The sequence below is a fragment of the Rhodoferax sp. genome (genome assembly GCF_044236835.1).
Lineage (GTDB): Bacteria > Pseudomonadota > Gammaproteobacteria > Burkholderiales > Burkholderiaceae_C > Allorhodoferax.
In genome coordinates this window covers 57,423-113,078 of the sequence record NZ_JBIIGC010000012.1, presented here as the reverse complement: position 1 = coordinate 113,078, position 55,656 = coordinate 57,423, and the positions used below count along the sequence as shown (strand labels likewise).

Here is a 55,656-nt window from a genome sequence, read left to right as displayed (position 1 = left end):
AACTACCTTCAAACGCCCACGCTTATCGGCTGTAAATTTTTAAGGATCTAAGAGCAGCTACTGCCCCAATCAACTACGCTGCGATCAGCGAAGCCTTGCATTATGACACAGTTTTTTCAACGGTGTCCATCTTTTTTTACCAGCACCAAGAAGACATGCAGCGACCACGGGGTTGCAGCGCCGAACACAGCGACCCAGGATGTCCCTTTCGCAGCCGCCCCAGCAATCTCAAACCCGGTGCCTGTCGCCTACGCTGGCCAGTCGCGCAAGCAACGCCGGGGTGATGGCGGTTAGCGGGAGAACTTCGTCTGCAGCACCGTGAAGAATAGCTTCCCGAGGCATGCCGAACACGACGCAAGTAGCCTCGTCTTGCACATAGTTGTAGCTGCCAGCATCGCGCATTTCTTTCATAGCCTTTGCGCCGTCGTTGCCCATGCCAGTGAGCATGATCCCGTAGGCGTTGCGCCCGACACACCTGGCAGCCGACTTGAACAGCACTTCGACAGATGGCATGTGGCGGTTGACTGGCTCTCCCGCTTGAACCACGCAAACGTAGTTGGCGCCACTTCGCTCTATTGAAAACTGTTTCCCGCCAGGAGCGATGTACGCATGCCCGGGCAGGATACGGCTGCCATGGGTTGCTTCTTGTACCGTGATCTGACACAACCCGTTGAGCCTTGCCGCAAAACTGGTGGTAAATCCGGCGGGCATGTGCTGGGTGATTACGACACCTGGCGAGTCCGCAGGCAGGCGCATCAAGACCTCTTTAACCGCTTCGGTACCGCCGGTAGAAGCACCAATGCACACGAGCTTTTCGGTGGACACCCGACCGGCGAAAGTTCCCAATCCCGGCTGCAGAGCCGGCGCCGATACAGACGCGGCCACCTGCACCACGTTGCGTCGGATGTGTGCCGCAGCGGCCACACGCACTTTGTCGACAATTTGACCCGCCAGCTCGTTGATCCCATCAGTGAGGCCTATGCGGGGCTTGGAGACGAAATCCACTGCTCCCAACTCTAGCGCCCGCATCGTGACCTCAGCGCCCCTTTCAGTCAGCGTAGAGATCATGACCACTGGCATAGGACGCAAGCGCATCAGCCGCCCCAAGAACTCTATGCCATCCATCTTTGGCATTTCAATGTCGAGCGTGATCACGTCCGGATCGAGCTCGCGGATCATCTCCCTAGCGATGAGGGGGTCGTTGGCGGTGCCGACGCATTCCATGTCACCTTGTCTGTTGATGATGTCAGCAAGGAGGCTGCGCACCAAGGCAGAATCGTCGACGACAACTACACGGATCTTTTTCAAAACTGTGCCTCAAAACAAATCGACCGAGCCACCCGCGGTGGATTTTGCCACCGTCGCCGCGTTTCCACGGCGCTCCTCCACTGCCAACGTTTCAGGATGCGAATGGGCCAGGCGTTTGACCAACGCCTTACCGGTCTCAGGAAAGAAGCAAACCTTGCGGGGATGAATGTCTAGAACATCTTGGGACACAATTGGAATCCGCTCGGTGGAGAGGTATTCAAGCACGAACTTTGTGTTGCGCTCCCCCACATTCATGGTCGTAAAGCCTGCCATGACCTGACCGCCCCCGAAGACCTTAGCCTGCATCGTTTCCCGTCGTGCGCCCAGCTTCAACATCTCATTGATAAGCAACTCCATCGCGTACGATCCGTAGCGCCCGGACCCTTCTCCACCATCGCCATCCGGCAACATGAAGTGGTTCATGCCACCGACGCGCGCACGCGAATCCCACAGGCAGGCAGCGATGCACGAACCCAGAACAGTCATGATCACCAGCTCCTCTGTGGACACAAAGTACTCACCCGGCAACACCTTGACAGCATCGTATTGAAAGTGGTGGTCGGCAAAGAAAAACGAAGCCTCGCCCGGCTTGCGCGGTTGACGGCGCAACTGGTCCACGCGCGAGATACGGCCACCCGTTCTCAGCGCACCTCCGGACGAGCCCGATGGCAGTTGGGAAAAACCTACGGAAGTCTTGGCCTCAGGTGTCATAAAGGTTATCCGAACACTGCCACGTGGCCTTGCCGCTTCTGCGGCCTAGCAACGCTCGTAAACGGTTTTTCCTTTCAAGAGAAAGAGATCGCGCGCATCGCTGAAGTTCTCTGCATGCCCGACGAACAACAAGCCGCCGGGCTTCATGACGCGGTGGATGCCCTCCAACACCCGCCGTTGGGTTTTGGCATCGAAGTAGATCATGACGTTGCGACAGAACACTACGTCAAAGGGCTCCCTGAAAGGCCAATCATCTCGAATGAGGTTGACCATCAAAAACTCCACCTTCTGGCGCAAATCCGGCTTCACGCGCGCCAGCCCACTGTTGCCGCCTTTACCTCGAAGAAAAAAACGCTGCATGTGGGTGGCGTCCAAGCCCTTAAGCGCCTCCATTTTGTAGACCCCGTTGGAAGCAGTGGCGAGCACTTTGGAGTCGATATCGCTGGCCAAAACCGAAAAGTCGCCCTTGGAACCCAGGGCTTCGGATGCAGTCATAGCGATCGAGTAAGGCTCCTCCCCAGTAGACGCGGCGCTACACCAAATACGCCAATGCGAATGACCCGGCTTGGCGCGTAGCAAATTGGAGAATGCCTCGAAGTGGTGGCGCTCGCGGAAAAAGGACGTTAGATTTGTTGTCAACGCATTGATGAACTCTTGCCACTCATCGCCGTCCGTTGACTCCAACCAACTAAGGTAATCGCGAAAGCTCTGGTACCCAGTGTCTCTCAGCCGGCGCGACAGCCGGCTGTAAACCATAGCGTGCTTGCCATCGTGCAGATTGATACCAGCGCGCTTGTAAATCAGCGCCTGCACGCGATCAAAATCAGCGTCAGTCCACTCGAACTCGCGGCCTTGCATGCCCGACACATCGTCAGCGCCAAAAACGTTTCCAGAGCTCAATTGCGTAGCTCCGCTGCAACCGCGGCATGGCGCCAGGCACGCACCCGCAGGGTCGCGGTCAAGGCACTAATCGGAAGCTCCCACCAGCCCCATATCGGGTGCGGACATCAATTGCTCGATGTCTAGCAAAATCAACATGCGTTCACCCAAGGAACCTAGGCCCAATACAGCACTGCTGTCGATCACGCTATCTACATCGGGGGCCGCTTTCAATGCAGATGCGGGGAGTTCCATCACGTCGCTGACGGAGTCGACGACGATTCCAACAATTCGACTGCGCAAGTTCAAGATGATGACGACCGTAAACGAGTCGTACTCCGCCTTGGCGCAATTGAACTTAAGGCGCATATCCACGATGGGAACGATCGTTCCACGCAAATTGACCACACCTTTGAGAAAGCTGGGCGCATTGGCTACGCGAGTCGGAGGCTCGTAGCCACGAATCTCTTGCACCTTAAGGATATCGATTCCGTACTCCTCTTGGTCCAAGCGAAAAGTCAGGTACTCCCGTGCACCCGTTGTCGCCAGATCTTCCACTTTTTCCATTGCACCCATGCCGTGCTCCTTTAGTGCCTGGATCGGCGCACCAACGCACCCGTATCCAAAATGAGGGCGACCTTACCGTCACCCAAAATAGTAGCGCCCGACACGTTGGGCACCTTGCGGTAGTTGGACTCCAGGTTCTTTACCACGACCTGCTGCTGTCCAAGCAACTCGTCAACCAACAAAACCACCCGGCTGCCATCGGCCTCCACAACGACCATGATGTCGCTGACCTTCTCAAAGCCAACGCGCGGCACCTGAAAAACCTTCTCGAGTTCAATGACCGGCATGTATTCGTCGCGCACCTTGACCAACTGCGCACCTTGCCCGACGGTGTTGACCGACTCGGCCTTGACTTGGAAAGACTCCACGACCGAGGACAAAGGCAAGATATAAACCTCGTTACCCACACCTACTGACATGCCATCCATGATGGCCAAGGTCAGCGGCAAGCGCACCGATACCTTCATACCGCGGCCTTCAGTCGATTCGATTTCCACCGTACCGTTGAGTGCGGTGATATTGCGTTTGACCACATCCATTCCCACCCCACGGCCAGACACGTCGGTCACCACCGCTGCCGTCGAAAAGCCGGGAGCGAATATCAGCTGCCACACTTCCGCATCTGTCATCGCGTCAGACACATCAAGACCGCGCTCACGAGCCTTGCTCAAAATCTTGGAGCGTGACAGGCCCCTACCGTCGTCGCGCACTTCGATCACGATGGAACCACCTTGGTGCGAAGCCGCCAGGGTGATGGTGCCAGTCTCGGATTTGCCAGCGGCAACGCGCTCTGCTGGCATTTCCACTCCGTGGTCGCAGCTATTGCGCACCAAGTGCGTTAAAGGGTCGGTGATCTTTTCCACCAGACCCTTGTCGAGTTCGGTGGCTTCACCCTGGGTTACGAAGTCGACCTTCTTGCCCAACTTGCCTGCTAAATCCCGAAGCATGCGCGGGAAACGGCTGAACACCACAGACATTGGGATCATGCGAATCGACATGACCGACTCCTGCAAATCCCGTGTGTTTCGGTCCAGATCCGCTAAGCCAGTGAGCAACTGCTGGTACAACGCAGGGTCGAGTGCTCGGCTGTTCTGGGCCAACATCGCCTGGGTAATTACCAGCTCTCCTACCAGGTTGATCAACTGATCCACTTTACTGATCGCAACACGAATCGTGGCCGCCTCCGGTTGGGCGCCTGACTGCTGTGCCGCCGCCTTCCCTGCGGACTTAGCCGGCGTTGACTGCGTGGGCTCGGCAGAAGAGCCCAAAGTGTCTGCCAAAGCGTGCGGCACGACCGGTGCGGACGGCCCACCCGGCGCCCCTGGCGCGCCGTCAAAAAAACCGAAATCCGAGCTATCGGACGAAGCCGCCGGGGCACTTATTGCAACTGAGGTCTGAGGTGGCGCCGCACCGGGAACTTCCGTGGGCACAAGCTCGGTGATGGCGATGTGCTCACGGGACACGTGGAATGCGAACAGGTCCAGCAAATCCTCATCAGTCGACGCGGTCTCAACTTCAAACAACCTCGAATCCTGGCGGGGCGCCACCAAGGTCTGGATCGAGCCCAAGCCGGGTATGTCACGGAACAACTCCGCGATGGCATCGGCTTGCTGGGGCCGCTCCATCGGCCCCACTTGGATGCGTAGCTTGCGCTGGCCGCTCGGCTTCGCAGCAGCCGGGTTGGCCGCCCCAGATGCAGGAGCGGCAACCGATTGCGGCGCCGCCGGCGCGACCGATACCGAAGGTGCTGCTACCGCAGGGGCTGGCGCTGCGGCACCTGCCGCAAGAGCCGCAATGCGTCGTACCAGATCGCCAGTTTCCATCGCTGGACCCTCGCCGCCGGCCTGATGGCGCGCAAGCAAACTGCGTGAGGCATCGGCTGACTCCAGCAGTACGTCCACCATGGCCGCATTGGGCTGCAGTTCATGGCGGCGCAAGCGATCCAACAGTGACTCCATCTGGTGCGTCAACTCTGCGACGTCCGAGAACCCAAAGGTTGCTGCGCCGCCTTTCACCGAGTGGGCGCAGCGAAAAATACCGTTGAGCTCCTCATCGTCCGCGCTGTCTGGCTGGAGATTGAGCAGCATCTGCTCCATCTGGTCCAGGTTTTCTCCCGCCTCCTCAAAAAAGATCTGATAGAACTGACTGAGGTCGAAATCGGCACCGCTGCTGTCATGGTGTGTTTCTGCCATTGCGTGCTCCTGGAATTTTTGGATAGGTCTTAATGCAAGTGATCAGCGGATCACTTTTTTGATCACTTCGAGCAGCTTGGCAGGATCGAAGGGTTTGACCAACCATCCCGTAGCGCCTGCTGAGCGGCCAGCTTGCTTCATGAGGTCGCTCGATTCGGTGGTCAGCATCAGTATCGGGGTAGTTTTGAACTGGGGGTGGTCGCGCAGTTTGCGCGTCAGGCCCAAGCCGTCAAGGCGGGGCATGTTTTGGTCGGTGAGCACCAAATCAAAGGTTTGGCTTTGTGCCTTCTCGAAGGCATCTTGGCCATCGACCGCCTCCACCACCTGGTAGCCTGCACCGGTGAGGGTGAAGGACACCATCTTGCGCATGGATGGCGAGTCGTCAACTGCGAGAATTACAGGCATCTAGGGCTCCGCGGATCGGTCTGGTGGATAGGGTCTGGTGAATTAGAAAAGCTCGACAGAACCTGCGTCCATCTCGTCTTGGGTCACCGGGTTCGGGCGTTCTGGGACTTCTTCCACAAACGGAACAGCTTCGCCGTCTTCCGACCCCATGGATTCAGACGCGAGTCGGTAGGCGCAACCCTGCAAGATCTTGGAAGTGTGGCTAATGAGTTGGGAGGCCATGTCTTGAAACTGCAGCTCCGTAACCGCCGAGCGCAGAGCGCTGCGAACCTGTTCAAGCTCTTGGGACTCCATTAACGACGGATGGGCCAGGTTGGCGCTGGCGAAAGTAAAGCGCTCCATCAGCTTTTCCATAGTGTGTGCAAGCAAGCCATCCAACCTGCTGAGGTCGTGCACGACCACGAGCAAGGAGTCTTGCACTTCTGCAACCAACATCACCGGCATTTGGACAGAAGGCGAATCCGGCGTTGTCATAGATGACTCCATCACCACAACTCCCAATCAATGCCATGCAAAACAAGCCGTCGGCGAACCATTTTTTGCTGTTCCATTCATCTAACCCGAGGTTATCAGGAAAGTACTGGCCCGGGAAACCTGGGGCAAGCGTCGCTCTGCGCGAACGCGACATAATCCACGGCCATGTCCTTTGCGCCAGTGCATCCCGACGAAACCGACAAGCATCTGCACATCCTGCACCTTGAGGATTCCGAGGTGGACCATCAGCTGGTTGTCCGTGCTTTGCAAAAGGACCCAAGACCCTTCTCGATCATGCGGGTCGATGCACTGGAGGATTTCCAAGAGCAAACCCGCACTCGAAAGTTTCATGTCATCGTTGCCGACTACCGCCTGCCTGGGTTTACCGCGCTGGACGCGTGGCATGCGTTGCAAGACATGGAGCATTGCCCGCCATTTATCCTTCTTTCGGGCGCAATTGGGGAATCAGCCGCAGTGGCCGCGATCCAGCTTGGCATCAGCGATTACCTGCCCAAGGACGATGTGCGCAACCTGCGCCGCGTCATCGACCGCGCCATCGCTGTTGTAGAGGCCAAAGCAGCCCAGGCCCGAGCGGCGCTGGAGCTGGCGCAGTCTGAGCAACGGCTGGCGCAGTTTGCCCAGCACTTGCAAAATGCCATCGAGAACGAACGTGCCGCCATCGCACGGGAAATCCATGACGACATCGGAGGCTCTTTGGCCGCCGTCAAGCTCGACCTGTCATGGGTAGCTCGACAACCATTGACCGAGCCGGTGCAATCCCACCTGGCCTCGGCTGGCGACATGCTGCAGCACGCCATCGGCGCCAGCCAGCGCATCATGATGAACTTGCGCCCAGCCATACTTGACCAGGGCCTGGTGCCGGCCATCGAATGGCTTGCACAGGGCTTTCAGCGTCGCACCGGGGTGCGCACCAGTTTTAGCACCAACCACGACCGCCTGCAAGCGTCCAAAGCGGTCGAGCTCACCGCCTACCGCACCGCCCAGGAAGCATTGACCAACATTTCCAAATATGCAGAATGCAGCGCGGTCAGAATCGAACTCTCCGATGCAGAAGGTGTTCTGACGCTGGAGGTTTCCGACAACGGACGGGGAATTGACAATGACGCGCTGCAAAAATCCAGCGCCTATGGCATTCGCGGGCTCAAAGAGCGCGCCAAGGTGGTGGGCGGTTGGATGGACATCATCAGCGGCACAGGCCAGGGCACCACGGTGATCCTTTCCATTCCGCTGGCCTCGGACGAGCCAGGCACTTTAGAGGCAGACTTTCGGTGATCAAAGTCATTCTTTGCGACGACCATGCCATGGTGCGCCGCGGCATCCGGGACACGCTCTGCGAGGCGGTGGACATCCAAGTCACCGGCGAAGCAAGCAGCTACGCAGAGGTGCGAGAGGCCCTGCGCAACACCCCCTGCGATGTGCTGATCCTGGACATCAATCTTCCCGGCCGCAGTGGCTTAGAAGTGTTGTCGAGTTTGAAAGAGGCGGATTCGAAGGTGCGGGTGCTGGTGGTGTCGATGTTTGCTGAAGACCAGTACGCCATCCGCTGCCTGCGCGCCGGAGCCCACGGTTACCTCAACAAAGCAGGAGACCCCAACCAACTGGTCGAAGCGGTGCGCGCCCTCGCCACTGGTCGCAGGTATGTCACACCAGCGGTCTCTGACATGCTGGTGAGCCACCTGTCTGAGCCCAGCTCTGACAACCTACACGCCAGCCTCTCCGAGCGCGAGTTGCAGACCCTGCTGAAGATTGCGTCGGGACGCAAGCTCTCCACCATCGCAGAAGAACTGATGCTCAGTCCCAAAACCGTCAGCGTGTACCGCGCGCGCCTCCTCGAGAAGCTCAAGCTCAGTAACAACGCCGAGCTCACGGTGTACGCCATCCGTAACGGCTTGGTATAAGCTGCAACGCTCCCAACGGCGGGCCGACGCGCCCTTGGGAGCATTCAAACGCCTCCAAAAATGTCGATCACTCGGCCCATCAGCGCAATAAAGGGCTGGTCCAACATCGGCAAGGTCAGGGCGATACCGAGCAAGCCAACCACCAGCGTGATCGGGAATCCCACCGCGAAGATATTCATCTGAGGCGCCACCCGCGAGACCACCCCCAACGCCAGGTTGGTAAACATCAGCAAGCCCACCATCGGAAGTGCGATCCACAGAGCACTGGCAAACAGTTCGGTCCCCAAGGTGTGCAGCTTCATCTGCGACAGCGCCTGCAAAAAATTCTGGTCTACCGGGAACGCTTCAAAACTTCGGTTCACCGCCATCAGCACCATCAGGTGGCCGTTCATCACCACAAACAGCAATGACGTGATGTGGCTAAAGAAGCGGGCCACCGCGCTGGATTGCCCGTTCATGGCCGGGTCAAAAAATGCGGCAAAGTTCAAACCCATTTGGAACCCGATTACTTCACCGGCCAGCTCCACCGCCGCAAACACGACGCGCACCGCAAACCCTATTGCCAGCCCCACACCCACTTGCTGCAACACCGCGCCCAGCGCGCCAGGATCGTTAAAGCCGATGACAGGCGCCGCTGGAAGGCTGGCCTGGGAGGCCAGCGCCACCAAAAAAGCCAAGGCCACGCGAGCGCGCACAGGAAAGGCCCGTGAAGAAAACACGGGCGCTGCGGTGAACACCGCCAACACGCGCAAAAAAGACCAAAAAAAAGGTGACAGCCACTGCGCCAGCTCGGCCTCGGAAAAGGTGACCACGCCCGTGCTGCGCCGCTAGACGACCGACCCAGGAATGGCTTCGATCATGCGCCGGATGTACTCCACCAACATGGTCAGCATCCAGGGGCCTACTACGGCGAACACCGCCACCACCGCGATCAGCTTGGGCACAAAGGCCAAGGTTGCTTCGTGAATCTGGGTCACTGCTTGGAACAAGCTCACCAGCAAGCCAACCAGCAAGGCAGTACCTAACACTGGAGCCGAGACCATCAGCAGCATCAACAGCGCTTCTTGGCCCATGGTCAAGACCATCTGAGAATTCATGGTGGTACCCGGTTCACTCTGCGTGCATCAGGTCACAAAACTGGCAGCCAGCGAGCCCACCAGCAGGTTCCAGCCATCCGCCAAAACAAAAAGCATGAGCTTGAAGGGCAAGGCCACCAACACCGGCGACAGCATCATCATGCCAAGCGACATCAGGATGCTGGCGACGACGATGTCGATCACCAAAAAAGGAATAAAGATCATGAAGCCAATCTGGAACGCGGACTTCAACTCACTGATCACGAACGCCGGAACCAACACCCGCATCGGCGCAGTTTCCACCGTGGTTTGAGGCGGCAACTTGGCGAGCTTGGCGAACAGGGCAAAGTCCGACTGCCGGGTTTGCTTGGACATAAAGGAGCGCATCGGCGCCTCGCCCCGCTGCAAAGCCTGGTCAAAGGTGATTGCGTTGGTGGTGTAGGGCAGGTAGGCATCTTGGTAAACCTTGTCCAAGGTCGGGCCCATGATGAACAACGTAAGGAACAAGGACAAGCCCACGATCACTTGGTTGGGCGGCGAGGACTGCGTACCCAAGGCTTGCCGCAGCAAAGACAGCACGATCACGATCCGGGTGAAGCCGGTCATCATCAAGAGCACCGCTGGCAAAAACGACAGCGCGGTAAAGAACAGCAGCGTTTGGATGGGCACCGAGTAACTGGTGCCACCCGCGCCGGTGCCCACCAGCAAAGGCAACTGGCCTTGGTTTTGCGCCAGCGCCATGCCGTGGCACAGCAGCAGGCACAAAGCCAGCACGATGCGCTTCATGGCTCCACCCTGCCCGCAGGGGAATTGGCAGCTTGGACCAGGGTTGGCGTCGCGCTGGCGGTCGGCAGCGTGTGCAACAAGCGCACCGACTGCGGCGTCACGCCCAGCACCAGAACCACCCGCGCATGATCGGGCCCGACTTCGACGGTGACCACCTTTTGGTGTGGCCCCACCGCCAAGGCCGAGAGCACGCGGGACTGCTGTGTTGGGCCAAGTTGGGTCAGACCGTAGCGACTTTTTAGCTTGGAGACCGCCCATGGCAGGCAGGCCAACAGCACCACAAAGACAACGACCGTGATCAGGGACTGCGTCATGCGCAAGCACTAGTTGCGGCTAACCCGGCGCAGCCGCTCAGACGGCGTCACCACATCGGTCAACCGGATGCCGAACTTGTCGTTGACCACCACCACCTCGCCCTGGGCGATGAGGTAACCGTTAACCAAGACGTCCATCGGTTCGCCCGCCAAAGCATCCAGCTCTACCACCGAACCTTGCCCGAGTTGCAAGATGTGCTTGATCGGCACTTTGGTGCGGCCCAACTCCACCGAAAGCTGCACCGGAATGTCGAGCACCATATTGATGTCTGCGGTGGTGCCGTCGGCGTTGACGAAGGGCCGGGGCGCTTCGCCGGTGAGCACACCGCCGGGGTTGGTATCGCTGGCACCGTCCGATGCCTTTTGCTCCAGCAGCGCCTCGGCCCAATCGGCCATGCCGTCGTCGGCGCCGCTGTCGGGTTTGTCTTCAGATGCCATTTCTTTCTCCCATCCAGTTCAGATCGTTGACGCGCAAGGACTTCTCGATCCGGATTGCGTACTTGGCATTGTGGGTGCCGTAATTGCATTCAAACAAAGGCACTCCATCCACCTTGGCCTGGATGCGGGGCTCACGTTCGAGCTCAATGAAGTCACCCTTTTTGAGCGCCATGAGTTGCTCCACGGTGGCATCGGCCTTGGCCAGCTCGGCCACGATGGTGACCTCGGCCGCCTGAATTTCGCGGGTCAACACATTGACCCAACGGCGGTCCACTTCCATCGAATCACCCTGCGTCGTGGAGTACAACACATCACGAATCGGCTCCAGGGTCGAGTAGGGGAAGCAAAAATGGATGGCACCCGCAATATCGCCAATCTCCAGGTGGAACGAGGTTGAAATCACGATCTCGCTGGGCGTAGCAATGGTGGCAAACTGGGGTTGCATTTCAGAGCGCTGGTACTCCAGCTCCAGCGGATAAATGCCCTTCCAAGCCTTCTTGTATTCGTCGGTGATCACATCAACCAAGCGGTTGATAACGCGTTGTTCGGTAGCTGAAAAATCGCGCCCCTCAATGCGGGTCTGGAACTTGCCAATGCCGCCATACAGCGTGTCGATCACACCAAACACCAAGGATGGCTCGCACACCACCAAGCCGCTGCCGCGCAGTGGACGAATGGCGACGATGTTGAAGTTGGTAGGCACCGCCAGCTCGCGCAAAAAAGCGCTGTAGCGCTGCGCCGTCACCGGGCCTACTGAGACCTCCGGGCTGCGGCGGATGAAGTTGAACAGGCCCAGACGCAGGTTGCGCGCAAACCGCTCGTTGACGATCTCCATCGTGGGCATGCGCCCGCGCACGATGCGCTCCTGGCTGGAGATGTTGTAAGGCCGCACCTCGCCGTGCTCGGGAATCTCCTCGACGGACTTCTGGCTCTCGCCAGTGACCCCCTCCAGAAGCGCGTCGACTTCTTCTTGCGAGAGAAAGGATTCACTCATGGCTTAACGTTTCCGATGTACTGCTATTGAATGATCAAACTGGAAAACAGCACCTGCGTTACCGGATAGGTAGTGGCCGGTTTTTTCTTCTTCTTTTTGCCGGCGTCCGATGCCACTTCGTCCTCGGACTCGTCGCCCCCCCCACCAAATGGGAGCGAGGCCTCGCGCAAGATGTCTTTGGCCAGCTTTTCCTTGCCCTCTCCCGTCAGCAGCTCCTCAGAAGTCCGCTGCGACACCAGCATCAAGACACCACTGCGAATGGTCGGCAAAAAGGAACGAACTGCAGCGCCAGCCTTTTCGTCAGCCACCACCAAAGTGATGCCCAGCTGTGCAACCCGCTCTCCACCCGGATCGGCCAGGTTCACCACCATGTTGTCCAAGGGCATGTACACCGGCGGTTTGTCAGGAATATGGGCGGTGGCAGGCGCCTCTTCTTCGCCCTCGTCACCGGCTGCAGCACGCTGCTTCAAAAAGTAGAACGCTCCGCCCGCTGCCACGGCCAGCACCAGTACCAATGCACCTACGATGACCAGCAGCTTCTTGGTCTTGAACGGCGCCTTCTTGCCCTCGGCAGCGTCGGGTTGATCAGCCACGGTAGTTCCTTGCGTAAAAGTTGAGGCCAATTATTGGCCTGACCAGCCGGGTTTATAACCAGTAAAGGGGGAATAAAGCACCCTTTCTTGGGTCTTGGGTGTCCTGCCCCTTCACACAAACAAGTCGACCGACCCTGGCACCCCACTGGTAGTCCGTCCGGCGGCCTGGATTGGCGAGCTTTGGGCCGCGACAACCTGTCCGATTTTCACATTCTGACGCGGCTTGCGTTCACCGCCTTGGCCATCCTGGGAGCCGGACGTGCCCACCGACACACCCAGCAAGACCACGCCTTCGCGCTGCAAGGACTCCTTGAGGTCCGCACCAGCGCCTTGGAGCAAGATCTGGGTACCCAATTCATCGGTGTGAAACGCCACATGCGCCTCATTGCCCTGCAGGCTGATACGCACCTCCACCGGGCCGTCGCCCAAGCCATCTACCTGGAGCTCTGCGTTTTGTACGTCCTGCGACATCCAATACTTCACCGTCTCTGGCTGTGCGGGGGCAAGGGTCGTGGCCTCGCCCACCGCTGCGCTGTTTTGGCTGATGGGGCTTGCCTCGAAGTTGGCGGGCAAAACGGCCGCGTCGTTCGAGACTTTGCTTGCGATGTATCGCTCCGAAGCACCCTTCTCAGGTCCGACCGAGTTAGGCACGGGAACTGGTGACTCGGGCTGGACCTGTGGGCTGCGCTGCGCTTGCATGGCTACGAACCACTGGGGGTCCAGGGCACGTCGACTGGCGTGTGCCTCTGGGTCAGTGGTCGCCTGCAGCGCCGTGGTGGTGGTATTGGACTGCGGCTTTGCGGATGCGCTTGGCCCAGCCTTGCTGCGCGGCCCAAGCGGACTTGCCTCAACCGCATCCGAACGCGATGCTTGCAATCGTCCGTCAGCGTCGTTGGAGGCAGCCGTTGCGACTGAGGAAAAGGCCGCAGCAACCGGTGCAGCAATCGGCACATTTACAGGCGCAGCGAGCTGCGGCGCTAGGGGAGCGTTCAATGGTGTGGTCAGCAGGGTGCTGGCCACGCTCGCAGCAGTGGCAGGTGGCGCAGACGGATCGACCACGGCACCCATTGGTAGGGACGCTAAGTCCGATGAGGCGCCCGCGTTCAGGGTGGCATCTGGGTCGACAAGAGCAGGGGTGGGCAGGTCGGCCTGCGCGGAGGCGTCTGCCAAGCTTGCTGTGACGGGTGGCTCTGGCGCTGGCTCGCCGAGGCTCGCCAAAATCGCCATGAATCCGCCCCCTACGCTGCCGCCTGCTTCTGGCTTGCCCGGGCCCTTGCTGGCACGTGCGTCCGGCGTCGCGCCAGCTTTTGGCGCCGCTGGTGCTTTGGGTGCTACTTCGATGGCCATGGTGAGTTCTCCGGTAGGTGTTAGCACAACGGCGTTTGCGCCGGCTGATGTTGATGGCGCATCGCGGCAAATTCATCGCTTGCGCGTTGTTCGCTGCGCTGCATTGCCCGCTGCAGCAACGCATGTCGGGCTTTGAGGACCTGCTGCAAGCCCGCCAGTTTGAACTCCGCTTGCAACAGATGCTGGTGCGCCTGCCCGCGCTGGCGCTCCAGATTGGCAATCACACCCTGCTGCATCTGGGCGGCCTGCAGCAGACGGTCGGAAAACTGGTAGTGGTGGCGAATCAGTTCCGCCGAGCGTGGCGTGGCTTGCGCTCCAATCCAGCGTTCGTCGGTTTCTTGGGAATAGCCTTGCAGCTGGGCCAGTTGGGTACGCGCCAAGTCGCAGTTGCGCTGCGCCTGTGCGTACTTTTGCGCCAAGGCATCACGCTGGCGGGTTGCCAGCGTGATGGCAAGTTCAATCGCGTGCAGCTTAGCCATGGACGGTCGCCGTCACGCGGTCCAACTGCTCCAGCACACCCTGCATCGGAGCTGCCTCGAACATGTCCTGCTGCAAGAACTGGTGCATACCCGGGTGCAATGCAATGGCCTCATCCAGCGCCGGGTCCGAGCCCGCCGCATAGGCGCCGATTTGCACCAGGTCCCGGCCCTTTTCGTATTTGGAGTAAACCGCGCGAAAGCGCCGTGCCAACTCAAAATGCTCCCTTGACACCACGTTGTGCATCACCCGCGAGGCCGACTGCTCGACGTCAATGGCAGGGTAATGTCCAGCCTCGGCAAGGGTGCGGGAGAGCACGATGTGGCCGTCCAAGATGGCGCGCGCCGCATCGGCAATCGGGTCTTGCTGGTCGTCGCCTTCGGACAGCACGGTGTAAAACGCGGTGATCGAACCCACACCGTGGAGCCCGTTGCCACTGCGCTCCACAAGCTGCGGCAACTTGGCAAAGCAGGAGGGCGGGTAGCCTTTGGTCGCGGGCGGCTCGCCAATGGCCAGTGCGATCTCGCGCTGTGCCATCGCATAGCGGGTCAGCGAATCCATCAGCAGCAACACGTGCTGGCCCTGGTCGCGAAAACTCTCGGCAATGGCAGTTGCATAGGCTGCACCTTGCATGCGCAGCATGGGCGGCGCATCGGCGGGTGCAGCCACCACCACCGAACGGGCGCGTCCCTCAGCGCCCAAAATGTCTTCAATGAATTCCTTCACTTCACGGCCACGCTCGCCGATGAGTCCGACCACGATCACATCGGCCTGGGTGTAGCGCGCCATCATCCCCAGCAGCACGCTCTTGCCCACGCCCGAACCGGCAAACAAACCGATGCGCTGGCCGCGGCCCACCGTGAGCAAGGCGTTGATGGCGCGCACACCGGTGTCCAGTGGCTGACGAATCGGGTCGCGGTCCATCGCATTGATGGGTTTGCGATCCAGCGGCTTGGCCTGCACGTCGGGGATGGGCCCCATGCGGTCCAGCGGCACGCCTTGCGGGTCCACCACGCGGCCAAGCAGCCCATTGCCCAGTGGCAGCAGCAGCACACCGGTGTCGCTGTGGACATCGGCGTGCGATGTGTCGCGTAAGCGTGGCACCGGTACATAGGCGGGTGCACGCGCCACGCTGGCACCGCTTGCAAGGCCCTGCACATCGCCAGCAGGCATCAGAAAAGCGCGGTCCCCCGCGAAGCCGACCACTTCGGCCAGCACCGGCTCGCGCTGCGCCGATCGCACCACGCACTGCGAACCCACAGGCACCCGAATGCCGCTGGCTTCCAGCACCAAACCGGCCAAACGGGTCAAGGTGCCGCGCACCTCCAAGTCCGCACCACGCTGCACACGCTGGCGCGCTGCGTCAAAAAAGCGGGGCCAGTCCGGCGCCGCCACCGGGCTGTCAATTTCCATCATGGTCAGGTTCCCAGGCAGACTCCAGCCCCAAACTGGCCACAGCACGTTGCCAACGGCGCTCCACTGTGCCGTCGACCACGGTCCCGGCAGATTCCACCAAACAGCCGCCAGGCTGCACCGCGGCATCGCCCATCACTCGCAAGCCCAGGTGGGGGAACTCCGCCTGCAAAACCTGGGAGACCACCTCCAGGTCCACCGGGTTGAGGCGCACCGCTGCCGCCTTGCTGTCCGATGCCAACAAACCCAGCGCCTCGCGCACCACCGGCAACAGCGCATTGGGGTTGGTGGCCAGCTCGTGGCGCAGCACCTGGCGCGACAGCTCGCAGGCCAACTCCAATACGCCCTGCGCCAGGTCTTGTTCCGCGGCTTGCAACTGGTCGCTGGCGGTGGCAAAGCGCCGCAAAAACTTGGCTGCAGCGTCTTGCCCCTGCGTGGCGATGTAGTCTGAAATGTGGCGCTGGCCCTCCAAGGTGGCCTGCGCGTGGCCCTGGGCAAAGCCCTCGGTGTACCCCAACGCATAACCGGCTTGGTGGGCGGCGTCGCTTTTGGACTTTTCTTCGGCCTCGGCCTGCGCCTTGAGCTTGGCTGCAAACTTGACCGACACTTGGTCTACCGCAGAAAAGGTCCAGTCGGACACCTTGCCGACCTGGTCCGAGGGAATGAAGTGGGATGGGTTGCGCGACATCAGATCATGGCGTCGTCGCCACCCCCGCCGCCGATAACGATCTGGCCCTCGTCGGCAAGCCGACGCACCGTCTTGAGAATTTCCTTCTGCTGCGCCTCGACCTCGGACAAGCGCATGGGGCCACGCGATTCCAAATCTTCCTTGAGGCTGGCCGCCGCACGGGTGGACATGTTGGCCAGAATTTTGTCCTTGAGCTCAGGCTGCGCGCCCTTGAGTGCGACGATGAGCACGTCCGTCGACACCTCCTTGAGCACCATCTGAATCGCTTTGTCGTCAAGCTTGGTGAGGTCGTCGAACACAAACATCTTGTCCATGATCTTCTGCGCCAAGTCCGCATCGTGGCTGCGGATGGACTCGATCACCGTGCCCTCGATGGCGGTGCCCATCAGGTTGATCATTTCGGCCGCCGTCTTCACGCCACCCAGCGAGGCCTTGCGGATTTTGTCACCACCAGCCAGCACCTTGAACAGCACTTCATTGAGGTCTTTGAGCGCAGTCGGCTGGATGCCCTCCATGGTGGCCACGCGCAGCATCACTTCGTTGCGTTGGCGCTCCGTCAAATTCTTGAGTACATCGGCCGCCTGGTCGTATTCCAGGTGCACCAGAATGGCCGCCACGATTTGCGGGTGTTCGTTGCGCAGCAACTCGGCCACCGACAGCGGGTCCATCCATTTGAGGCTCTCAATGCCAGACACGTCGCCGCCTTGCAGGATGCGGTCGATCAGCAAGGCCGCCTTATCGTCCCCCAGTGCGCGTTTAAGCACCGAGCGCACATAGTCGCCCGAGTTGGACACCAGCAGGCTTTGCGAAGCCGCCACACCGGTGAACTTGTAGACCACGTCGTCCACTCGCTCCTTGGTGATCTGGGACGTCTTGGCAATCGCCTCGCCGAGCTTTTGCACCTCTTTGGGCGAAAGGTGCTTGAACACTTCAGACGCCTCGGCTTCGCCCAGAGACATCATCAGAATCGCCGCGTCAGTGAGTCCGTCTTCATTTGCCATAGGTGCTGATGCGAGCCGCTGTTACGCCGCCGCCTCTCCGTTCATCCACGTTTTGACAATGTTAGCGACGGCTGCGGGATTGTCACGCGTGAGCTTGCGGGCATCTTCCAGACGCAACTCGGCTTCCGTGGCTTGCGGCACGGCACCCGGTCCGGTCAGTTGCGGGCGTTCGGGCTCTTCTGCCTCCAACGCGTCAAGCTGTGCGCCGCGCTGCGCATCGGTCAGCGCGGTGGACGAGGGTTGCGGCTGCGCCAAAGCACGCAGAGCCGGGCGGATCACACCAAAGAACACCATCGCCGCCAGCACCAGCATGCCCAAGGGCCAGGCCAGGCTGCGCACCGTATCCAATACATCGGCCTGGCGCCACAGCGGAATCTCCTCGTTGCTCACCTTTTCTGCTGCAAAGGGCGCATTCATCAGGTTGACCGAGTCGCCGCGGTCCTGGTTGAAGCCCACGGTCTCACGCACCAAAGCGGTCATCTTTTCGATCTCGGCGTCGGTCAAAGGCACACTGGTGGTCACGCCTTTGGCATCGGTCACGCTGCGGTGGTTCACCACCACAGCCGCGTTCACCCGCTTGACCACGCCGGTGGCTCCGCGCACCACCCGCACGGTTTTGTCCACCTCGTAGTTAATGATGGATTCCTTCTTGGAGCTGCTGTTGGCAGCATTGGCCTGCCCCACTGCCGCAACAGTCTGGCCCTGTCCATTGATGGGCGCGGCAGGCTGCGCAGGTGGCTGGTTGCTGGTGGCGCCTGGAATGCCGGTGGGCGCTGCGGTAACGCCATTGGTGCTCTCCACCAGTTGCTGGCTGCGCACTGCGCCAGCATCGGCCGCTTGGTTGGGGGTGTGGGATTCGGTGGTGGACTCGGTTTGCGAAAAATCGAGCTCGGCGGTCACCTGCGCGCGCACATTGTCTTTGCCCACCAGGGGCTCGAGGATGTCAAGGATGCGTCGGCTGTAGAGCTGCTCGACTTGCTGCACATACTGCAGTTGCTCGGCGTCACCGTTGGGCGCGCTACCGTCCGGCGGGGCCGACAGCAGCTTGCCCGTGTCATCGAGCACACTCACCGCGGTAGGTGGCATCTCCGGCACACTGGAGGCCACCAAGTGGACGATGCCCGCAATCTGAGCCTTGTCTAGCGAGCGTCCAGGGTGCAGCGAGAGCAGCACCGAGGCGGACGGTTTTTGCTGTTCCCGGAAAAAGCCATTTTGGTTAGGCAATGCCAAGTGGATGCGCGCGTTGGCCACCGATGCAATCGACTGGATGGAGCGTGTGAGTTCGCCCTCCAGCCCACGCTGGAAAGTCAAACGCTCCTGGAACTGCGTCATGCCAAAGCGGTTGGACTCCATCATCTCGAAGCCATTGACCGAGCCCTTGGGCAGGCCCAGTGAGGCGAGTTTGAGGCGCACATCGTGCACCCGGTCGGCGGGCACCAAAATCGCGCCGCCGCCTTCGGTGTACTTGTAAGGCACATTCATCGTGGTGAGCTGTGCAATCACCGCGCCACCGTCTTTGTCGGGCAGGCTGGAGTACAGCACCCGCCAGTCGGCCTGGCGTCCCATGACCAGACCTGCGATGCCAATCGCAACGAACAGCACCACGCCCAGGGCGAGCTTGAGGCGCTGGCTTCGGTCCATCGCCGCAAAGCGTTGGCCAAGGGTGGGGTTCACAGGGATGGTGACAGTGGCTGACATCTTGGTTTCCAGTGGGGTGCGGCACCAATGGCCTCACGACGCAAACCGATTATTCGACCCGGCCTGTCAAACATTAGGGCGATAAGCGCCGCTTTTACCGGTCTTATGAAAAACTTTGTGCTACTGCGGCCTCAGGCCAGCACCCTGGGGGTGAGCACCGCGCTGCCGGCCGCACTGCCCAACTGGCCCTCGGCATTGCGCCCCCACACCCACAGGCGGCCGTCGATGTCGATCGCCAAAGAGTGCGAGCGCCCTGCGGCGACTGCCACCCAGGTCGTGTTGGTGCCCACCTGAATCGGCACCAAGGACCCCGTGGTGCTGCCGTCACCCAGCTGGCCGTCGTTGTTGGCGCCCCAGGCCCACAGCGTGCGGTCAAGCTTGATGGCCAGGCTGTGGCTGCCACCGGCAGACACAGCAAACCAATCGGCATCGGTGCCGAGTTGGGTGGGTCGGTTCACGCTGATGAGGTTGCCCTGACCCAGCTGCCCAGCCGCGTTGTTGCCCCAGGTCAGCAAGGTTTTGTCGGCGGCGATCGCCAGCACATGCGCTTCGCCTGCCGACACCGCAATCACAGGCTGACCCGACAAGGCCACTGCGGTGGGCACCAAGGGCGTGGTGGAGCCGAGTTGGCCCAGCTGGCCATCGAGGTCGTCACCCCAGGAAAACAGCACGTTGTCGGACTGCAAGGCCATGCTGTAACTGCGGTTGGCCGCCAGCGCGATCCACGGAGCTTTGAAGCTGGCGGTGGCGGTCAGCTTGGTGGGCGTGCTGCGGCTGAGGGTGTTGCCCGAGCCGAGCTGGCCCGCCGTGTTTTGGCCCCAGCTGAAAATCGACTGCACCGTAGTCGTGCCACCCAGTGCCAGCGAATGCGCCTCGCCCGCGGCAATCGCCAGCCAGTCTTTGGCTGTCCCAACTTGGGTAGGCACCATCCGGTAGGTGCCAACGCTGCTGCCCAACCCCAGTTGGCCATTGAGGTTCAGGCCCCAGGCCCACAAGGTGCCATCCGAACGGATCGCCAAAGTGTGAAATCCCCCTGCTGCCACGGCGCGCCACGTGGGCGCAGGCGTGCCTGTCAAGGCCAGTGCGGTCATGGTGGATTGGGGGGTGTTTAGCGTGCCGCTTCCCAGTTGTCCCCAGGTGTTGTCGCCAGACATCAGCGCGCTGTAGGTGGGGGTTGCAGGCGCGACCGCTGCAGGCCGCAAGGCCACCGACTGGTGGCTGCCCGCAACAATAGCCGCCACCGTTCCTACCCCCTGCGGCGTAGGCGTCGTGCCACCGGAGCCGCCCGAACCCGAGCTGCCGGAGGCCGCGCCACCGCCGCCGCAGCCACCCAAGCCGCCCGCCAGCAGAGCGAGCAGGGCGCGGCGGTTGAGTGACGTGTCAGGGAGCGAAAGCATGGTGGGCAGCAAACAACAAATGAAAAATTGGAGGCCATCAGCACATCGGCGTCGGCGCAAGCTGCGAAGCATTATTTGGGTAAAGCGCAGCACCAGGCCTTGGATAAGACGGCTTTTTCCCTCGTACTTGCGCTTTATATTTCGCCGCACGCTCCCTAGGATTGCCGCCACGCAGTTACAAGGAACGATGCGATGGATCTCAAGCTCACCCCGGTGGCCATGCCCACCTCAATTCGCCCCCTCAGCGCAGGCCGCGCTGCGGGTGGTGCCGCGGTCAACGCAGCCGAAGGTGGGTTTGCCGGCGCCCTCCAAGGCGCCTTGCGGTCGGTCAGTTCAGCGCAAATGGAGTCAAGCCGTTTGCAGCGCGAAGTGCAGATGGAAAACCCCCAGGTCAGCCTGGAAGAAACCATGGTCGCGATACAAAAAGCACAGATCGGATTCCAAGCCACGCTGCATGTGCGCAACCGCATGGTGCAGGCCTACACTGATATCATGAATATGCAGGTGTAGGACCCATTCACGCGCGCCTTTTCGGCGCATTTTTTATGGGCCAAACAGCCCGGAAGTTGACCCAGATTAATGTCAAGGAAATCTATGAAGTCCGATCCCAAGAACGACCTTCCCATCATGGACACCAGCGAGGGCGTGGTGCTGTTCCACCCGCATATGCCGGCACGCGCCATCGAGTACGTGACCGACACCCTCAAAACCCGCTGGATCGGCCAAGGCCCCAAGGTCGACAAGTTTGAGCGCGACTTCAACACCATGTTTGGCATTGAGGGCACCTCGATTGCGGTGGGCTCGGGCACCGATGCGTTGCACCTGGCCTATTTGCTAGCCGACATCCAGCCCGGCGACGAGGTGGTGGTACCGGTGTTTACCTGCACCGCGACCAACATTCCGCTTCTGTACATCGGCGCCAAGCCGGTTTTTGCCGACATCGACCCGGCCACCATGAACATCAACGTCGAAGACATCCGTCGCAAGATGACGTCCAAGACCAAGGCGATTGTGGTTGTCCACTACGGTGGCCTGCCTTGCGATATGGACGAGATCCACGCCATTGCGCGCGAGTACGGCGTACCCGTCATCGAAGACGCCGCCCATGCGCTGGGCGCACAGTACAAGGGCCAGTACATCGGCACCGTCTCCGAGTTCACCATGTACAGCTTCCAGGCCATCAAGCACCTGACCACCGGCGACGGCGGCATGCTGAGCTTCAAAGACAACAGCCTGGCCAACAAGTCCAAGCGCTTGCGCTGGTTTGGCATCAACCGCGAGGACAAGCAAAAAGGCGTCTGGGAAAACGACATCACCGAGGTGGGCTACAAGTACCAGATGACCGACATCGGCGCTGCCATCGGGCTGGCCGGGCTGGAAGAATTCCCGGCCACGCTCAAGCACCGGCAAGACCTGTTTCGGCGATACGTCGAAGGTTTGCAGGGCAACCCGAATGTGCGCATTGCCATGGACAATGACAGCCGCAAGGTGCATGCGGCCTGGCTGTTTACCATCTTCGTGGACCGCCGTCTGGAGCTGCAAAAGAAGCTGCGCGATGCGGGCATCGAGTCCGGCCAGACGCACTACCGCAACGACCGCTACTCGGTGTTCAAAGAGAACGGCCACTTCCCCCACATGGACAGCGTGGACGACAACTACCTGGTGCTGCCCCTGCACACCAAGGTGAGTCTGGCCGATGTGGATCGCATCTGCGCCCTGATCAACTCCGGCTGGTGAGCTGATGGCGGGTTTGCGCATTGTGGTGGCCAGCTACCTGGGCGCTCGGCGCTCGGGTGCCTGCGGCTACGCCCTGCTGGAAGCGCAACTCAAGATCATGGAGGCGCTGCGCGCACCTGCGGTCGATAAGGTGATGATGGTGGTCAGCGGCAGCTTCGATGCCGAGCGCATGCAGCCACTTTTGGAGCAGGCCGCGCGCAACCCGCTGGTGGAAATGCTGTTCCGCGAGAACGGTGGTTTTTCTTATGGCGGCTGGGACTACGCGGTCACCCAGTCGCTGTTGCGCGACGACTACTTCGGCGACTACTTCCTGATGGAGGACGACTACTGCATCGTCTCGCCCCAGTTCATGGACCCCTTCTACCGCGACGCCCGCCATGCCTACGTGTGCCAGCTGCTGTTTGACGATCCGGTGCGCCACGCGGCGGTCTCCAACGGCTTGCTGCACGGCGGGGTGGCGCGCAATGTGCTGGCCTCCACCGGCACTGTGTTTCTGCTGGAGACCGGTGGCCTGTCGCACTACCACGCGGGCGAGCACATCCAAAAGTACTACCTCAAGTCGATTGAGACCTACTGCGAAACCCACGGCATTGCCTTCATGTCCGACGCCTCGGCTTACTCGCGCGTGCTGTTTTACGACCAGAACATCAAGGCGCTCAAGCACTATGGGCACGCGGACATGCCATCGCCGATCGTGCCTTACGAGTATTGGAAAGTGCACCATGAACATCTGCTTGAGGCCGGTTGAAGCGCAGGATCTGGAGAAGATCCGCACGCACCGCAACGAGCCACTCACCCAGCGCTGGCTGGAGCGGCAAACCACCATCGACGCCGCCAGCCAGCGCCGCTGGTTCGAGGCCGGTGGCGCCCAAAGTTTTCGCATCGTTTGCCGTGGCGCGGAGGACATCGGGCTGGCCCGCCTGACGCTTTCGGACGGCGCGCAGCTGTGCACCGTGGGCCTGGATTTGTTCAGCGCCTTTCGCGGACAGGGCCTGGCCACACCGGTGTTTCAGCACATCGTGGCACAGGGCCGGCAGCTGGCTCCGGCCCTGGACCTGTGGGTGTTTTTGGACAACCACTACGCGGTGCGGACCTACCTCAAGTCGGGCTTCGTGCACGACCATTCCACGCCAGTGAAGTTTTTCACCCGCGAGATCGACGGCCAGCTGGGTGTACACGCCTATGTGCGCATGGTCTACCAGGCTGCAGCATGAAGGTCTCGGTCATCTACCCCATTTGCGGCTTGCCTCCCGCCGACACCGAGGGCTTTCCCCACCCGTTTCTGCTGACCTCGCTGGACTCGGTGCTGCACGCTGGCGCCACCGACTTTGAACTGCTGATCGGCATCGACGGCGAGCGCCCCTGGGTGCTGGCGTTTTTGAACTACTGGGTGGCCCTGCGCAAGCTCAGGCCCGAGCAGGTCAAGATCGTGACGTTGCCATTCACCGGCACCTTTGGCAACCGTCAGCGCAATCTCTTGATGCAGCTTGCCACCGGCGACTACCTCTCGTTTTTGGACCACGACGACGCCTACATGCCCGGCGCATTCGACGCCATCGCCACCATCGGCCAGCAGCACCCGGGCAGGCCACTGTTTTTCAAAATGCATGTGTACCAGTTTGGCTCCAAGAACCGGCCCACCGCCGAGCCGGTCACGCTGTGGTCACCCGCCACCGTAGGCCAAATCGCCATGGCCCGCGTTGGTGGCCACATGTTTGTGGTGCCCAACCAGCAGCACCTGCTGGCTAACTGGCCCACCACCCTTTATGAAGCCGACTACCACTTCATTCGCAACACGGTAGACAACTTCCGCAACTTTGAACTGGAGCCGGTTTGGGTGGACTTTGTGCTGTCGGAAGTGCGGCCTTGGGCGAGGGCGTGGCGGGGGTAGTGGGGACGGCGGGGCGACTACTTGCAGCTGTGCGCCTTCTAGACGCGGCTGTGGATGCAGACTCACGCATTGAGCATGGCCGCAAGCCCCCAGATCAGCAAGGCCAAGCTGGCAAGTCCCACAAGTTCGACGGCGACGCGCGGCAAGAAGTCGTAACGTTCTTCGTCTTTGATGCCGACGCTTGGTAGGCGACCCAGCGTGAGTACGCGGCACACGCACCAGCCGATTCCCCAGCCGATGGTGCTGAACATGAGCTCCAAGCCGAACCAAAGAAGCGCACGCAACAACCAGAGCGTGGCAACCGCAAACGGACGCAACAGCAGGTCAATGAGATCGGCCAAGCTAGGTTTCAGGGCGCAAACATGGCCAAAAAAATGTCATCGAGGCAGGCGATGTTCGTGACACCTTGAAGCCCCGCACATGCGTCATGCCGAGTACAGGACAAGGGCCGCGACAACTAGAAACACAACCCATGACAGGTGTTTGCCACGGGTAAAGAAGATGGGCAGGGTAGCTGAAGCCACAGCCGCACCGGCGATGACATGCAGGACTCCTGCCGTTGAGAGCGGCCCACTGTGAGCGAGCACAAGAAGCAATGCAATTGCCCACCAAGCTACTGTTGTGATATGCCAAACAAATCGCAATGTGCCTTGGGTGAACTCAGTGCCGCCCAAAAGCTTCGGCAGGTTTCCCCGACTAAAGAGGCGCATAAGCAGATAGCGCTCACCCAAGTATGAATGCGCACAGCCTGTGAGGAAGATGAGTACAGCGGCGATGAGAAGCATTTCGGAATGGCGGTCGTGATTTACGCCGTTTATACAGCCCAACGAGGATGCTGACCATACCGCACTGCTTGCGCCAAACGCGCTTGCGGCAGTCGCGGGTCCGCGGTGCGCTGCCAGTTATCTATCTGGCTCATGGTCGATTACTCTGGCGTGCGAACGTCACCATCATCACCAGGGGCAGATAGCGCCTGCCGCTCCATTTCTTCGTCAGAGAGCTCCGGCGCTTGGCGCAGAGCAATGAATTCTTCCATGAACTCGTCCGTGGGCTCTTGCCCCTCCACAAGCACCTGCTGGATAGTTTGGCGCTCTGGTTTCGCATCCTGCGCCAGGGTACCGCTCGTCGGCACACCTGAATCGGGCACGGGCGTTTGCGCTTGGTTCGCAAGGCCACCGAGATAGGCAGCGAAATCTCCATCTTTGGGGACATTCGTGTCTGGCATTCGAATAGACCTCCGCGACGTGTTGGAAGGGGGTTAAGGTGCGCATTTTCCGGCAAGCAACAAACGCCCGAAGCCGGCAATCTACTTTTGCGTGTCCGTACCGAGCAAAGTGCGAGTCTCCCGCAGATGTACTTGTCGTGCTCTCACGTCGGGCGTAGCTGATCTGCCAACGAGCGAGTCTTCTCTGTCACCGTATCGCCGGTATGAAGCGTGGTCTTCTTTTCAATGAGCAGGATGTGGCACTCTTGCTCTGCAATTGGGTTGTGACGAACGCCCTTGGGAACCACGAACATCTCGCCCTCCCCGAGTTCAACAGTCCGATCTTCCATCTCGATTTTCAGATGCCCTTTGAGGACCAGAAAAAGTTCATCCTCATTTTGGTGGCTGTGCCATGCCAATGAACCGCTGACTTTGGCCACCTTGATGTACGAATCATCGACTTCAGCGATGACCCGCGGTGACCAAAATTCAGAAAGAGATGCTGCGATTTGCTTTGGCGTTATGGGCATAGATGGAACTTTGTTTCAACGGATTAACCTAGACCGCAAGCTGCCACGGGTGGCACCACGCCGTAGCGCGTCGACTATAGCGCCGGGTTAGGTGTCGTCACGGACACGCACATACATGACACTGTCGATGAGTTCTCCGTCTTTGAAGACGCTTTTGCGAAGTACCGATTCCCGGTAGAACCCTGCCTTCTCCAGCACCCGCATGGACGCCGGGTTCCAAGCTAGCACGGGGGCTTGCAGGCGAACGACCGGTAATGAACGATCGGCATGCGCCACCATAGCCTGCGCTGCAGCCGTAGCGACGCCTTGACCCCAATATGCGCGTCCAAGCCAGTAACCCAACTGACCTGTTTTCTGCTCGGTTCCAGTACCTGCGATGATCCCAATGCCGTCGGCGACTGCGCCGTTTACTTCAATACATAGGTGAATGCTTGGATAGCAGTTCGACGCGAAGTCGACCCAGGAAGCGGCGTCGTCTTCGGTATACGGGTGAGGAAAACCAGACAACAGGTTGCGCCAGACAGCCCTATCGTTGCCCTGTATCACGAGCTCCCGCTTGTCTTTGGCATTCCACAGACGGAGTACCGCGGAACCTAGAGTGGTTGGGATACGCATGGGTTGTGCCGTCGACGTCTATTGAGCCCGCATGAAGATTCCACTCGCATCGCGCCGATGGGCCACAGGGGTTACCCCGCAAACTTCTCTCGCACCGCCCGAAACGCCTCCATGTACTGCGCATGCCCGGTCTCTCGGAATGCCATTTTGAGCGCGTCGTTGATGTAGGCGGTATGGGGTTCTTCGCGAAAACGGCTGGTGGACCACCCGAACTCGAAGCTGTTGGCAGTTACCGAGCGGAACTCGGGGTGCAGGCACAACAGCAGCGAGGCCAGGCGCTCGGAGATGAAGACCTTGCGGTGGGCGTTCTCGCCGTAGGTGGTGTTGAAGTTGAGCGCCGCATGCAGCGGGTGCGCGCTGTCTTCGGCGACGACAAACAGCGCCTCGGTGAGGCCGAGCCAGAGGCGCCAAAACGCGGGGCGGGCCACGAAATAGTTGGAGAAAACCACTTGGCGGGAGTCCATGACGATGTGCTCCAACGGCACCTCCAGGCCTTGGGTGCGCAAGAAATCTTTGGTGACTTGCAGGCAGCCGGCATCGAACAACTCAGCTTGCTCAAACACATTCAAGAAGTACGCGCCCATGTCGGGTTGCGGCGAGAACAGTGCCACATCCACCGGGCCTTTAGCCAGCGCGGCGCGGATGAACTCGCGCACGCCATCCGGCCCCATCTGCGTTTTGTAGACAAACTTGGGCGAGAAAAAGCCGTAGAAGGCGTTTTCGTCCAGGGTGTGGCTGCGCAGGTGGTTGCGGATGGGCCAGAACTCGTACCAGTCGGGCCGGGCGTTGGCCAGGTTGTCTAGCACCAGAAAACCTTCGGCCTGCACTTGCGCAAGGGTTTCTGGGTTGTAGGCAATGCCGTAGAGGTGGATGTCGGGCGTCATGCCGGTGGATGCTACTTGGGTTCGCGAACCGCCTCGTTCAGTCCTTTGGTGACCGGCCACGCCAGGTAGGACATGATGGAGCGCTCCCCCACCACGACCTCGGCATTGAGCGTCATGCCCGGGAGCAGCCGGGACGACTCCATCATGTTTTTGAGCCCGCCGACCTCGAGCGTCAGGCGGCTGAGGTAGTAGGCGTCAGCGGCGCCCGGCGCGCCGGGGTTGCGCTTGAAGGCGTCCTGACTGATGGTACGCACGGTGGCATCCAAGGTGCCATGGCGCTGGAAGGGAAACGCATCCAACTTGACGTGCACCGGGTGGCCCAGCTTGATATAGCCGACGTCAGCAGAGTCGATTTCTACCTCGGCTTCCAGGACCGTGTTGAGTGGCACCAGCGTAAAGAATGTTTCTGCCGCCTGCACCACCGAGCCCGGTGAGAGCTTGGCAATCTCCAGCACCACCGCGTCCTGCGGCGCCAGCAGGGTGACCAACTGGCTGCGCTTGTCGGCCTTTTGCAGCTGCTGCTGCAAAGCGTCGCGCTCGCGGGTAACGGTCAGCAACTCTTCCATGGAGCGCTGCCGCCAGTTCTTCTCAAACGCCAGCTTTTCAGCCTCTAGCGACGCGAGTTCGCGGCGGATTTCTTGTTCGCGGTTGCGGGCGAGCTCCAGATCGCGCTGCACTTCTTGGCTGCGCTGCTGGGCTTCGAGCAGTTGCAAGGGGGCGGCGTACTTTTGTGCCACCATTTTTTCCTGCATGGTCTCGATCTCTTTGATCGAGCGCAGACGCGAGAGCACCAGCTGCTGGTCGTTGCGGTTGGTGGCCAAAGCAGCGCGCAGCTTGGACAGGTTTTCTGACAGCCGCAGCTGCTGCGCGCGGTAACTGGCGCGGCGCTCGCGCAGGAGTTCGGCCTGCAGTTTTTCATCTGCGTTGTTGGGCACCTTGGCCAATTCGGCGTCGCCGGCCAGCTCGGCGCGCAAGCCGCCAATTTGCGTCTCCAGGCTCTGTAAGCGCGCTTGGAGCTGTGTCTCATCGGCCTGCACAAAGGTGGCATCGAGCACCGCCAACGTGTCGCCCTGCTTAACCACTTGGCCCACCCGCACCTCGACGCTTTTGACAATCGCGGTCTCCAGCGGTTGCACCACCACGTTGGGCAGCGGGTTGACCAACCGACCCCGCGCCACCACCACCTGGTCGACCTGCGACAGCACCGCCCACAGCAAGAACACGACCAGTGCCAGCACCAGCACCTGCAGCGTGAGTTGGGCGTAGCGCGGCACCGGGCTGCGCTCGATCTCGTCGGCGTCCGGCAGGTACTCAACAATCGTCTTGCCCGGCTTTGCAGCGCCGGGGGTGCGGCGGAAAAAGCGCTTCATAGGTGGCTGGTCTGCTGGTTCCACAGATGCTGGTAGGTTTCAGAGCGGGTCAGCAACTCGGCGTGGCTGCCTTGGTCCACCAGGCGGCCTTGCTGCATCACCAAAATGGAGTGCGCGTTGACCAGCGTGGACAGGCGGTGCGAGATCATGATGACGGTGCGCCCCACCGCAATGCGCGAGAGGTTCTGGATGAAGATGGCCTCGCTCTCCGGGTCCAGCGCACTGGCGGCTTCGTCGAGGATCAGGATGCGCGGCTTGGTCAGCAAAGATCGCGCAATCGACAAGCGCTGCTTTTGGCCACCCGAGAGGTTGGCGGCGTTTTCCTCCAGCATGGTGTTGTAGCCCTGCGGCATGCGCTCAATGAACTCGGAGGCACCAGCCGCGTCGGCAGCGGCCACGATTTCTTCAAAGGTGGCCTCGGGCCGGGCGACAGAGATGTTGTCGCGCACCGTGCCGCGGAACAAAAAGTTTTCTTGCAGCACCACGCCAATCTGGCGGCGCAGGTGGGCCAGTTCGATCTCGCGGGCGTCGGTGCGGTCGAACCGCACAATGCCTTCTTGCACTGGGTACAGGCCCTGGATCAGCTTGGTCAGCGTGGTCTTGCCCGAGCCGCTGCGCCCCACAATGCCCACAATCTTGCCTGCCGGAATCGTGAAGCTGGCGCGGTCCAGCGCCGCATTGCTGGCACCAGGGTAGCGAAAGGTGACTTGGTCGAACGAAATCTGGCCCGCCAGGTCGGGGCGCAGCCCGCCGGCCGTGGCGCGTCCTTCGGAGGGGCGGTTCATCACCTCGCCCAGCATCTTGATCGACAGCGCAGTCTCCTGGTACTCATTGACCAGGCCCACAATCGAAATCAGCGGCGCGGTGACCCGGCTGGTCAGCATCTGAAACCCAATGAGCGCGCCCACTGTCATGGTCTGGTCAAACACCTGTTGCGCGCCCAGCACGATGATGACCACCGGCAGCAGCTTGCCCAAAAAGTCGGTGATGGCGTTGCCGGTGATGGCCAGCGTGCCCACCCGAAAGTGCATGTTGATGGACTGCGCCGAGCGCTGGTCCCACAGGCGGCGCTGCGTCGGCTCGATGGCCAGCGCCTTCACGGTACGCATGCCATGAATGGTTTCCACCATCATCGACTGGCGTTCGCCCTCTGCCTGGTAAAGGTCTTGCAGGCGGCGCTGGAAAGTCGGCACCATGGCCGCCACGATGCCAGCAATCACCACCGTGAACGCCAAAGTGATCAAGGCCAGTGGCACCGAATAGGCAAACAGAATCGGTAGAAAAATCAGCAAGGAGGTGGCGTCGAGCAAGGTGAAGAACATGCGCCCGGTCAGGAATGCGCGGATCTTTTCCACCTGCTGCATATGCCGCGTGATGACGCCTGCGGTGGTGGTCTCGAAGTAGTCGATGGGCAGCGAAAGCAAGTGCGCAAAGGTGCGCCGGGTCAGGCGCATGTCGATCTTGTTGGTGGCTGACATGGTCAAGATCTGCCGCAGGTAGCCAAACAGCGAATCAAACACCAGGGCAATCACTATGCCAATGGCCAGTACCCACAGCGTAGACAGGCTTTGGTGCACCAGCACCTTGTCGATCACCAACTGAAAAAAGATGGGCGAGGCCAGGGCCAGTACGTGCATCGCAAGCGCGGCAATCGCGATGTCGCGCAGGGCTGACTTTTGCTTGAGGATCTCCGGGATGAACCAGCGAAAACCGAAGGGTTGCGCGTCCTGTGGCAAGTCAAACAGGCGCTTCATCAAGAAGACCTCGCCGTTCCACAGTGTGCAAAAGGTGGTGCGGGTGATCGTCAGGGGTACGGCGGCCTTGTCGGCCAGCGGATTGAGCACAGTGACGCGGCCGTCGTCGTCGGCTGTGGCGGACATCACGATGACGCAATTGCCGTCGGTCATACGCGCCATCAGCGGAAACACGCCACCTTGCGCGACCAAGGTGTCCCAGGTCAGGATGTCGAGCTTGGCCTTGAGGCCGATGTCAGCGGCCATGCGCAACACCGTCGCAGGTGCTGGCTCTTGCGCGGCCAACGCGTAGTCCTCAATCAACCGCTCGGGGTTGATGGGCAGGCGGTGGTGTTGCGCAAGTGCAGCCAGACACTGGACGGTGGTGTGCGGAAATCTTTCTGCCATGGTGCTCGGGTTTCACGGATGAACACCACGATTGCACCATGGGCTACCAAGCCCAAACCTGCAATAAGGCGGACGAAGTCCGCCCTATTGCCTGCGCAGAACCCGCGCGCCGACGGCGCACGGGTCTACTAGGCAAGCTTAGACGCCCGGCGGTTTCAGGCCCGACGCACTGGCCAACAGGTCTTGCTGTGCCGGCTTGAGCTGGGCCGCTGCGCCTTGCGTGCCATTCAAAGGCGGCACCGCTGGTGCAGCAGGCTTTTGCAGGTTGCCGTTGGCATCGAACTGCTGCATGGCGTTGACCATGCCACTGACCGCTATCGCCACCGGCGAGGGTGCTGCACCCGACTGCGACAGAGCCGTCGCACCGCCGCCCGATGGATCGGCTGCGGCGTACGAGGTCAGGGCCTGCGCCATGGTGCTGACTTGGCTGCGCAGGTCGGATGCCACGGGCGCAGGGGGCGGCGGGCACACGGTCACTACATCGGTCAACACCGGGCACACCTGCACCACATCGGTCAACACCGGCGGTGCTTGGTTGGCGTCAGCCACAAACCAGACGTCGGCCGCCTCGTGGGTCACGCCATCTTCGGTTTGGTAAGTCGAGGTCAGGCCAATGAGGTTGCCGTTGTCCTTGATCAGTTCCACATCAGCTTGGGCGCTGATGCTGGCAATGCCCAGGGATTGCAGCGACTTCAGTTCGCCACCATCGGTGTTGCCGTCGGAGTTGGCATCCACCCAAACCTTCAGCTCGGTAAAGGCTGCGTCGTTCGCGTCGATGACGCCGTCGCCGTTGTCGTCGAGTTCGCGCAGGGCCGCATAGCCGTCGGCGGCGTTACTGCCGTCGCGCAGTCGGGTGGCTGTACCAAACAACTCGGTGCCGTCGTTGATGCTGCCGTCGCCGCTGCGGTCGAGCACCAGCAAGCCGTCACCGCTGCTGACCCAGCCGGTCTGCACTTCCTTGCCAGTGGCAAACAAGTCGAAGGTGGTGCCCTCAGCGATGCTGCGGGTGCTCACGCCGTTGCCATCGAGGTCCAGCACGATGGGGCTGCCCAGCTTGAGGGCGCCGGTGGCACCGTTGGACACCGAGAACGCGCCGATCTGCGCGGTGGTCAGCGACTCCACTTGGCCGGTCGTCAGGGCACCGGCCTGGCTGGAGGTAAAGGCACCAATCTGGCTGGTGGTCAGCGCCACCAAATTGGCGGTGCTCAGCGCAATCACCTGGCTGGTTTTGAGGGCCGCGATGTCGGTGGTCTCAAACGCAACGATCTGGCTCGTGCCCAGCGCGTTGAGGTTGGTCGTGGTCAGCGCCGCCACTTGCGCGGTGGTGAGGGCCACGATCTGGCTGGTCCGCAATGCCACTGCCTGCGCGCTCGTGAGGGCAGCAATATCGGCGGTGGTAATGGCCTGAATCTGCGTGGTGGTGAGCGCCGCCACATTGGTGGTGGACAAGGCACTGATCTGGCTGGTCTTGAGCGCCGCGATGTCAGCTGTCTCAATAGCCACCGCCTGGGCGGTGGTCAATGCACCCAGCTGTGCGCTGGTCAGGGAAGCCACCTGTGCCGTAGTCAGGGCCACCACCTGCGCGGTGGTCAGTGCGGCCACATTGGCGGTGCTGATGGCCACCACTTGGCTGGTCTTCAGTGCAGCAATATCAACCGTCTCGATGGCCACCGTCTGTGCAGTACGCAGCGCACCCACCTGGTCCGTGGTGAGTGCCGCCACCTGCGCAGTTTTCAGTGCCACGACCTGCGCCGTGGTCAAGGCGACCAGCTGCGCTGTTGTGAGCGCCGCCACATCCCCCGTCGTGACCGCCTGGATCTGGTTGGTAGTCAGTGCCGCCACATTGGCGGTCGACAAGGCACCAATCTGGCTGGTGCGAATGGCCGCAATGTCCGCCGTCTCAATCGCCACCGCTTGCGCAGTGGTCAGGGCCGCAAGCTGTGCCGTGGTGAGTGCCGCCACCTGCGTGGTGGTCAGTGCTGCAATCTGGGCAGTGGTCAGGGCAGCCACATTGGCGGTGCTGATAGCAACCACCTGGCTGGTCCTGAGCGCGGCAATGTCAGCCGTCTCGATCGCCACCACTTGCGCAGTCCGAAGTGCTGCCAGTTGGTCGGTCGTCAATGCAGCCATTTGCGCAGTGGTCAGTGCTGCAATTTGCGCAGTGGTCAGGGCCGCCACATTGGCGGTGCTGATGGCCACCACCTGGCTGGTCCTGAGCGCAGCAATATCGGTGGTCTCAATCGCCACGGTTTGCGCAGTGCTGAGCACGCCCACCTGGGTGGTGGTCAGCGCCGCCACTTGCGCGGTCTTGAGCGCTACCACTTGCGCGGTGCGCAATGCGGCAATCTGGCCGGTCGTCAACGCCGCCACATCCCCGGTGGTGATCGCCTGGACCTGATCGGTGGTCAGTGCCGCCACGTTGGCGGTCGACAGGGCGCCAATCTGGCTGGTGCGGATGGCCGCAATGTCCGCCGTCTCAATCGCCACGGCCTGGGCAGTGGTCAACGCGCCAAGTTGGGTCGTGGTGAGCGCAGCCACCTGCGTGGTGGTCAGGGCCGCAATCTGGGCAGTGGTCAGGGCCGCCACATTGGCGGTGCTGATGGCCACCACCTGGCTGGTCCTGAGGGCAGCAATATCGGTGGTCTCAATCGCCACGGTTTGCGCGGTGCTGAGCACGCCCACCTGGGTGGTGGTCAGTGCCGCTACTTGCGCGGTCCGGAGTGCCACCACTTGGTCGGTGCGCAATGCGGCCACTTGGGCAGTTGTCAGTGCCGCCACATCCCCCGTCGTGACCGCCTGGATCTGGTTGGTAGTCAGTGCCGCCACGTTGGCGGTCGACAAGGCACCAATCTGGCTGGTGCGAATGGCGGCAATGTCCGCCGTCTCAATGGCCACCGCTTGCGCAGTGGTCAGGGCCGCAAGCTGTGCCGTGGTGAGTGCCGCCACCTGCGTGGTGGTCAGTGCTGCAATCTGGGCAGTGGTCAGGGCAGCCACATTGGCGGTGCTGATAGCAACCACCTGGCTGGTCCTGAGCGCGGCAATGTCAGCCGTCTCGATCGCCACCACTTGCGCAGTCCGAAGTGCTGCCAGTTGGTCGGTCGTCAATGCAGCCATTTGCGCAGTGGTCAGTGCTGCAATTTGCGCAGTGGTCAGGGCCGCCACATTGGCGGTGCTGATGGCCACCACCTGGCTGGTCCTGAGCGCAGCAATATCGGTGGTCTCAATCGCCACGGTTTGCGCAGTGCTGAGCACGCCCACCTGGGTGGTGGTCAGCGCCGCCACTTGCGCGGTCTTGAGCGCTACCACTTGCGCGGTGCGCAATGCGGCAATCTGGCCGGTCGTCAACGCCGCCACATCCCCGGTGGTGATCGCCTGGACCTGATCGGTGGTCAGTGCCGCCACGTTGGCGGTCGACAGGGCGCCAATCTGGCTGGTGCGGATGGCCGCAATGTCCGCCGTCTCAATCGCCACGGCCTGGGCAGTGGTCAGGGCAGCGATCTGTGCCGTGGTGAGCACCGCGACTTGGCCGGTGGTCAGCGCCGCGATCTGGGCAGTCCGCAGCGCTGCGATGTCTTGTGTGCTGATGGCAACAATCTGCGAGGTCCGCAGTGCCGCAATATCTACCGTCTCAAGCGCCGAGGCCTGGGCGGTGCTCAGCACCGACACACCGGCGGTGTTCAAAGCCTGCGCCTGCCCCGTGGTCAAGGCAACCACTTGGTTGGTGGTCAGGGCAGCCACCTGCGCGGTGCTCAGCGCTGCCACGTTGCTGGTGCTGACCGCCTGGATCTGGTTGGTGGTCAGTGCGGCCACATTGGCGGTCGACAGGGCGCCAATCTGGCTGGTGCGAATGGCAGCAATGTCGGTCGTCTCAATGGCCACCGTCTGCGCGGTGGTCAGGGCCGCAATCTGGGCGGTGGTCAGACCCGCCACTTGGGCGGTCGTCAGCGCTGCAACCTGTGCGGTAGTCAAGGCTGCCACATTGGCGGTGCTGATGGCCACCACTTGGCTGGTCTTGAGGGCCGCGATGTCAGTGGTCTCGATGGCCACGGTTTGCGCCGTACTGAGCACGCCCACCTGGGTCGTGGTCAATGCCGCTACCTGGCCGGTCTTGAGTGCCACGACTTGCGCGGTCGTCAGCGCCGCCACTTGGGCAGTCGTAAGCGCCGCCACGTTTCCGGTGGTGACCGCCTGGATCTGGTTGGTGGTCAGTGCGGCCAGGTTGGCGGTCGACAAGGAACCAATCTGGCTGGTGCGAATGGCGGCAATGTCGGTCGTCTCAATGGCCACCGTCTGCGCTGTCGTCAGGGCCGCAATCTGGGCGGTGGTCAGACCCGCCACTTGGGCGGTCGTCAGCGCTGCAACCTGTGCGGTAGTCAAGGCTGCCACATTGGCGGTGCTGATGGCCACCACTTGGCTGGTCTTGAGGGCCGCGATGTCAGTGGTCTCGATGGCCACGGTTTGCGCCGTACTGAGCACGCCCACCTGGGTCGTGGTCAATGCCGCTACCTGGCCGGTCTTGAGTGCCACCACTTGCGCGGTCGTCAGCGCCGCCACTTGGGCAGTTGTGAGCGCCGCCACGTTTCCGGTGGTGACCGCCTGGATCTGGTTGGTGGTCAGTGCCGCCACATTGGCGGTCGACAAGGAACCAATCTGGCTGGTGCGAATGGCGGCAATGTCTGCCGTCTCAATGGCCACCGTCTGCGCTGTGGTCAGGGCCGCAATCTGGGCGGTGGTCAAAGCCGCAATCTGGGCGGTGGTCAGAGCCGCAATCTGGGCGGTGGTCAGGGCCGCGATGTTGGCAGTGCTGATGGCCACCACCTGGCTGGTCCTGAGCGCAGCAATATCAGTGGTCTCAATCGCCACGGCCTGGGCAGAGGTCAATGCGCCGATCTGTGCACTGTTCAGGGACGCTACTTGCGCCGTGGTCAGTGCGGCAATTTGGGCGGTTCGCAGCGCCGCGATACCTTGCGTGCTGATAGCCACCACCTGCGCAGTCCGCAGTGCTGCAATGTCTACCGTTTCAAATGCTGTCGCCTGGGCGGTGCTCAGCGCCGATATACCGGCCGTATTCAGGGCCAGCGCCTGTCCTGTGGTCAAGGCAACCACCTGGTTGGTGGTCAGGGCAGCCACCTGCGCGGTGGTCAGCGCTGCCACATTGCTGGTGCTGACCGCCTGGATTTGGTTGGTGGTGAGCACCGCCACGTTCGTGGTGGAGAGCGCCCTGATCTGGCTGGTCCTGAGGGCAGCAATGTCAGCTGTCTCAATAGCCACTGTCTGCGCGGTCGTTAGCGCTGCAATCTGCGCCGTGGTCAGCGTTGCCGCCTGCCCGGTGGTCAGCGCCTGGATTTGGGCGGTGGTCAGGGCAGCCACATTGCCGGTAGAGAGGGCCTGAACCTGGCTGGTCTTGAGGGCCGCCACATCGGCAGTCTCGATCGCAGCGGCCTGCGCGGTGCTGAGCACCGCCACATTGGAAGTCGTAATTGCAGCCACCTGACCCGTGGTCAGGGCCACCACCTGGGCGGTGGTCAACGCAGCCGTCTGGCCGGTGGTGAGCGCGGCTACGTTGCCGGTGCTGAGCGCTTGAATCTGGCTGGTGGTGAGTGCTGCCACATTGGCGGTGGACAGCGCTTGAATCTGGGTGGTTCTCAGGGCCGCCACATCGGCGGTCTCGATGGCTGCAGCTTGTCGGGTTGTGAGCGCTGCAATCTGCGCCGTAGTGAGCACAGCCGCCTGCCCGGTGGTCAGCGCCTGGATTTGGGCGGTGGTCAGGGCAGCCACATTGCCGGTAGAGAGGGCCTGAACCTGGCTGGTCTTGAGGGCCGCCACATCGGCAGTCTCGATCGCAGCGGCCTGCGCGGTGCTGAGCACCGCCACATTGGAAGTCGTAATTGCAGCCACCTGACCCGTGGTCAGGGCCACCACCTGGGCGGTGGTCAACGCAGCCGTCTGGCCGGTGGTGAGCGCGGCTACGTTGCCGGTGCTGACCGCTTGAATCTGGCTGGTGGTGAGTGCTGCCACATTGGCGGTGGACAGCGCTTGAATCTGGGTGGTTCTGAGGGCCGAGATGTCAGCCGCTTCGATGGCAACCGCTTGGCTGGTGGTCAGCGCGGCAATCTGGGCGGTGGTCAGGGCGGCCGCCTGGCGGGTGGTCAGGGCCACGATCTGGGCGGTGGTTAGCGCCACCGTCTGTTGCGTGCCCAATGCAGCGAGATCTGCGGTTTCAAGGGCGGCGACTTGTTCTGTGCGCAGGGCGACGATGTCCTCGGTGCCCAGCGCTTGCATGCTGCGCGTGGTGAAGGCCTGAATCTGGGCGGTCGTAAACGCCCGAATTTGGGCGGTCGACAGGGCAACAATGTCTTCTGTTGTAAGAGCAGCGACTTGCGCGGTGGTCAACGCAGCAATTTGCGCTGTGGTTAATCCGCCTAGATTGCTAGCCATATTCAAATCCTTAGAACTTTATGTTCGATGTACCCACGCACCCGCCCATAGCGGGCCTGCCCGACAGGCACCAATGCGCGCACTTCGAGCCTTCTTGATCATCGGCACAGGTTCATGAACCTTGAGAGAAATCTTTTCTTCTCTCAGGCAGCTCAAGTAACCAGGCAAGAATGACCAGTTGCCATACTACCCAAGGCCGCCTCCGATAAATTCACGAAAAACGCTTGATTTTCCATGCAGCCGCGCGCCTAAGGGCCTCGGCAACTGCGGGGCCGCTGTTTATACCAGCACAGCGGGCCGCATTCACCTTGGCCGAAGCCTCGCCGTTCTCGGCGGCGATGGCGAACCATTTGTGGGCCTCAATCGGATCCTGCACCAAGCCCTCGCCGGTGGCGTACAGCAAGCCCAAACGCGCTTGAGCCTGCGCCAACCCGAGGTGCGCCGCACGCAGCAGATACCCCAATGACTCCTCCATATCCTGGACCACGCCGGTGCCTCTGGCGGTAACCAAAGCCAGGTTGTACAGCGCCTCGGGGTCGTCTTGCGCTGCCGCTTTGTGCCACCAAAGTGCCGCCTGCGTGGGGTTGTCTGCCAGCGCGTACAGCGCTCCCAGATTGGACTGTGCCGCCGCAAAGCCCTGCTCGGCGGCGCGCTGGCACCACATAAATGCGAGCTTGAGATCCCGCGCGACGCCCGGCGCGCCGCTGGCGTACACCGCACCCAAGTTCCATTGCGCCCGCGCGTCGCCCATCGTCGCCGCCTTTTGCAACCATTCCCATGCGCGGGTGAAATCTGCGGCTACACCAAGGCCTTTGTGCAAGGCCACCCCGATTGCAGCCATGGCCGCCGGCAACGACTGCTGCGCTGCCTTCTCATACCAGAAGAATGCTTTGGACAGATTCTTATCCACGCCTTGTCCGCGCTCATGGTGCTGGGCGAGCAGGTACTGCGCCTGTGCCTGACCCTGCTGGGCGGCGGCCTCCAGGCAGGCCAGGGCAGCTGCCGCGGCATCGGTTGGCAGGCGCGTGCCAAGTTGCAGCATCGCCTGCGCTTGGCCTTGCTGCGCTGCGCGCAGGTTCCAGGCCAGGCCGTCCAGCGGCCGGGGGGCGCCCAGTGTGCCTTCACAGTACAGCCGACCCAGCGCGCACTGGGCCGCCGGGTCGCCTTGGGTGGCTGCTTTTTCGTACCACTGCAGCGCCTGCGGGTCGCGGGCTTGCTCGTGCAATGCGCCCAAGGCGCACTGCGCCTGCGCATGGTTTTGGGCGGCGGCCTGGCCCAACCAGTGGGCCGCCAGCGCGGGGTCGCGCTCCAGCCCGATGCCGTGGGCGTACATCCAGCCCAATTGGTATTTGGCATCGGCGTTGCCGTTTTCAGCGGCGGTACTCCAGCGGGTTTGGGCGCGGCGGCGCTCCTGGCCCCCTGCACGGCGGCGGTTGGGCGTGGTTGCGGTCTGCTCGCGCTCGCCGCCTAAGCGGGCAATGGCGGAATAGGCCGCCACATGGTCCTGGGCGGCAGCGCGGCGGTACCAGTCCAAAGCCAGAGCCAAATCGCGCTGAACGCCGTTGCCCTGCGCATAGTGTTCGGCCAACGCATGCTGGGCTGCAGCCAAGCCTTGCTCAGCTGCCATCCGGCACCAATGCAATGCAGCTACTGTGTCCTGGGTTACGCCAATGCCCTCGGCATAGGCCTGCGACAAGGCCAGTTGCGCGCTGGCCAGACCGGATTCGGCAGCGGCCCGGGTCAACTCGGCGGCCTGCGCCAGGTGGGGCCGCGCATACAGCTGCCCCAAGCGCCATTGCGCTTTGGCATGACCCTGCTCTGCGGCCTTGGCCAGCCACACGACGGCCTGATGTTCGCTTTGCGCAACACCGGTTCCACTGGCATAGCGGGTACCCAACAGATACTGTGCCGCGGCCAGGCCGCGCTGGGCCGCCTGCGCCACCCAGTGCATCGCCTGCTCGATGTTGGGCTCCACCCCCACGCCGTTGGCGTACATCAGCCCCAGCTCGTACTGCGCATCTGCCATGCCAATGCGGGCGGACTTCAGGGTTTGCCTGAACAAGCGCTTTTGCGGATCGGCGTTGGGGGCCATTTAAGCGCCCCCGCCCAGGGCTTTGTACAACTGCGCTGCGGTTTCCAGCTGCGCCCTGCGAATCTGGGCCGAGGTCAACTGGGCAACCAGTAGCTCGCGCTGGCCATCGAGCACTTCCAGATAGCCGGTCAGGCCAACGCGGCTGCGGGCCATCGCAATATCCAGGCGGCGCTGCTGGGCCTGTTCGCCGATGTTGGCAGACCGCATTTGCTTGGCCAGGGCAGCTCGGGCCGACAGCAGGTCCGCCACTTCCCTAAAGGCCAGCTGAATGGTCTTCTCATAGTCCGCCACCGCAGCGACTTTGCGTGCTTGGGCGATATCTTGGTTTGCGTCCCGACGTCCGCCGTCAAAGAGCGGCAAGGTCAGTGTGGGCACAAAGTTCCAGGCCGCGTTCTGTAGCAATGTCGACAGGCCCTGGCTGGCCAGGCCCACGCCGCTAGTGAGCAAAACCCGAGGCAAGAACGCGGCGCGCGCAGCCTCGATGTTGGCCTGGGCTGCCAGCAAGCGCTGCTCGGCGGCCATCACATCTGGGCGCAGCAACAGCACCTCACCGGGTACGCCGGCCACCAGCACCGAGTCCACCCCTTGCTGCTCCAGGTCCCAGCCGGCAGGCAGGTTCTTGGGCACTTCACCCAGCAGGTAGTGCAGGCGGTTGGTGGTCGTGGTCCATTGGTGGGCGATGGCGTCCACGCTGGCGCGGGCGGACTCCATGGCGGCCTGGGTTTGGGCCACCTCGAAGTCGTAGGAGCCACCCAGGTCCCGGCCCCGGCTGACGACCGCAAAACTCTGTTCACGCAACTCCAGCGTGTCGCGCGCCAGGCGGGACCATTCCTCCAGTTGCAATTGGGTGAAGTAGGTGTTGGCCACCTCAGCCACCAGCGAGAGTTCGAACGCGCGCTGGGCCTCCTGGGTGGCCAAAAAGGTGCTCTTGGCGGCGTCGTTCAAACTGGCCAGCCGACCCCAAAAATCCATCTCGTAGGCCACGGTGTTGAGCGAAACGTCAAAGCGCCGGTTAATGGACGGTGTACCCGAGCTCAGCAGGGCGCCCGGGCTACCACTGAGCGTTGCCCCGCCCTGTAGATTGATGGAGGGCAGGCGCTCGGCAGCGGCCAAATCCACCTGCGCACGCGCCTCCTGCACCCTTGCGGCGGCAATGCGCAGGTCGCGGTTGTTGTTCAGTGCGATCCCGATGAGCGCCTGCAGCCGGGGGTCCGGGAAGTAGGTTTTCCAGTGCACCTTGCCAGCGCCATCGGGCTGGACCTGCCCCAGTGCAGCGGGCCATTGGGTGGGCACCGGCAAATCAGGACGCACGTAGGGCGCTGGCTTCGCACATCCCGCCAGCAAGACCACTACGCCCAACCACAGTGCTTTATTCAACATACCCCAAACCCATATGTGCCGACCGAGGGGTCCGCACCGAATGCCCGCGAGTCTAGTGTTGGACCCCCCTGTGCAAACCGCAGAGTTGGCGGACGAAACCGGCCTACTTCGGGGCGCGGCCTGGCTGTGCGGCGGTTTCCAATCACGTCTGGCGCACGGTACGATGCCCACCATCCCGGAACGCGACACGAGACAGCCCTTCATGGACACACAGGCAGGCAAACCAGCACAGTTCGGACACACCATCACCCAGGCCTGGCAAGGCAGCATGGACTTTGCCGCGCTGCTGGACCAAGCCGCCCAGCTGGAGGCCGAAGGCGCTGGCCACTTGGCTGCGGTGCTCTACCAGACCTGGCTGTCCCGCAACACCTCGCCATACGCCCACGCAGCCTACTTCAATTACGCATTGGTACTGTCCAACGCGGGCGATCTTTCTGGCGCCGAGGGCGCGTACCGCAAGGCCATCGAGATTTACCCCGCGTTTGTGCAACCCCGACTCAACCTGGGCATGCTCTACGAGCGTATGGGGCAGATCGATAGCGCACTGGACCAATGGCGCTGGGTGGCAGAACACACCGACCCTGCCGTGGCCGACCAATCGCCGCTGTTGGTGATGGCGCTCAACCACCTGGGCAGGGTGCTGGAAACCCGCAAGCAACTCGCCGACGCCAGCCGTTACCTGGCCCGCAGCCTGGAGATCAACCCGCATCAAAGCGACGCGCTACACCACTGGGTGCACCTGCAGCAAAAGCAATGCATCTGGCCGGTGTACGCAACGCTGCCCGGCGTGAGCCTGCAGGCGATGCAGCAGGCCACCTCGGCGCTGGCCATGCTGAGCATCTCCGACGACCCCCAGGCGCAGCTGGATGCAGCGCGGCGATTTGTCGAGAAGAAAGTGCAATCGGCGGTGCCGCAGCTGTCAGCGCCGCGCAACTACGGGCACCGTCGCTTGCGAATCGGCTACGTGTCCTCGGACTTTTGCCTGCACCCGGTTTCCATGCTGATGGCCGAGTTGTTCGAGCTGCACGACCGCAGCCGCTTTGAGGTGTACGGCTACTGCTGGAGCCCCGAAGACGGCTCGGCGCTGCGCCAGCGGGTGATCGCCTCGATGGACCACTTTCGGCGCATCCACGACCTGGGTGACTACGACGCGGCCCAGCGCATCCGCGCCGACGAAATCGACGTCCTGGTTGACCTGCAAGGCCAGACCTCAGGGGCCCGCGCCAACTTGCTGGCCTACCGGCCTGCACCCATCCAAATCACCTATCTGGGTCTGCCAGCCACCACGGGCCTGCCGTCGATCGACTATGTGATTGCCGACCGCTTCCTGATTCCCGAGTCGGCAGCGCGCTGGTACTCTGAAAAGCCGCTGTACTTGCCCGACATTTACCAGGTGAGTGACCGCAAACGCACCGTGGGAGCGCGCCCCAGCCGCTTTGACTGCGGACTGCCCGAAGACGCGTTCGTGTTTTGCTCGCTGAACAACAACTTCAAGTACACGCCGGAAGTGTTTGCGGTGTGGATGAACATCTTGAAGCGCACCCCCAACAGCGTGCTGTGGCTGCTGGCCGACAACCCCTGGGCGCAAACAAACTTGTGCGCTGCAGCCCAGGCCCATGGGGTCGATGCTGCTCGGCTGGTGTTTGCCGGGCGGGTGCTGCCACCCGACTACTTGGCGCGTTACGCCTGCGCCGATCTGTTTTTGGACACCTTCCCCTTCAATGCCGGCACCACCGCCAACGACGCGCTGTGGATGGGCTTGCCGCTCCTGACCTTGTGCGGGCGCAGCTTTGCCGCCCGCATGGCCGGGGCGCTGCTGACTGCAGCCGACCTGCCTGAGCTCATTTGCTACGACCTGAAAAGCTACGAAGAAAAAGCGGTGGCGCTGGCCCAGCAACCCAGCGAATGTGCGCGCTTGCGCGCGCACCTGCAGACCGTGCGCTCGACTGGCCGGTTGTTCGACACCACCGCGTTTGCGCGCCATTTGGAGTCGGCGCTGGAGGGTTTGGTGCAGGCGCTCTGAAACACCGCAGTTGGATAACCCAGGTAGTCCAGCGCTGGATGCCTGACCCCACGACCTGCATGCCAAACTGAACTAGGCTCAGTGCAGAAATTTCTGCTGTGCCTCGAACTTCTGTTCGCAGTGCGCCAGCCAGGGTTCGGCGAGGTAGCGAATTTGTGCGTCGTTGTGGAGGATGCGGCGCATGATGCGCGACTTTTCCTGGCGCGAGGCCTCGTCCAAGGATTCCACCGAAGCGCGCTGGCGCAGTTGCTCGATGAGCACCGCGCAGGCGCCCTCAAAGCGCACCACGCCGTCCCAGTCTTGCACCCGGGCAGCCTCCAGCATCTTGGCGCTGCTGTCTTCGATGGCTTTGTAGTAGTCGATCAATTGCTGCGTCATACCGAGGCCGGTCTCACACCTGGCGGAGGTATGCCGGGCCCTCCCCTTTGATCTGCTTCCAGCCGCTGGCCACCGGTTCGATCAGCCGCGCCACCTCGTCAAGCGCGTCCACATCGTTGCGCGCATTGGCCTGCACCAGCCGGTGCACACAATAGGTGTAGAGGGCATCGAGGTTGCTGGCAATTTCGCCACCTTTTTCCAGGTCGAGCGGGGCCTTGAGCCCTTCTTCCAGGATGCTGACCGCATTGCCGATTTGCTTGCACTTGGCTGCAACATCGCCGGCCTGCAGGGCCAGCTTGGCGCCGCCGATGGCGCGCTGCAAGGCCTCAAACAGAAGGTTGACCAGCTGGTGCGGGTCGGCCATGTCCACGCTGGCTTCGATGCTGGCGCGCTTGTAGGCGGCGGCGGAGCGGGAGCTAACGGAGGTAAACATGCTGCGAATTCCTTATCTACTGCACTCCATTATCGGCAGCAGGCTGGCAGACTAAAGCGACTCTAGCGCCCAAGGTGCGGCGCGCCCTCCCCTCTAATTCTTGGATTGGTTCCAGGTGGTGACCTGCTGGGCCACGTAGGCATTGAGGGCAGTCAGGCCAGCCATCTTCGCGTCCAGCGCGCTGTACTGCTTGCGCAGCCTGGCCTCGACTGCGGCGGCCCGGTCGTTCACGCGGGTTTGCTCGGCGGTGTTGGTGTCGAGCTTTTTCTGCAAAGCGTCGGCCTTGCTGACCACGCTGCCGCCGGTTGCCAGCGCGCCGCTGGCAAAGTTCTTGAACTTCAGGGCGAAACCGTCGGTGAGGGTATTGCTGTTGTTGGTAACAAAGAGTTTTTGCAGCTCGGTGCCGTTGTTGGCGGCGGTGCTGAAGCGGGCGGTGTTCAGGGCCAGTGTGCCGTCGAGCTGGCGCTCTATGCCTACGTCCGCCAGCCGCGCATAGGCACTGCCGGTGGAGACCGAACCTGCCATGTTGCGCAGCACGCTTTGGATGCCCAACATGGAAGCGTCGCCCTGGAACAGCCCGGGGGTTTTGGTGGCCTGGTCGTACTTGGTCAGTTCCGCCAGGTTGCTGGCCAGCGCGTTGTAGGCGGTGATGAAGTTATTGACATTGCGCACCGCCACCGTCACATCCTCGCTGACTGACAAGGTCACCGACGCACGGCTCTCGGTGCCACCCACGTTGTTGTAGTTGGTGGTGGTGGTGGCCAGCAGGTTGATGGTCACGCCTGGAATGTTGCTGCTCAGCGTGTTCGATGCAGAGGTCACCGCCAGGCCGTTGATGCGGGCTTTGGCGTTTTCTGCGGTCTGCACCTGGTTACCAACCGTGGCGGCTCCGTATGCGCCGGCCGTCGGATCGTAGGCAAAGCGCGACAAGCCGGTGGCGTCGGTGTTGGTGTTGTCCACCTCGGAGGTTTGCACCCGAAAGCCGGCGGCGGCTCCGGTGTCTTTGGAGCGCAGTATCAAACGGTCCTGCGAACCGTCGTTGACTGTGGTGGCCACGACGCCCGCGTTGGCGCTGTTGATCTTGGCGGCCAAGGTGGCCACGGTGTCGGTCGCCAACACGGTGAGCACCACGTCACTGGAACTGCCCGAAGGGATGAAGGTGGGTCGCGCAGCGGCGGCGGCATTGTTAGCCAACACCAGGGCTGCCGCAGTGCTGTCCCGGGTCCCGAGGCGGGTCACGTCGGCGGGGGATAGGGCGGCCTGGGCGGCGTTTTTCGCCGCCAGCGCATCGTCTTCGGCCTGCTGATTGGTGACGGTGGGCGTGTTGGCGGCCACCGCCGCCAGCCAGGCGGTGTTGGCTGCGTCGTAGGTAAGCGCCTCGGCAGAGCCGCCCACAAACGCGCTTTGCGCCGCAGCGGCAGCCGATGCGGCAGCGGCTGCAGCCGCATCGGCGGCGGTGGAGGCGGCAGTGCCGCTCCACGTGCCCAGGCGCAGAGTCATGGTGCCGGCACCCACATTGCTGCCTGCGCTCACGCCCACCGATGTCACGTTTTGCTGCTTAGCCAGTGCATCGACATCCAGAGTGAACGAGGTGGGCGTAGCCGACGATGTCGCGCTGATGGTGGCGGCATTGATGTTGGAGGAGGAGGCGCTGCGTGCGGTCCACGCGGAGCTGGTGGACATGGCCTGCGCCGCGTCGGCCAGCGCGGCGACTTGCGATTTGACTTTGGCGAACTCGGAAATCTGCGCGGACTCGATCTGGGCCCGGTTTTGCAACGCCGTCAGGGGCAGCTTTTCGAGCGACACCAGTTTGGTGATGATGGCTTCGCTGTCGAGCCCGCTGCCAATCCCCAGTGATGAAATCGTTGCCATAGCTGTCTCCTGCGTGGTTTCGCCGCCGGAGTGTCCCACGCTGGTGCGCGGCCGAGCCGCAGAGATGGGCCCGATTTACCCCACAAACGGAAAAACAGCGGGTGCTTGCGCAACCCGCTGTGTTTGGTATCGACCGCCAGGACGGGAACTTGAGGGTTCCCTCCTGGTCGCGCCCCGCCTTTACCGCAACAGGGCCAGCACGCCCTGGGGCAGCTGGTTGGCCTGGGCCACCATCGCTGTGCCAGCCTGCTGCAGGATCTGGGCCCGCGACAGGTTGGAGGTTTCTTGCGCAAAGTCGGCGTCCTGCACCCGTGAACGCGAGGCGCTCAGGTTTTCCGACGTGGTGTTCAGGCTCGAAATCGTGGCCTCGAAACGGGCTTGCAAAGCACCAAACTTGGCACGCTGGCTCGACACCGCGCCAATGGCCGAGTCGACAATGCTCAGGGCACGGGTGGCGGCCTCAACGCTGCCCACATCCAAGGAGTCCACCGTTTGCAGCTGCGACGCATTGGCGGCGTTGATGAAGTACCCGGTCTTGGCCGCACTGGTCGAGGTGGCAGCAGGCACCACGCTGAAGCTGCGGTCGGAATCCAGCGTCAGCGAACCCGTGATGTAGGCCACGCTGGTCAGCGCAAAGGTGCCACCGTCGCCGGCAATGTTGTCCTGGAACGCAGTGCCATTGAGCTTGGTATCGAAGGTATTGGCCGCCAAGGACTTGTTGCGGATCAGGATGTCCTCGCCGCTGGCATTGACCAACAAAATGCCATCGCCCGCGTCGTTGAGTTTGGCGTTCACACCGGTGGATGCCGACTTGCCGTTGATCTCGTTGATGGCAGAGGCCAAACCGTCGGCGTTATTCGACGCACCCGAGGTGAAGCTGATGGTTTCTGCGGTCTTCGTGTTGTTGGACACGATCTCGATCGAGTAGCTGGCGTTGGCTTGGAAGTCGGCCAGTTCGATTTCGGTGCGGGCCGATGCGGTCACACCCGTCAAGTTGGTCTTGGCATTGATAGACGCAGCCACTGTTTTGGCGCTGTCGCCCGCTGCAATGGCGAAGGTGGCCGAACCCAAAGCACCGTCGATGGTGTTGGAGGCTGCCGCAACAATCGAGGAACCTGTGGTAGCAGCCTCTTTGGCGGTGACCAACGAAGTTGCAGCACCGCCTGCAACGATCGATGCGGAGGTGGTCAAGGTGGCGGTTGTGCCCTTGTTCAGGTCGCCCTTGGACACGTTGGCCGTCACGCTGCCTGCCACCACCGAGCCTTGGCGGAAGTTGCCGTACTTGGAGGTCGTGAAGTTGGTGGTCGTGGCCGTGATGGTCTGGTTGGCGTTGGCGCCCACCTGGAAGTCGGCCGAGGTGAAGCTGCCGTCCAGAATGTTTTGGCCGTTGAACTGGGTGGTACCCGCGATGCGGTTGAGTTCTTGGGTCAGCTGTCCAACTTCCTGGTTCAGCGCAGCGCGGTCGGACGCGGAGTTGGTGGCGTTGGCAGATTGCACCGCCAGTTCGCGGATACGCTGCAAGATCGAGCTCGAAGCACCCAGCGCGCCTTCAGCGGTTTGTGACAGCGAGATGCCGTCGTTGGCATTACGTGCTGCTTGGTTGAGGCCGCGAATCTGCGAGGTAAAGCGCTCGGAAATGCTCAGGCCGGCCGCATCGTCCTTGGCGCTGTTGATGCGCAAGCCCGAGGACAGACGCTGGATCGACGTGCTCAGCGACGACTGGCTGGTCGTCAGGTTGCGCTGTGCCGTCAACGAGTTGAGGTTGGTATTGATGGTTTGTGCCATATTGATTGCTCCTGATAAAGACCCACTGAATCCGGCGACATGCCGATCTCAACGCCAGCGCCATGCTGGCCGCCATGACCGGCACCTCTGGAGAGGCCATCCGGACGACAGTTCCATGACAGAACCGTTGGCAAGGTTTTCGGGTGGTTACGCAAAAACTTTAGTGACTTCGCCATCCCAAGGCGCTTAACACCTGGTTTGTGGGCGCAAAACCGGAAAAGCACGGGCTTTTGCCAGCTCCTCCGGGATTTAAGGGTTTACCCCTATCAAGTTTCGCACTGCGGTTTGCAATTGGCGCCGTTTTCCACCGCTTATTGCCTAAACGGGGTTGCCAGCGCTCTCCAGAATCTCCCCCATCGTTACTGGTTGCCTGCACTGGCGCTGGCTTGGAAATCGGCAGCGAAGCCGATTTCATTAACTTAGGAGTTCCGCGATGGCCTCAACTATCAATACCAACATCCAGTCGTTGACTGCGCAGCGCAATCTCGCCGTCTCGCAGGGAGCCATGGCCACCACCATGCAAAGGCTGTCCTCTGGCTTGCGTATCAACAGTGCCAAGGACGACGCCGCCGGGCTGGCGATTTCCGAACGTTTCACCTCGCAGATTCGCGGCGTCAACCAGGCGGCGCGCAACGCCAACGACGGCATCTCCCTGGCCCAGGTGGCCGAGGGTGCGTTGGGCAGCGCATCGAGCATTCTTCAGCGCATTCGCGAACTCGCGGTGCAGTCGGCCAATGCCACCAATTCGGCCTCGGACCGCGCCGCGCTCAACGCCGAGGTCGGGCAACTCACTGCCGAGCTGGACCGGGTGGCGCAGACCACGCAGTTCAACGGCCAGAACATTTTGGACGGCAGCTTCACTGCAGCGACCTTTCAGGTCGGGGCCAACGCCAACCAGACCATCATCGCCACCACGGCCAACTTCAGCACCACCAAGTACGGCAACAACCGCATCGGCTCCATTGTGGCCAGCTCCACCGGTGGTCCCGGCGACCTGGCACTGGGCACGGCAACCACCGGCACCAACCGGGCCGCCGCAGTGGCCTCTGTCGGTGGCTTTGGCGTCAACGACATCAGCGCAGACACCTTGCGCATCAGCGGTGCCACAGGTGCTGCCGATGTGGCAATCGTGGCGGGCGACAACGCCCGCAAGGTGGTGGCTGGCATCAATGCACAGGCCTCCATCACAGGTGTCACCGCCACCGCCAGAACCCAGATCGACATCGACCAATTCACCGCGTCTGGCAGCTATTCCCTCAGCGTGGTGTCCAACAACCCACTGAGCACACCGGTCACGGTGGCTTTCAACATCGGCACCGGCCTGTCTACCGCCGACGATTTGGCCTCTGCGATTTCCGCGTTCAACGACAAGTCTTCGCAAACCGGTGTGACCGCACGCATCAACACCGCAGGCACCGGCATCACCCTGGTCAACGAGACGGGGGCCGACATCGCGCTGCGTAGCGACACCTCGGCTGGCGCATTTGTAGTGGGTCGCATCCCCAACCCGGCGGGCGGCATCGACCTGGTGGCAGGATTGACAGTGGCCGCCGGTGGTGGGCTGGCCCAAGTCACCGGGTCCATTACCATGGACTCCAACAGCAGCTTTGGCATCAGCACCACCAACGGGGCCGCCTCGACATCGGGCACTGCGGCCGTGAGTTTCTTTACCGCCGTTGCCTCTGCCAGCGAGTTGCAACCCGCCTCGGGTCTGGATGTGTCCACGGTGGAGTCCGCCACCCGCTCGCTCTCGGTGGTTGATTCGTCCCTGTCGGTCATCTCGTCGCAGCGGGCCAAGTTCGGGGCCTTGCAATCGCGCTTTGAGAGCACGATCAACAGCCTCAATACCAACGCAGAGAACCTCAGCGCCTCGCGCTCGCGCATCCAGGACGCCGACTTCGCGATGGAAACTGCCAACCTCTCGCGCACCCAAATCCTGCAGCAAGCTGGCACCGCGATGGTGGCGCAGGCCAACCAGCTTCCGCAAAGCGTGCTGCAGCTGCTGCAACGCTAAAGGTTCCAGCCCGCAGAAAGGGCGCGCCTGTAAGACTTTGCCTTACAGGCGCAGACGGCGCACGCTGACAGCCGCATTAGCTGACTTCTGATTTCAGTTTTTGGCTCGCAATTTGACAATTCAGTCCATGGCGATGCAAGGGGATCGCCCACCACACCAGGAGCTGAAGATGCCAAACGACCAAATTCTTGCCGAGATTCGCGAAGCCAACATGACCTACCTGATGTTGGCCCAAAGCCTGATCCGTCGCGACAAGGCCGAAGCCTTGTTTCGCCTGGGCATGTCCGAAGACGCCGCCGACCTGATTGCCGCCCTGTCGCCGGCACAGATCCTGAAAATCTCCTCCGGCAACATGCTGCTGTGCCGCTTCCGGGTGGACGACGACACCGTCTGGAGCCTGCTGACCAACCACTCGACATCCAAAGTCGACAACGACGCCACCGCCCGGCTGCACGCCAGCATTCTGATGGCCGGGCGTTTTGCCGAAACCTTGTAAAACGACAGCGAAGCGGAGCAGCACCATGGCCACCAAAAGCGTACTCAGCGATTCCAAGCAAGTCGAACGCGCAGTTTCCCTGATCCAACTCGGCGCGCGCCTGCAGGTCTTGGAGAGCGAGACCGACCTGTCCTACGAGCGCCTGCTGCGCCTCTATAAGGAAGTGGCAGGCCGCTCACCCAGCAAAGGTCAGTTGCCGTTCTCGACCGAATGGTTCCTGACCTGGCAGCCCAACATCCACGCCTCGCTGTTCCAAAACACCTACCAGTACCTCAGCAAAGTCAGCGCGCTCGAAGACATTGACGCCATCATGCGGGCCTACAAGCTTTACACCGAACAAATCGCGGCCTGCGGGGTCGAGCCGCTGCTGTCGATCACCCGGGCCTGGCGGCTGGTGAAGTTCATTGACAACAATATGCTCTCGATGACCAGGTGTTCCAAGTGCGGCGGCCACTTTGTGAGCGAGGCCTACGAAACCTCGCGGCACTTTGAGTGCGGGCTGTGTTCGCCACCAGCGCGCGCCGGCAAAGGCGCAGCATCGGGCGGCATTTTGCTGCACTAAATTCAAGCCCGGCCGAAGTACGACGATATGATTGTCAACGCCCAAACGTTCGGGCCTTCTTGAAATCCAATCCACATGTTCGTACTCGTCGGCTGGTTGATCATCTTGGTGTGCGTGTTTGGCGTGTTCATCGCCCACGGGGGCAACATCATGGTGGTTTTGAAGGCCCTGCCCTTCGAGTTGATTGCCATCGGTGGCGCTACCTTGGGTGCCTTTCTGGCCAACAACCAGATGAAAGTGGTCAAAGCCACCCTGAAAGGTCTTGGGGAATGCTTCAAGGGCAGCAAGTACACCAAGGCGCGTTACATGGAACTGATGGCGCTGCTCTACGACATCTTGCAAAAGGCCCGCAAAGAGGGCCTGATGGCCATTGAGAACGATGTGGAGAACCCCCACGAGTCTGCACTGTTCAAGAAGTACCCCACCGTGGGCAGCGACCACCATGTGGTCGAGTTCATTACCGATTACCTGCGCATGATGGTCTCTGGCAACCTCAATGCCCATGAAATCGAGTCCTTGATGGACAGCGAGATTGAGACACACCACCAAGAAGCCCATGCGCCGGTCGCGGCGCTGCAGCGCGTGGCTGGCGGCCTGCCAGCCTTCGGCATTGTGGCCGCGGTGCTGGGGGTGGTGAACACCATGGGTTCGGTCGGGCAACCCCCAGCGGTACTTGGCGGCATGATCGGTGCGGCGCTGGTGGGTACCTTTCTGGGCATTTTGCTGGCCTACGCGTTTGCCGAACCCTTGGCTGGTGTGCTCGAACAAAAGGTGGAAGAAGCAGGCAAGGAACTGCAATGCATCAAAACCACGTTGCTGGCCAGCATGCAGGGCTACAACCCATCGACTGCGATCGAGTTTGGTCGCAAGGTGCTTTACTCCACGGAGAGGCCCTCGTTTGTGGAACTTGAAGCCCACGTGAAGAAGAAATAAGGCCCCGCGTCCCACACCATGGCCACAGAAGCGAAGAAGCTCCAGCCGATCATCATCAAGCGGGTCAAAAAGGGCGGCCACGCTGTGCATGGGGGCGCCTGGAAGATTGCTTATGCGGACTTTGTGACCGCGATGATGGCCTTCTTCTTGCTCATGTGGCTGCTGGGCAGCACCACCGAGGGCGACAAGAAAGGCATTTCCGATTACTTCCAGTCACCGCTCAAAGTGGCGCTGCAAGGCGGCAGTGGCTCGGGCTCGAGTAACAGCGTTATTCTGGGTGGTGGCAACGACCTGACCCAAGTGGTTGGACAGAATAAGCGCGGTGACAACAGCGACCAGAAGGCTCCGAGATCGCCCGAAGAAAAGGCCAAAGCCGAGCGCGCCAAGAAGGACGACCAGCAACTCGCCGCGCTGAGCGCCAAGATCGCCAGCGTGATCTCCAACAGCGAAAAACTCGCTGAGTTCAGCTCCCAAATCAAGCTGCAGATCACGCCCGACGGCCTGCAAATCCTGATCGTCGATGACCAAAAGCGGCCTATGTTTGACAGTGGTAGCGCGGTGGTCAAACCGTACTTGCGCGAGATCCTGCGCGAAATCGGTGTGGCCTTGCTGGATGTGGACAACAAAATCAGCCTGGACGGACATACCGACCGCCAGGGCTACAGCGGCGGAGCGCGCGGCTACAGCAACTGGGAGTTGTCGGCCGACCGGGCCAACTCGACCCGGCGCGAGTTGATCGCTGCGGGCATGCCGGAGGACAAACTCGCGCGCGTGGTGGGCATGGCGTCGAGCGTGCTGCTCGACCCCAACGACCCATACAGCCCCAGCAACCGGCGCATGACCATCCTGGTGATGACCAAGGAGGCCGAGGAGCGTCTTTTGTACGGCGGAAACCCGCCCGTGGAGATCAAAGCTGGCGGTACGCTCACGCCACCAGTGCCTGGCACCACGCCTTGATGCCTGTGTTTTTCAGTCATACTTGCGGCACCTTGCAAATCGAGTGCGAAAGAGTTTTCCATGCCTAAAGAACTTCGCTTTTTAATTGTTGATGACTTCTCCACCATGCGGCGAATCGTTCGGAATCTGCTGAAGGAAAGCGGCTTTGCCGATGCAGACGAAGCCGAAGACGGCGTGGTGGCACTACAAAAGCTGACCAACGGCAGCTTTGACTTTGTGGTGAGCGACATCAACATGCCCAACATGAACGGCTTTCAGTTGCTCGCTGAAATCAAGAAAGACGACAAGCTCAAGCACATTCCGGTGCTCATGGTGACTGCCGAAGCCCGCAAAGAAGACATCGTGATGGCCGCCCAGCAAGGGGCATCTGGCTACATCGTCAAGCCATTTACCAAGGCCACGCTGGAAGACAAGGTCAACCACATCCTGACCAAAGCGGGGCTCAAGTAAACATGGCGGCAGATCCCTCGTCCACACAGCCCCCCCTGCCCAGCGCCGCCGATGTGCACCGCATGCTCGGTGCCTTGACGCGGCAACTGCACGATTCGCTGAACGGCCTGGGCTTGGCCGACAAAGTCAAGGACTGGGCGGGTGAACTGCCCGACGCCAAGAGCCGCCTGTCCTACATAGCGCGCCTCACCGGCGAGGCTGCCGAGAAGGTACTTAACCAGGTGGACCAGGCCAAGGCCCAGCACGACTTCATTGCCTCCGAGACCCGCCGCATAGGCGCGCTGATTGCCAAAGACCCGGTGTCCGCCGTGGCCAAGGGGCATGTGATGAATTTCGTGAGCGATGTTGAGAAGGCCAGCCAGCAAGTCGATGCTCACCTCACCGAGATCATGCTGGCCCAAGACTTCCATGACCTCACTGGACAGGTCATTGCCCGAGTGGTCCAACTGGCTGCCAATATCGAAGAGCAGTTGGTGACTTTGCTGATCCAGACCGCACCACCGGAGGCCGCGGCCAAACCGGCTGCCAGCAAAGGACCGTATGTGCCGGCGCTGGATGGCCCAGTCGTCAAAACCACCGACAACCCCGAGGTGGTGACCAACCAGTCTCAGGTGGACGATCTGCTGGCCAGCATGGGGTTTTGATTACCGGGGCATTCGCCCCGTTTTTCTGTCTTTAGTTTCGAAAGTCGCTCGCGACAATGGTGAGAACGTAACTGTCTCTCACCATGGACTCTGGTAGCCAAGATCGCAACTTACCGGCCTCGGAACGCAAGCTTCAAAAAGCCCGCGACGACGGCCAGGTCAACCGCTCGCAAGACCTTTCGCACCTTGCGGTGCTGGGTGTGGGCTCGCTGACGCTGCTTGTACTCGCACCGGTGCTGTTTGACCACCTGCGCGTGGACATGGTGCGCCAATTCTCTTTCGATGCTGCCACCATGAAGGAGGCCACCACCATGCTGACCCGCTTGGGCGACGCGGTGACTGTGGGTGTGGTGGGCAGCACCGTGTTTGCGATTGTGGTGATGGCCACCGCCATCTTGGCCGCTGTGGCATCTGGTGGGTGGGTGCAAAGCCTCAAGCCCCTGATGCCCGACTTGAGTCGCCTCAACCCGCTCTCGGGCCTGGCCAACATGTTCTCCAAACAAAAAATGATCACCACCGCGAAGATGGTGCTGCTCACCTGCATTCTGTTTGCGGTGGCAGCGCTGTTTCTCACCGACGGCATGCAGACGGTGTTGACCTTGGTGATGCAGCCCTCGAATTCGGCCATCGCCCAGATCACCCGCTGGATCACTGGTGGCATCGGGCTGATGCTCTTGGTGTTGCTGCTGGCAGCCATGGTGGATGTGCCTTTGCAGTCCTACCTGCACAAAGACCAGATGAAGATGTCACACCAGGAGGTGAAGGAGGAAGGCAAGGAGGCCGACGGCAACCCGCAAATGAAGTCGCGCATGCGCCAGCGCCAGCGCGAGATGTCGCAAGGTGCCAGCATCAATGCGGTGCCCAAGGCCGACTTCGTGGTGATGAACCCAACCCACTTTGCGGTGGCCATCCGCTACGACGAAAAAACCATGCGCGCGCCCCAGGTCATCTCCAAGGGCGCCGACTTGCTGGCCATGCGGATTCGCGACCTGGCCAAGAGCCATTCCATCCCCGTGCTGCAGTCCCCGATGCTGGCGCGCGCCCTGTACGCCAATGCCGAGCTAGACCAAGACATTCCCTCAGCGCTGTACACCGCAGTCGCCCAGGTGCTGGCCTATGTGTACCGGTTGCGCGCCGCGCTCAAAGGACTGGGTCCGATGCCCGGCGAACCGCCCCAACCTGTTGTACCGGTTGAACTCGATCCCCACCACAAACTTGCCAAGGCAGCACGCGCATGAACCCCCAACTGCAAAGCCTCAAGCAGTGGTACTCCAACAATGCCCGCGTAGTGCAGGGCGCGGCCGCCCCCATGCTGGTGGTGGCTGTGCTGGCCATGATGGTGCTGCCCCTGCCGCCGACCTTGCTGGACGTGTTTTTCACCATCAACATCGCGGTGGCGCTGATGGTGATGATGGTGGCCGCCTACATGGTGCGGCCGCTGGACTTTGCTGCCTTTCCCAGCGTGCTATTGCTCACTACGCTGATGCGCCTGTCACTCAACGTGGCCTCCACTCGGGTGGTGCTGCTCGAGGGCCACACCGGCCCCGGCGCCGCAGGTGCGGTCATTGAGGCTTTCGGCCATTTCCTGATCGGCGGCAACTTTGCAGTTGGTCTGATCGTGTTTGCGATTCTGGTGGTGATCAATTTCGTGGTGGTCACCAAGGGTGCCGAACGCATTGCCGAGGTGTCCGCCCGCTTCACGCTGGACGCGATGCCGGGCAAGCAAATGGCGGTGGATGCCGACCTCAACGCCGGCCTGATCGACGAGCCGGAGGCCAAGCGCCGCCGGCTGGAAATTGGCGAAGAGGCCGAGTTTTTCGGCTCGATGGACGGTGCTTCCAAGTTCGTACGTGGCGACGCGATTGCCGGCATCCTGATCTTGTTGATCAGCATTTTTGGTGGCTTCGCCATCGGCATGCTGCAGCACGACCTCAGCGCCTCGCAGGCGGCCAACAGCTACATCCTGCTGGCGGTGGGCGATGCACTGGTGGCGCAGATTCCGGGCCTGCTGATCTCGGTGGCTGCCGCCATGGTGGTGTCACGGGTGGGCAAGGACAAAGACATCGGCAAGCAAATCGTCTCGCAAATGTTTGTGTCGCCACGGGTGCTGGGCATCACTGCAGTCATCATGTTCATCTTGGGCGTGATTC

The 55,656-nt window shown here is 61.6% G+C and carries 52 protein-coding genes (1 of these 52 cut by a window edge); 17 read left to right on the top strand and 35 right to left on the bottom strand.

The window, feature by feature from the left end; genetic code table 11:
* Positions 1–228: 228 nt before the first annotated feature.
* The 7 genes from ACILRC_RS10185 to ACILRC_RS10155 all read right to left on the bottom strand — a co-directional run bounded on the left by ACILRC_RS10185 (position 229) and on the right by ACILRC_RS10155 (position 6,548).
* Positions 229–1,308 (bottom strand): chemotaxis response regulator protein-glutamate methylesterase, encoded by a 1,080-nt coding sequence (locus ACILRC_RS10185; RefSeq protein WP_395669256.1) that lies wholly within the window; start codon positions 1,306–1,308, stop codon positions 229–231.
* A 9-nt stretch (positions 1,309–1,317) separates the two neighbouring features.
* A complete protein-coding gene (gene cheD / locus ACILRC_RS10180; RefSeq protein WP_395669255.1) occupies positions 1,318–2,019 on the bottom strand; it encodes a chemoreceptor glutamine deamidase CheD in 702 nt (233 codons plus the stop codon).
* Between the two features lie 45 nt (positions 2,020–2,064).
* On the bottom strand, positions 2,065–2,877 hold the full coding sequence (locus ACILRC_RS10175; protein ID WP_395669258.1) for a CheR family methyltransferase: 813 nt from the start codon (positions 2,875–2,877) through the stop codon (positions 2,065–2,067).
* Positions 2,878–2,985: 108 nt separating this feature from the next.
* Entirely contained in the window at positions 2,986–3,474 is a 489-nt protein-coding gene (locus ACILRC_RS10170; RefSeq protein WP_395669254.1) for a chemotaxis protein CheW, read from the bottom strand.
* Positions 3,475–3,485: 11 nt separating this feature from the next.
* Positions 3,486–5,657: a chemotaxis protein CheW gene (locus tag ACILRC_RS10165; protein WP_395669253.1), complete on the bottom strand. Its 2,172-nt coding sequence runs from the start codon at positions 5,655–5,657 to the stop codon at positions 3,486–3,488.
* 42 nt (positions 5,658–5,699) lie between these two features.
* Positions 5,700–6,062 (bottom strand): response regulator, encoded by a 363-nt coding sequence (locus ACILRC_RS10160; RefSeq protein ID WP_395669252.1) that lies wholly within the window; start codon positions 6,060–6,062, stop codon positions 5,700–5,702.
* Between the two features lie 42 nt (positions 6,063–6,104).
* Entirely contained in the window at positions 6,105–6,548 is a 444-nt protein-coding gene (locus ACILRC_RS10155) for a hypothetical protein (RefSeq protein WP_395669251.1), read from the bottom strand.
* Between the two features lie 153 nt (positions 6,549–6,701).
* On the opposite strand from ACILRC_RS10155, the gene ACILRC_RS10150 reads away from it, so the two are divergent.
* Together ACILRC_RS10150 and ACILRC_RS10145 are read left to right on the top strand one after the other, a co-directional pair.
* Entirely contained in the window at positions 6,702–7,829 is a 1,128-nt protein-coding gene (locus tag ACILRC_RS10150) for an ATP-binding protein (protein ID WP_395669250.1), read from the top strand.
* Complete coding sequence (locus ACILRC_RS10145) at positions 7,826–8,455, top strand: response regulator (protein ID WP_395669249.1); 630 nt, start codon at positions 7,826–7,828, stop codon at positions 8,453–8,455. Before ACILRC_RS10150 ends, ACILRC_RS10145 begins: the two co-directional genes overlap by 4 nt.
* Positions 8,456–8,499: 44 nt before the next feature.
* Here the strand turns inward: ACILRC_RS10145 and fliR are convergent, their stop codons facing one another.
* The 14 genes from fliR to ACILRC_RS10075 form a co-directional block, all read right to left on the bottom strand.
* Positions 8,500–9,267, bottom strand: coding sequence for a flagellar biosynthetic protein FliR (fliR, locus tag ACILRC_RS10140; protein WP_395669248.1), 768 nt, complete (start codon positions 9,265–9,267; stop codon positions 8,500–8,502).
* Positions 9,268–9,282: 15 nt separating this feature from the next.
* A complete protein-coding gene (gene fliQ, locus ACILRC_RS10135) occupies positions 9,283–9,552 on the bottom strand; it encodes a flagellar biosynthesis protein FliQ (RefSeq protein ID WP_395669247.1) in 270 nt (89 codons plus the stop codon).
* Between the two features lie 27 nt (positions 9,553–9,579).
* Positions 9,580–10,317 (bottom strand): flagellar type III secretion system pore protein FliP, encoded by a 738-nt coding sequence (fliP, locus tag ACILRC_RS10130; protein WP_395669246.1) that lies wholly within the window; start codon positions 10,315–10,317, stop codon positions 9,580–9,582.
* Positions 10,314–10,631: a FliO/MopB family protein gene (locus tag ACILRC_RS10125; protein ID WP_395669245.1), complete on the bottom strand. Its 318-nt coding sequence runs from the start codon at positions 10,629–10,631 to the stop codon at positions 10,314–10,316. The genes fliP and ACILRC_RS10125 overlap by 4 nt, the downstream gene beginning before the upstream one ends.
* A gap of 9 nt (positions 10,632–10,640) precedes the next feature.
* Positions 10,641–11,069, bottom strand: a complete 429-nt coding sequence (fliN, locus tag ACILRC_RS10120; RefSeq protein ID WP_395669244.1) for a flagellar motor switch protein FliN — start codon at positions 11,067–11,069, stop codon at positions 10,641–10,643.
* Entirely contained in the window at positions 11,059–12,063 is a 1,005-nt protein-coding gene (gene fliM, locus ACILRC_RS10115) for a flagellar motor switch protein FliM (protein WP_395669243.1), read from the bottom strand. The genes fliN and fliM overlap by 11 nt, the downstream gene beginning before the upstream one ends.
* Before the next feature lie 23 nt (positions 12,064–12,086).
* Positions 12,087–12,656 carry a flagellar basal body-associated protein FliL gene (fliL, locus tag ACILRC_RS10110; protein ID WP_395669242.1) on the bottom strand — a complete coding sequence of 190 codons (570 nt, stop codon included), beginning with the start codon at positions 12,654–12,656 and terminating at the stop codon, positions 12,087–12,089.
* 111 nt (positions 12,657–12,767) lie between these two features.
* A complete protein-coding gene (locus ACILRC_RS10105; protein WP_395669241.1) occupies positions 12,768–14,003 on the bottom strand; it encodes a flagellar hook-length control protein FliK in 1,236 nt (411 codons plus the stop codon).
* 20 nt (positions 14,004–14,023) lie between these two features.
* Positions 14,024–14,482, bottom strand: coding sequence for a flagellar export protein FliJ (locus tag ACILRC_RS10100; RefSeq protein WP_395669240.1), 459 nt, complete (start codon positions 14,480–14,482; stop codon positions 14,024–14,026).
* Entirely contained in the window at positions 14,475–15,893 is a 1,419-nt protein-coding gene (gene fliI, locus ACILRC_RS10095) for a flagellar protein export ATPase FliI (RefSeq protein ID WP_395669257.1), read from the bottom strand. The genes ACILRC_RS10100 and fliI overlap by 8 nt, the downstream gene beginning before the upstream one ends.
* Entirely contained in the window at positions 15,883–16,581 is a 699-nt protein-coding gene (locus tag ACILRC_RS10090) for a FliH/SctL family protein (protein WP_395669239.1), read from the bottom strand. The genes fliI and ACILRC_RS10090 overlap by 11 nt, the downstream gene beginning before the upstream one ends.
* The gene (gene fliG / locus ACILRC_RS10085) at positions 16,581–17,582 is read right to left on the bottom strand and encodes a flagellar motor switch protein FliG (protein WP_395669238.1); all 1,002 of its coding nucleotides are present in this window, start codon (positions 17,580–17,582) and stop codon (positions 16,581–16,583) included. Before fliG ends, ACILRC_RS10090 begins: the two co-directional genes overlap by 1 nt.
* Before the next feature lie 21 nt (positions 17,583–17,603).
* Positions 17,604–19,280 carry a flagellar basal-body MS-ring/collar protein FliF gene (fliF, locus tag ACILRC_RS10080; RefSeq protein ID WP_395669237.1) on the bottom strand — a complete coding sequence of 559 codons (1,677 nt, stop codon included), beginning with the start codon at positions 19,278–19,280 and terminating at the stop codon, positions 17,604–17,606.
* Positions 19,281–19,411: 131 nt separating this feature from the next.
* Positions 19,412–20,677, bottom strand: coding sequence for an RCC1 domain-containing protein (locus ACILRC_RS10075; protein WP_395669236.1), 1,266 nt, complete (start codon positions 20,675–20,677; stop codon positions 19,412–19,414).
* Between the two features lie 192 nt (positions 20,678–20,869).
* Here ACILRC_RS10075 and fliE point away from each other — a divergent pair, with 192 nt between their 5' ends.
* The 5 genes from fliE to ACILRC_RS10050 all read left to right on the top strand — a co-directional run bounded on the left by fliE (position 20,870) and on the right by ACILRC_RS10050 (position 24,305).
* On the top strand, positions 20,870–21,187 hold the full coding sequence (gene fliE, locus ACILRC_RS10070; protein WP_395669235.1) for a flagellar hook-basal body complex protein FliE: 318 nt from the start codon (positions 20,870–20,872) through the stop codon (positions 21,185–21,187).
* An 84-nt stretch (positions 21,188–21,271) separates the two neighbouring features.
* A complete protein-coding gene (locus ACILRC_RS10065; RefSeq protein WP_395669234.1) occupies positions 21,272–22,414 on the top strand; it encodes a DegT/DnrJ/EryC1/StrS family aminotransferase in 1,143 nt (380 codons plus the stop codon).
* A gap of 4 nt (positions 22,415–22,418) precedes the next feature.
* On the top strand, positions 22,419–23,162 hold the full coding sequence (locus ACILRC_RS10060; protein WP_395669233.1) for a hypothetical protein: 744 nt from the start codon (positions 22,419–22,421) through the stop codon (positions 23,160–23,162).
* A complete protein-coding gene (locus tag ACILRC_RS10055; protein ID WP_395669232.1) occupies positions 23,137–23,628 on the top strand; it encodes a GNAT family N-acetyltransferase in 492 nt (163 codons plus the stop codon). Before ACILRC_RS10060 ends, ACILRC_RS10055 begins: the two co-directional genes overlap by 26 nt.
* A complete protein-coding gene (locus ACILRC_RS10050) occupies positions 23,625–24,305 on the top strand; it encodes a glycosyltransferase (RefSeq protein ID WP_395669231.1) in 681 nt (226 codons plus the stop codon). Before ACILRC_RS10055 ends, ACILRC_RS10050 begins: the two co-directional genes overlap by 4 nt.
* A gap of 62 nt (positions 24,306–24,367) precedes the next feature.
* On the opposite strand, the gene ACILRC_RS10045 is transcribed toward ACILRC_RS10050, so the two are convergent.
* From ACILRC_RS10045 to ACILRC_RS10000, 10 genes are all read right to left on the bottom strand, one after another.
* Positions 24,368–24,646: a hypothetical protein gene (locus tag ACILRC_RS10045; RefSeq protein ID WP_395669230.1), complete on the bottom strand. Its 279-nt coding sequence runs from the start codon at positions 24,644–24,646 to the stop codon at positions 24,368–24,370.
* A 584-nt stretch (positions 24,647–25,230) separates the two neighbouring features.
* Entirely contained in the window at positions 25,231–25,530 is a 300-nt protein-coding gene (locus ACILRC_RS10040; protein WP_395669229.1) for a hypothetical protein, read from the bottom strand.
* Between the two features lie 143 nt (positions 25,531–25,673).
* Positions 25,674–26,039: a cupin domain-containing protein gene (locus ACILRC_RS10035; RefSeq protein WP_395669228.1), complete on the bottom strand. Its 366-nt coding sequence runs from the start codon at positions 26,037–26,039 to the stop codon at positions 25,674–25,676.
* 87 nt (positions 26,040–26,126) lie between these two features.
* The gene (locus ACILRC_RS10030; RefSeq protein WP_395669227.1) at positions 26,127–26,654 is read right to left on the bottom strand and encodes a GNAT family N-acetyltransferase; all 528 of its coding nucleotides are present in this window, start codon (positions 26,652–26,654) and stop codon (positions 26,127–26,129) included.
* A gap of 71 nt (positions 26,655–26,725) precedes the next feature.
* On the bottom strand, positions 26,726–27,538 hold the full coding sequence (locus ACILRC_RS10025; RefSeq protein ID WP_395669226.1) for a hypothetical protein: 813 nt from the start codon (positions 27,536–27,538) through the stop codon (positions 26,726–26,728).
* 11 nt (positions 27,539–27,549) lie between these two features.
* Positions 27,550–28,908, bottom strand: coding sequence for an HlyD family type I secretion periplasmic adaptor subunit (locus tag ACILRC_RS10020; protein ID WP_395669225.1), 1,359 nt, complete (start codon positions 28,906–28,908; stop codon positions 27,550–27,552).
* On the bottom strand, positions 28,905–31,049 hold the full coding sequence (locus tag ACILRC_RS10015; protein WP_395669224.1) for a peptidase domain-containing ABC transporter: 2,145 nt from the start codon (positions 31,047–31,049) through the stop codon (positions 28,905–28,907). Before ACILRC_RS10015 ends, ACILRC_RS10020 begins: the two co-directional genes overlap by 4 nt.
* A 138-nt stretch (positions 31,050–31,187) precedes the next feature.
* The gene (locus ACILRC_RS10010) at positions 31,188–37,487 is read right to left on the bottom strand and encodes a beta strand repeat-containing protein (protein WP_395669223.1); all 6,300 of its coding nucleotides are present in this window, start codon (positions 37,485–37,487) and stop codon (positions 31,188–31,190) included.
* A gap of 211 nt (positions 37,488–37,698) precedes the next feature.
* Positions 37,699–39,579 (bottom strand): SEL1-like repeat protein, encoded by a 1,881-nt coding sequence (locus ACILRC_RS10005; RefSeq protein WP_395669222.1) that lies wholly within the window; start codon positions 39,577–39,579, stop codon positions 37,699–37,701.
* Positions 39,580–40,959 carry an efflux transporter outer membrane subunit gene (locus ACILRC_RS10000; RefSeq protein ID WP_395669221.1) on the bottom strand — a complete coding sequence of 460 codons (1,380 nt, stop codon included), beginning with the start codon at positions 40,957–40,959 and terminating at the stop codon, positions 39,580–39,582.
* A gap of 202 nt (positions 40,960–41,161) precedes the next feature.
* Between ACILRC_RS10000 and ACILRC_RS09995 the strand changes: the two genes are divergently transcribed.
* On the top strand, positions 41,162–42,982 hold the full coding sequence (locus ACILRC_RS09995) for a tetratricopeptide repeat protein (RefSeq protein WP_395669220.1): 1,821 nt from the start codon (positions 41,162–41,164) through the stop codon (positions 42,980–42,982).
* A 78-nt stretch (positions 42,983–43,060) separates the two neighbouring features.
* Here the strand turns inward: ACILRC_RS09995 and ACILRC_RS09990 are convergent, their stop codons facing one another.
* From ACILRC_RS09990 to ACILRC_RS09975, 4 genes are all read right to left on the bottom strand, one after another.
* Complete coding sequence (locus ACILRC_RS09990) at positions 43,061–43,360, bottom strand: flagellar protein FliT (RefSeq protein ID WP_395669219.1); 300 nt, start codon at positions 43,358–43,360, stop codon at positions 43,061–43,063.
* A gap of 13 nt (positions 43,361–43,373) precedes the next feature.
* Positions 43,374–43,793, bottom strand: coding sequence for a flagellar export chaperone FliS (gene fliS / locus ACILRC_RS09985; protein WP_395669218.1), 420 nt, complete (start codon positions 43,791–43,793; stop codon positions 43,374–43,376).
* A gap of 93 nt (positions 43,794–43,886) precedes the next feature.
* Positions 43,887–45,665, bottom strand: coding sequence for a flagellar filament capping protein FliD (fliD, locus tag ACILRC_RS09980; protein WP_395669217.1), 1,779 nt, complete (start codon positions 45,663–45,665; stop codon positions 43,887–43,889).
* 180 nt (positions 45,666–45,845) lie between these two features.
* Positions 45,846–47,450: a flagellin gene (locus ACILRC_RS09975; protein ID WP_395669216.1), complete on the bottom strand. Its 1,605-nt coding sequence runs from the start codon at positions 47,448–47,450 to the stop codon at positions 45,846–45,848.
* 433 nt (positions 47,451–47,883) lie between these two features.
* On the opposite strand from ACILRC_RS09975, the gene ACILRC_RS09970 reads away from it, so the two are divergent.
* The 9 genes from ACILRC_RS09970 to flhA form a co-directional block, all read left to right on the top strand.
* Positions 47,884–49,464 carry a flagellin gene (locus tag ACILRC_RS09970; RefSeq protein ID WP_395669215.1) on the top strand — a complete coding sequence of 527 codons (1,581 nt, stop codon included), beginning with the start codon at positions 47,884–47,886 and terminating at the stop codon, positions 49,462–49,464.
* A gap of 169 nt (positions 49,465–49,633) precedes the next feature.
* Positions 49,634–49,960 carry a flagellar transcriptional regulator FlhD gene (flhD, locus tag ACILRC_RS09965; RefSeq protein WP_395669214.1) on the top strand — a complete coding sequence of 109 codons (327 nt, stop codon included), beginning with the start codon at positions 49,634–49,636 and terminating at the stop codon, positions 49,958–49,960.
* 25 nt (positions 49,961–49,985) lie between these two features.
* Positions 49,986–50,522, top strand: a complete 537-nt coding sequence (flhC, locus tag ACILRC_RS09960) for a flagellar transcriptional regulator FlhC (protein WP_395669213.1) — start codon at positions 49,986–49,988, stop codon at positions 50,520–50,522.
* Between the two features lie 75 nt (positions 50,523–50,597).
* On the top strand, positions 50,598–51,455 hold the full coding sequence (gene motA, locus ACILRC_RS09955; protein ID WP_395669212.1) for a flagellar motor stator protein MotA: 858 nt from the start codon (positions 50,598–50,600) through the stop codon (positions 51,453–51,455).
* Between the two features lie 18 nt (positions 51,456–51,473).
* On the top strand, positions 51,474–52,412 hold the full coding sequence (motB, locus tag ACILRC_RS09950; protein WP_395669211.1) for a flagellar motor protein MotB: 939 nt from the start codon (positions 51,474–51,476) through the stop codon (positions 52,410–52,412).
* 60 nt (positions 52,413–52,472) lie between these two features.
* Positions 52,473–52,862, top strand: coding sequence for a chemotaxis response regulator CheY (gene cheY, locus ACILRC_RS09945; RefSeq protein WP_395669210.1), 390 nt, complete (start codon positions 52,473–52,475; stop codon positions 52,860–52,862).
* 2 nt (positions 52,863–52,864) lie between these two features.
* On the top strand, positions 52,865–53,506 hold the full coding sequence (locus ACILRC_RS09940) for a protein phosphatase CheZ (RefSeq protein ID WP_395669209.1): 642 nt from the start codon (positions 52,865–52,867) through the stop codon (positions 53,504–53,506).
* A gap of 83 nt (positions 53,507–53,589) precedes the next feature.
* The gene (locus ACILRC_RS09935) at positions 53,590–54,744 is read left to right on the top strand and encodes a flagellar biosynthesis protein FlhB (protein WP_395669208.1); all 1,155 of its coding nucleotides are present in this window, start codon (positions 53,590–53,592) and stop codon (positions 54,742–54,744) included.
* On the top strand, positions 54,741–55,656 hold the beginning of the coding sequence (gene flhA, locus ACILRC_RS09930) for a flagellar biosynthesis protein FlhA (protein WP_395669207.1). The gene runs 1,157 nt beyond the window's last position; only the first 916 of its 2,073 coding nucleotides appear in the window; its start codon is at positions 54,741–54,743; its stop codon lies beyond the right edge, outside the window. The genes ACILRC_RS09935 and flhA overlap by 4 nt, the downstream gene beginning before the upstream one ends.

What these genes read in the sequence shown, in the direction of transcription:
- ACILRC_RS10175 (WP_395669258.1), bottom strand. Translation starts at nt 2,877, where the DNA reads ATGCAAGGCCGCGAGTTCGAGTGGACTGACGCTGATTTTGATCGCGTG.
- fliE (WP_395669235.1), top strand. Translation starts at nt 20,870, where the DNA reads ATGGATCTCAAGCTCACCCCGGTGGCCATGCCCACCTCAATTCGCCCC.
- ACILRC_RS10060 (WP_395669233.1), top strand. Translation starts at nt 22,419, where the DNA reads ATGGCGGGTTTGCGCATTGTGGTGGCCAGCTACCTGGGCGCTCGGCGC.
- fliP (WP_395669246.1), bottom strand. Translation starts at nt 10,317, where the DNA reads ATGAAGCGCATCGTGCTGGCTTTGTGCCTGCTGCTGTGCCACGGCATG.
- ACILRC_RS10015 (WP_395669224.1), bottom strand. Translation starts at nt 31,049, where the DNA reads ATGGCAGAAAGATTTCCGCACACCACCGTCCAGTGTCTGGCTGCACTT.
- ACILRC_RS10105 (WP_395669241.1), bottom strand. Translation starts at nt 14,003, where the DNA reads ATGGCCATCGAAGTAGCACCCAAAGCACCAGCGGCGCCAAAAGCTGGC.
- ACILRC_RS10150 (WP_395669250.1), top strand. Translation starts at nt 6,702, where the DNA reads ATGTCCTTTGCGCCAGTGCATCCCGACGAAACCGACAAGCATCTGCAC.
- motB (WP_395669211.1), top strand. Translation starts at nt 51,474, where the DNA reads ATGGCCACAGAAGCGAAGAAGCTCCAGCCGATCATCATCAAGCGGGTC.
- ACILRC_RS10030 (WP_395669227.1), bottom strand. Translation starts at nt 26,654, where the DNA reads ATGCGTATCCCAACCACTCTAGGTTCCGCGGTACTCCGTCTGTGGAAT.
- fliI (WP_395669257.1), bottom strand. Translation starts at nt 15,893, where the DNA reads ATGGAAATTGACAGCCCGGTGGCGGCGCCGGACTGGCCCCGCTTTTTT.
- ACILRC_RS10165 (WP_395669253.1), bottom strand. Translation starts at nt 5,657, where the DNA reads ATGGCAGAAACACACCATGACAGCAGCGGTGCCGATTTCGACCTCAGT.
- cheY (WP_395669210.1), top strand. Translation starts at nt 52,473, where the DNA reads ATGCCTAAAGAACTTCGCTTTTTAATTGTTGATGACTTCTCCACCATG.
- ACILRC_RS10075 (WP_395669236.1), bottom strand. Translation starts at nt 20,677, where the DNA reads ATGCTTTCGCTCCCTGACACGTCACTCAACCGCCGCGCCCTGCTCGCT.
- fliM (WP_395669243.1), bottom strand. Translation starts at nt 12,063, where the DNA reads ATGAGTGAATCCTTTCTCTCGCAAGAAGAAGTCGACGCGCTTCTGGAG.
- fliN (WP_395669244.1), bottom strand. Translation starts at nt 11,069, where the DNA reads ATGGCATCTGAAGACAAACCCGACAGCGGCGCCGACGACGGCATGGCC.
- ACILRC_RS10040 (WP_395669229.1), bottom strand. Translation starts at nt 25,530, where the DNA reads ATGCCAGACACGAATGTCCCCAAAGATGGAGATTTCGCTGCCTATCTC.
- fliG (WP_395669238.1), bottom strand. Translation starts at nt 17,582, where the DNA reads ATGGCAAATGAAGACGGACTCACTGACGCGGCGATTCTGATGATGTCT.
- ACILRC_RS09990 (WP_395669219.1), bottom strand. Translation starts at nt 43,360, where the DNA reads ATGACGCAGCAATTGATCGACTACTACAAAGCCATCGAAGACAGCAGC.
- ACILRC_RS10090 (WP_395669239.1), bottom strand. Translation starts at nt 16,581, where the DNA reads ATGTCGCGCAACCCATCCCACTTCATTCCCTCGGACCAGGTCGGCAAG.
- ACILRC_RS10065 (WP_395669234.1), top strand. Translation starts at nt 21,272, where the DNA reads ATGAAGTCCGATCCCAAGAACGACCTTCCCATCATGGACACCAGCGAG.
- ACILRC_RS09995 (WP_395669220.1), top strand. Translation starts at nt 41,162, where the DNA reads ATGGACACACAGGCAGGCAAACCAGCACAGTTCGGACACACCATCACC.
- ACILRC_RS10020 (WP_395669225.1), bottom strand. Translation starts at nt 28,908, where the DNA reads ATGAAGCGCTTTTTCCGCCGCACCCCCGGCGCTGCAAAGCCGGGCAAG.
- ACILRC_RS10050 (WP_395669231.1), top strand. Translation starts at nt 23,625, where the DNA reads ATGAAGGTCTCGGTCATCTACCCCATTTGCGGCTTGCCTCCCGCCGAC.
- flhC (WP_395669213.1), top strand. Translation starts at nt 49,986, where the DNA reads ATGGCCACCAAAAGCGTACTCAGCGATTCCAAGCAAGTCGAACGCGCA.
- ACILRC_RS10160 (WP_395669252.1), bottom strand. Translation starts at nt 6,062, where the DNA reads ATGCCTGTAATTCTCGCAGTTGACGACTCGCCATCCATGCGCAAGATG.
- fliS (WP_395669218.1), bottom strand. Translation starts at nt 43,793, where the DNA reads ATGTTTACCTCCGTTAGCTCCCGCTCCGCCGCCGCCTACAAGCGCGCC.
- ACILRC_RS10000 (WP_395669221.1), bottom strand. Translation starts at nt 40,959, where the DNA reads ATGTTGAATAAAGCACTGTGGTTGGGCGTAGTGGTCTTGCTGGCGGGA.
- flhD (WP_395669214.1), top strand. Translation starts at nt 49,634, where the DNA reads ATGCCAAACGACCAAATTCTTGCCGAGATTCGCGAAGCCAACATGACC.
- cheD (WP_395669255.1), bottom strand. Translation starts at nt 2,019, where the DNA reads ATGACACCTGAGGCCAAGACTTCCGTAGGTTTTTCCCAACTGCCATCG.
- motA (WP_395669212.1), top strand. Translation starts at nt 50,598, where the DNA reads ATGTTCGTACTCGTCGGCTGGTTGATCATCTTGGTGTGCGTGTTTGGC.
- ACILRC_RS09940 (WP_395669209.1), top strand. Translation starts at nt 52,865, where the DNA reads ATGGCGGCAGATCCCTCGTCCACACAGCCCCCCCTGCCCAGCGCCGCC.
- ACILRC_RS10100 (WP_395669240.1), bottom strand. Translation starts at nt 14,482, where the DNA reads ATGGCTAAGCTGCACGCGATTGAACTTGCCATCACGCTGGCAACCCGC.
- ACILRC_RS09970 (WP_395669215.1), top strand. Translation starts at nt 47,884, where the DNA reads ATGGCCTCAACTATCAATACCAACATCCAGTCGTTGACTGCGCAGCGC.
- fliD (WP_395669217.1), bottom strand. Translation starts at nt 45,665, where the DNA reads ATGGCAACGATTTCATCACTGGGGATTGGCAGCGGGCTCGACAGCGAA.
- ACILRC_RS10005 (WP_395669222.1), bottom strand. Translation starts at nt 39,579, where the DNA reads ATGGCCCCCAACGCCGATCCGCAAAAGCGCTTGTTCAGGCAAACCCTG.
- ACILRC_RS10170 (WP_395669254.1), bottom strand. Translation starts at nt 3,474, where the DNA reads ATGGGTGCAATGGAAAAAGTGGAAGATCTGGCGACAACGGGTGCACGG.
- ACILRC_RS09975 (WP_395669216.1), bottom strand. Translation starts at nt 47,450, where the DNA reads ATGGCACAAACCATCAATACCAACCTCAACTCGTTGACGGCACAGCGC.
- ACILRC_RS10035 (WP_395669228.1), bottom strand. Translation starts at nt 26,039, where the DNA reads ATGCCCATAACGCCAAAGCAAATCGCAGCATCTCTTTCTGAATTTTGG.
- fliF (WP_395669237.1), bottom strand. Translation starts at nt 19,280, where the DNA reads ATGTCAGCCACTGTCACCATCCCTGTGAACCCCACCCTTGGCCAACGC.
- ACILRC_RS10025 (WP_395669226.1), bottom strand. Translation starts at nt 27,538, where the DNA reads ATGACGCCCGACATCCACCTCTACGGCATTGCCTACAACCCAGAAACC.
- ACILRC_RS10055 (WP_395669232.1), top strand. Translation starts at nt 23,137, where the DNA reads ATGAACATCTGCTTGAGGCCGGTTGAAGCGCAGGATCTGGAGAAGATC.
- fliQ (WP_395669247.1), bottom strand. Translation starts at nt 9,552, where the DNA reads ATGAATTCTCAGATGGTCTTGACCATGGGCCAAGAAGCGCTGTTGATG.
- ACILRC_RS10155 (WP_395669251.1), bottom strand. Translation starts at nt 6,548, where the DNA reads ATGGAGTCATCTATGACAACGCCGGATTCGCCTTCTGTCCAAATGCCG.
- ACILRC_RS09935 (WP_395669208.1), top strand. Translation starts at nt 53,590, where the DNA reads ATGGACTCTGGTAGCCAAGATCGCAACTTACCGGCCTCGGAACGCAAG.
- ACILRC_RS10010 (WP_395669223.1), bottom strand. Translation starts at nt 37,487, where the DNA reads ATGGCTAGCAATCTAGGCGGATTAACCACAGCGCAAATTGCTGCGTTG.
- ACILRC_RS10125 (WP_395669245.1), bottom strand. Translation starts at nt 10,631, where the DNA reads ATGACGCAGTCCCTGATCACGGTCGTTGTCTTTGTGGTGCTGTTGGCC.